Annotated in this window: 54 protein-coding genes and 1 pseudogene (2 of these 55 running past the window's edge); 35 read left to right on the top strand and 20 right to left on the bottom strand. The window is 60.4% G+C overall.

Going from position 1 to position 56,487, the window contains the following annotated elements:
- On the bottom strand, positions 1-1,017 hold the 5' portion of the coding sequence (locus KI241_RS00540; protein ID WP_039593369.1) for an acyl-CoA dehydrogenase. The gene continues 165 nt to the left of window position 1, outside the view; only the first 1,017 of its 1,182 coding nucleotides appear in the window; its start codon is at positions 1,015-1,017; its stop codon lies off the left edge, out of view.
- A 156-nt stretch (positions 1,018-1,173) separates the two neighbouring features.
- Between KI241_RS00540 and KI241_RS00535 the strand changes: the two genes are divergently transcribed.
- From KI241_RS00535 to KI241_RS00490, 10 genes are all read left to right on the top strand, one after another.
- Positions 1,174-2,073 (top strand): LysR family transcriptional regulator, encoded by a 900-nt coding sequence (locus KI241_RS00535; protein WP_123579331.1) that lies wholly within the window; start codon positions 1,174-1,176, stop codon positions 2,071-2,073.
- Positions 2,074-2,503: 430 nt separating this feature from the next.
- On the top strand, positions 2,504-3,625 hold the full coding sequence (locus KI241_RS00530) for a Re/Si-specific NAD(P)(+) transhydrogenase subunit alpha (protein ID WP_042731839.1): 1,122 nt from the start codon (positions 2,504-2,506) through the stop codon (positions 3,623-3,625).
- Positions 3,626-3,640: 15 nt separating this feature from the next.
- Positions 3,641-3,964 (top strand): NAD(P) transhydrogenase subunit alpha, encoded by a 324-nt coding sequence (locus KI241_RS00525; RefSeq protein ID WP_003187010.1) that lies wholly within the window; start codon positions 3,641-3,643, stop codon positions 3,962-3,964.
- Positions 3,964-5,400 (top strand): NAD(P)(+) transhydrogenase (Re/Si-specific) subunit beta, encoded by a 1,437-nt coding sequence (locus tag KI241_RS00520; protein WP_042731840.1) that lies wholly within the window; start codon positions 3,964-3,966, stop codon positions 5,398-5,400. Before KI241_RS00525 ends, KI241_RS00520 begins: the two co-directional genes overlap by 1 nt.
- Before the next feature lie 201 nt (positions 5,401-5,601).
- The gene (locus KI241_RS00515) at positions 5,602-7,095 is read left to right on the top strand and encodes an acetyl-CoA hydrolase/transferase family protein (RefSeq protein ID WP_042731841.1); all 1,494 of its coding nucleotides are present in this window, start codon (positions 5,602-5,604) and stop codon (positions 7,093-7,095) included.
- Between the two features lie 318 nt (positions 7,096-7,413).
- Positions 7,414-7,629, top strand: a complete 216-nt coding sequence (locus KI241_RS00510) for a DUF1127 domain-containing protein (RefSeq protein WP_042730562.1) — start codon at positions 7,414-7,416, stop codon at positions 7,627-7,629.
- Between the two features lie 337 nt (positions 7,630-7,966).
- Entirely contained in the window at positions 7,967-8,284 is a 318-nt protein-coding gene (locus KI241_RS00505; RefSeq protein WP_042730544.1) for a DUF2388 domain-containing protein, read from the top strand.
- 106 nt (positions 8,285-8,390) lie between these two features.
- Entirely contained in the window at positions 8,391-8,699 is a 309-nt protein-coding gene (locus KI241_RS00500; RefSeq protein ID WP_212803230.1) for a DUF2388 domain-containing protein, read from the top strand.
- A 26-nt stretch (positions 8,700-8,725) separates the two neighbouring features.
- Entirely contained in the window at positions 8,726-9,046 is a 321-nt protein-coding gene (locus KI241_RS00495) for a DUF2388 domain-containing protein (protein WP_003187020.1), read from the top strand.
- Positions 9,043-11,004: a DUF4105 domain-containing protein gene (locus KI241_RS00490; RefSeq protein ID WP_042730546.1), complete on the top strand. Its 1,962-nt coding sequence runs from the start codon at positions 9,043-9,045 to the stop codon at positions 11,002-11,004. The genes KI241_RS00495 and KI241_RS00490 overlap by 4 nt, the downstream gene beginning before the upstream one ends.
- Before the next feature lie 87 nt (positions 11,005-11,091).
- Here KI241_RS00490 and trpA read toward each other — a convergent pair whose 3' ends face one another.
- The gene (gene trpA / locus KI241_RS00485) at positions 11,092-11,898 is read right to left on the bottom strand and encodes a tryptophan synthase subunit alpha (protein WP_042730547.1); all 807 of its coding nucleotides are present in this window, start codon (positions 11,896-11,898) and stop codon (positions 11,092-11,094) included.
- Positions 11,898-13,130 (bottom strand): tryptophan synthase subunit beta, encoded by a 1,233-nt coding sequence (trpB, locus tag KI241_RS00480; RefSeq protein WP_047739317.1) that lies wholly within the window; start codon positions 13,128-13,130, stop codon positions 11,898-11,900. The genes trpA and trpB overlap by 1 nt, the downstream gene beginning before the upstream one ends.
- Positions 13,131-13,243: 113 nt before the next feature.
- Here trpB and KI241_RS00475 point away from each other — a divergent pair, with 113 nt between their 5' ends.
- Positions 13,244-14,161 carry a LysR family transcriptional regulator gene (locus tag KI241_RS00475; RefSeq protein WP_042730549.1) on the top strand — a complete coding sequence of 306 codons (918 nt, stop codon included), beginning with the start codon at positions 13,244-13,246 and terminating at the stop codon, positions 14,159-14,161.
- Here the strand turns inward: KI241_RS00475 and KI241_RS00470 are convergent.
- A complete protein-coding gene (locus KI241_RS00470; RefSeq protein WP_042730550.1) occupies positions 14,134-14,460 on the bottom strand; it encodes a DUF883 family protein in 327 nt (108 codons plus the stop codon). The genes KI241_RS00475 and KI241_RS00470 overlap by 28 nt on opposite strands.
- Before the next feature lie 153 nt (positions 14,461-14,613).
- Between KI241_RS00470 and KI241_RS00465 the strand changes: the two genes are divergently transcribed.
- The gene (locus KI241_RS00465; protein WP_042730551.1) at positions 14,614-14,829 is read left to right on the top strand and encodes a dodecin; all 216 of its coding nucleotides are present in this window, start codon (positions 14,614-14,616) and stop codon (positions 14,827-14,829) included.
- 114 nt (positions 14,830-14,943) lie between these two features.
- Positions 14,944-15,168 carry a DUF1161 domain-containing protein gene (locus KI241_RS00460; RefSeq protein ID WP_042730552.1) on the top strand — a complete coding sequence of 75 codons (225 nt, stop codon included), beginning with the start codon at positions 14,944-14,946 and terminating at the stop codon, positions 15,166-15,168.
- 53 nt (positions 15,169-15,221) lie between these two features.
- Here the strand turns inward: KI241_RS00460 and KI241_RS00455 are convergent, their stop codons facing one another.
- Positions 15,222-16,223: an LLM class flavin-dependent oxidoreductase gene (locus tag KI241_RS00455; RefSeq protein ID WP_123579328.1), complete on the bottom strand. Its 1,002-nt coding sequence runs from the start codon at positions 16,221-16,223 to the stop codon at positions 15,222-15,224.
- Between the two features lie 235 nt (positions 16,224-16,458).
- On the opposite strand from KI241_RS00455, the gene KI241_RS00450 reads away from it, so the two are divergent.
- Together KI241_RS00450 and KI241_RS00445 are read left to right on the top strand one after the other, a co-directional pair.
- The gene (locus tag KI241_RS00450) at positions 16,459-16,890 is read left to right on the top strand and encodes an OsmC family protein (protein WP_042730554.1); all 432 of its coding nucleotides are present in this window, start codon (positions 16,459-16,461) and stop codon (positions 16,888-16,890) included.
- A 138-nt stretch (positions 16,891-17,028) separates the two neighbouring features.
- Positions 17,029-17,262, top strand: coding sequence for a DUF1161 domain-containing protein (locus KI241_RS00445; RefSeq protein ID WP_047739321.1), 234 nt, complete (start codon positions 17,029-17,031; stop codon positions 17,260-17,262).
- A 5-nt stretch (positions 17,263-17,267) separates the two neighbouring features.
- On the opposite strand, the gene KI241_RS00440 is transcribed toward KI241_RS00445, so the two are convergent.
- Both KI241_RS00440 and KI241_RS00435 read right to left on the bottom strand, forming a co-directional pair.
- Positions 17,268-17,693 carry a lipoprotein gene (locus KI241_RS00440; protein WP_042730556.1) on the bottom strand — a complete coding sequence of 142 codons (426 nt, stop codon included), beginning with the start codon at positions 17,691-17,693 and terminating at the stop codon, positions 17,268-17,270.
- Positions 17,694-17,734: 41 nt separating this feature from the next.
- Positions 17,735-18,148: a hypothetical protein gene (locus tag KI241_RS00435; RefSeq protein WP_042730557.1), complete on the bottom strand. Its 414-nt coding sequence runs from the start codon at positions 18,146-18,148 to the stop codon at positions 17,735-17,737.
- Positions 18,149-18,207: 59 nt separating this feature from the next.
- Between KI241_RS00435 and KI241_RS00430 the strand changes: the two genes are divergently transcribed.
- Complete coding sequence (locus KI241_RS00430; protein WP_212803229.1) at positions 18,208-19,299, top strand: aminopeptidase; 1,092 nt, start codon at positions 18,208-18,210, stop codon at positions 19,297-19,299.
- A gap of 79 nt (positions 19,300-19,378) precedes the next feature.
- Here the strand turns inward: KI241_RS00430 and KI241_RS00425 are convergent, their stop codons facing one another.
- Positions 19,379-20,677, bottom strand: a complete 1,299-nt coding sequence (locus KI241_RS00425) for an MFS transporter (RefSeq protein WP_042730559.1) — start codon at positions 20,675-20,677, stop codon at positions 19,379-19,381.
- Between the two features lie 375 nt (positions 20,678-21,052).
- On the opposite strand from KI241_RS00425, the gene KI241_RS00420 reads away from it, so the two are divergent.
- Positions 21,053-21,457 carry an acyl-CoA thioesterase gene (locus KI241_RS00420; protein ID WP_003177184.1) on the top strand — a complete coding sequence of 135 codons (405 nt, stop codon included), beginning with the start codon at positions 21,053-21,055 and terminating at the stop codon, positions 21,455-21,457.
- Positions 21,458-21,513: 56 nt separating this feature from the next.
- A complete protein-coding gene (locus tag KI241_RS00415) occupies positions 21,514-22,413 on the top strand; it encodes a D-hexose-6-phosphate mutarotase (RefSeq protein WP_212803228.1) in 900 nt (299 codons plus the stop codon).
- A gap of 59 nt (positions 22,414-22,472) precedes the next feature.
- On the opposite strand, the gene KI241_RS00410 is transcribed toward KI241_RS00415, so the two are convergent.
- Positions 22,473-23,348, bottom strand: coding sequence for a serine/threonine-protein kinase (locus KI241_RS00410; protein ID WP_244868302.1), 876 nt, complete (start codon positions 23,346-23,348; stop codon positions 22,473-22,475).
- A gap of 53 nt (positions 23,349-23,401) precedes the next feature.
- Positions 23,402-23,773, bottom strand: a pseudogene (locus KI241_RS00405) (serine/threonine-protein phosphatase); the annotation flags it as partial.
- Between the two features lie 427 nt (positions 23,774-24,200).
- Here KI241_RS00405 and KI241_RS00400 point away from each other — a divergent pair.
- The 4 genes from KI241_RS00400 (at position 24,201) to KI241_RS00385 (ending at position 28,185) form a co-directional block, all read left to right on the top strand.
- Positions 24,201-24,560: a DUF6124 family protein gene (locus KI241_RS00400; protein WP_212803226.1), complete on the top strand. Its 360-nt coding sequence runs from the start codon at positions 24,201-24,203 to the stop codon at positions 24,558-24,560.
- A gap of 220 nt (positions 24,561-24,780) precedes the next feature.
- Positions 24,781-25,203 (top strand): hypothetical protein, encoded by a 423-nt coding sequence (locus KI241_RS00395; protein WP_212803225.1) that lies wholly within the window; start codon positions 24,781-24,783, stop codon positions 25,201-25,203.
- Positions 25,204-25,470: 267 nt separating this feature from the next.
- Positions 25,471-26,568, top strand: coding sequence for a DUF4238 domain-containing protein (locus KI241_RS00390; protein WP_212803224.1), 1,098 nt, complete (start codon positions 25,471-25,473; stop codon positions 26,566-26,568).
- A 243-nt stretch (positions 26,569-26,811) separates the two neighbouring features.
- The gene (locus KI241_RS00385) at positions 26,812-28,185 is read left to right on the top strand and encodes a transposase (RefSeq protein ID WP_212803223.1); all 1,374 of its coding nucleotides are present in this window, start codon (positions 26,812-26,814) and stop codon (positions 28,183-28,185) included.
- A gap of 300 nt (positions 28,186-28,485) precedes the next feature.
- Here the strand turns inward: KI241_RS00385 and KI241_RS00380 are convergent, their stop codons facing one another.
- From KI241_RS00380 to KI241_RS00370, 3 genes are all read right to left on the bottom strand, one after another.
- On the bottom strand, positions 28,486-30,573 hold the full coding sequence (locus KI241_RS00380) for a hypothetical protein (protein ID WP_212803222.1): 2,088 nt from the start codon (positions 30,571-30,573) through the stop codon (positions 28,486-28,488).
- Positions 30,574-31,117: 544 nt separating this feature from the next.
- Positions 31,118-32,068, bottom strand: a complete 951-nt coding sequence (locus KI241_RS00375) for a homoserine kinase (protein ID WP_042728888.1) — start codon at positions 32,066-32,068, stop codon at positions 31,118-31,120.
- Positions 32,069-32,127: 59 nt separating this feature from the next.
- The gene (locus KI241_RS00370; RefSeq protein ID WP_034149452.1) at positions 32,128-32,418 is read right to left on the bottom strand and encodes a DUF2782 domain-containing protein; all 291 of its coding nucleotides are present in this window, start codon (positions 32,416-32,418) and stop codon (positions 32,128-32,130) included.
- Between the two features lie 74 nt (positions 32,419-32,492).
- Here KI241_RS00370 and polA point away from each other — a divergent pair, with 74 nt between their 5' ends.
- Positions 32,493-35,261 (top strand): DNA polymerase I, encoded by a 2,769-nt coding sequence (polA, locus tag KI241_RS00365; RefSeq protein WP_212803221.1) that lies wholly within the window; start codon positions 32,493-32,495, stop codon positions 35,259-35,261.
- Positions 35,262-35,634: 373 nt separating this feature from the next.
- On the opposite strand, the gene yihA is transcribed toward polA, so the two are convergent.
- Positions 35,635-36,276 carry a ribosome biogenesis GTP-binding protein YihA/YsxC gene (gene yihA, locus KI241_RS00360; RefSeq protein WP_042732761.1) on the bottom strand — a complete coding sequence of 214 codons (642 nt, stop codon included), beginning with the start codon at positions 36,274-36,276 and terminating at the stop codon, positions 35,635-35,637.
- 191 nt (positions 36,277-36,467) lie between these two features.
- On the opposite strand from yihA, the gene KI241_RS00355 reads away from it, so the two are divergent.
- The 7 genes from KI241_RS00355 to KI241_RS00325 all read left to right on the top strand — a co-directional run bounded on the left by KI241_RS00355 (position 36,468) and on the right by KI241_RS00325 (position 43,777).
- On the top strand, positions 36,468-36,758 hold the full coding sequence (locus KI241_RS00355; RefSeq protein WP_003177141.1) for a c-type cytochrome: 291 nt from the start codon (positions 36,468-36,470) through the stop codon (positions 36,756-36,758).
- Positions 36,759-36,804: 46 nt separating this feature from the next.
- A complete protein-coding gene (locus KI241_RS00350; protein ID WP_042732760.1) occupies positions 36,805-37,416 on the top strand; it encodes a c-type cytochrome in 612 nt (203 codons plus the stop codon).
- Between the two features lie 198 nt (positions 37,417-37,614).
- Positions 37,615-38,259 (top strand): thiol:disulfide interchange protein DsbA/DsbL, encoded by a 645-nt coding sequence (locus tag KI241_RS00345; RefSeq protein WP_042732759.1) that lies wholly within the window; start codon positions 37,615-37,617, stop codon positions 38,257-38,259.
- Positions 38,260-38,274: 15 nt separating this feature from the next.
- The gene (locus tag KI241_RS00340) at positions 38,275-39,153 is read left to right on the top strand and encodes an endonuclease/exonuclease/phosphatase family protein (protein WP_047739339.1); all 879 of its coding nucleotides are present in this window, start codon (positions 38,275-38,277) and stop codon (positions 39,151-39,153) included.
- The gene (locus KI241_RS00335; RefSeq protein WP_123579315.1) at positions 39,150-41,207 is read left to right on the top strand and encodes a GGDEF domain-containing protein; all 2,058 of its coding nucleotides are present in this window, start codon (positions 39,150-39,152) and stop codon (positions 41,205-41,207) included. Before KI241_RS00340 ends, KI241_RS00335 begins: the two co-directional genes overlap by 4 nt.
- A gap of 101 nt (positions 41,208-41,308) precedes the next feature.
- A complete protein-coding gene (locus tag KI241_RS00330; RefSeq protein ID WP_042728895.1) occupies positions 41,309-42,088 on the top strand; it encodes an N-acetylmuramoyl-L-alanine amidase in 780 nt (259 codons plus the stop codon).
- 75 nt (positions 42,089-42,163) lie between these two features.
- A complete protein-coding gene (locus tag KI241_RS00325) occupies positions 42,164-43,777 on the top strand; it encodes an EAL domain-containing protein (RefSeq protein ID WP_042728916.1) in 1,614 nt (537 codons plus the stop codon).
- 6 nt (positions 43,778-43,783) lie between these two features.
- On the opposite strand, the gene KI241_RS00320 is transcribed toward KI241_RS00325, so the two are convergent.
- Positions 43,784-45,574 carry an ATP-binding protein gene (locus KI241_RS00320; protein WP_212803220.1) on the bottom strand — a complete coding sequence of 597 codons (1,791 nt, stop codon included), beginning with the start codon at positions 45,572-45,574 and terminating at the stop codon, positions 43,784-43,786.
- Positions 45,575-45,584: 10 nt separating this feature from the next.
- On the bottom strand, positions 45,585-46,931 hold the full coding sequence (gene algB, locus KI241_RS00315) for a sigma-54-dependent response regulator transcription factor AlgB (protein ID WP_042728897.1): 1,347 nt from the start codon (positions 46,929-46,931) through the stop codon (positions 45,585-45,587).
- A gap of 436 nt (positions 46,932-47,367) precedes the next feature.
- On the opposite strand from algB, the gene KI241_RS00310 reads away from it, so the two are divergent.
- The 5 genes from KI241_RS00310 (at position 47,368) to KI241_RS00290 (ending at position 51,731) form a co-directional block, all read left to right on the top strand.
- The gene (locus tag KI241_RS00310) at positions 47,368-47,661 is read left to right on the top strand and encodes a hypothetical protein (protein WP_212803219.1); all 294 of its coding nucleotides are present in this window, start codon (positions 47,368-47,370) and stop codon (positions 47,659-47,661) included.
- An 82-nt stretch (positions 47,662-47,743) separates the two neighbouring features.
- Complete coding sequence (locus tag KI241_RS00305) at positions 47,744-47,908, top strand: DUF1328 domain-containing protein (protein ID WP_003177151.1); 165 nt, start codon at positions 47,744-47,746, stop codon at positions 47,906-47,908.
- A gap of 2 nt (positions 47,909-47,910) precedes the next feature.
- Positions 47,911-48,375, top strand: a complete 465-nt coding sequence (locus KI241_RS00300; RefSeq protein ID WP_042728899.1) for an inhibitor of vertebrate lysozyme family protein — start codon at positions 47,911-47,913, stop codon at positions 48,373-48,375.
- A gap of 688 nt (positions 48,376-49,063) precedes the next feature.
- The gene (gltP, locus tag KI241_RS00295; protein ID WP_212803218.1) at positions 49,064-50,395 is read left to right on the top strand and encodes a glutamate/aspartate:proton symporter GltP; all 1,332 of its coding nucleotides are present in this window, start codon (positions 49,064-49,066) and stop codon (positions 50,393-50,395) included.
- Between the two features lie 106 nt (positions 50,396-50,501).
- Positions 50,502-51,731, top strand: a complete 1,230-nt coding sequence (locus KI241_RS00290) for a spore maturation protein (RefSeq protein WP_042728901.1) — start codon at positions 50,502-50,504, stop codon at positions 51,729-51,731.
- Positions 51,732-51,794: 63 nt separating this feature from the next.
- Here KI241_RS00290 and KI241_RS00285 read toward each other — a convergent pair whose 3' ends face one another.
- The 4 genes from KI241_RS00285 to KI241_RS00270 all read right to left on the bottom strand — a co-directional run.
- Complete coding sequence (locus KI241_RS00285) at positions 51,795-52,814, bottom strand: DUF5924 family protein (protein ID WP_212803217.1); 1,020 nt, start codon at positions 52,812-52,814, stop codon at positions 51,795-51,797.
- Between the two features lie 125 nt (positions 52,815-52,939).
- The gene (locus KI241_RS00280) at positions 52,940-54,316 is read right to left on the bottom strand and encodes a pitrilysin family protein (protein ID WP_047739344.1); all 1,377 of its coding nucleotides are present in this window, start codon (positions 54,314-54,316) and stop codon (positions 52,940-52,942) included.
- Between the two features lie 58 nt (positions 54,317-54,374).
- Positions 54,375-56,033 (bottom strand): Na/Pi cotransporter family protein, encoded by a 1,659-nt coding sequence (locus KI241_RS00275; RefSeq protein ID WP_212803216.1) that lies wholly within the window; start codon positions 56,031-56,033, stop codon positions 54,375-54,377.
- Between the two features lie 337 nt (positions 56,034-56,370).
- A protein-coding gene (locus KI241_RS00270) for a TerC family protein (protein WP_047739346.1) crosses the window boundary here: on the bottom strand, positions 56,371-56,487 show its end. 651 nt of this gene lie beyond the right edge of the window; only the last 117 of its 768 coding nucleotides appear in the window; its start codon lies beyond the right edge, outside the window; it ends in the stop codon at positions 56,371-56,373.

Below are 56,487 nucleotides of genomic sequence, written 5' to 3'. Positions count from 1 at the left end.
GATATCCAGGGATTTACCGCAGGAGTTGCGCTTCATGATCGACGTGATTTCGACCGCAGCCGAACCCTCATCCTTCATACGGCCCAGGCGCAGGCAACCCTGCAAGGCCAGCGTGATTTCTGTCTGCATGTCGGCCAGTTTCTTCTGGATCAGCTGATTAGCCGCCAGAGGACGGCCAAACTGCTGGCGATCCAGCGTGTACTGGCGAGCGGTGTGCCAGCAGAATTCAGCAGCACCCAACGCGCCCCAGGAAATGCCATAGCGTGCCGAGTTCAAGCAAGTGAACGGCCCCTTCAGGCCACGCACATCCGGGAAGATGTTTTCTTCGGGGACAAACACGTTATCCATGACGATCTCGCCGGTGATCGACGCACGCAAACCAACCTTGCCATGGATGGCCGGAGCGCTCAGGCCTTTCCAGCCTTTTTCGAGAACGAAGCCGCGGATATCGCCCGCGTCATCCTTACCCCAGACGACAAACACGTCGGCTATCGGGCTGTTGGTGATCCACATCTTGCTGCCCGTCAGGCTGTAGCCGCCTTCCACCTTGCGCGCACGAGTAATCATCGCGCCAGGGTCGGAACCGTGGTTCGGCTCCGTCAGGCCAAAGCAGCCGATCCATTCACCGGAGGCCAGCTTGGGCAAGTACTTCTGCTTCTGTGCTTCGGTGCCAAATTCATTGATCGGCACCATGACCAAGGAGGATTGGACGCTCATCATCGAGCGATAGCCGGAATCGACACGCTCCACTTCACGCGCAATCAGGCCATAGCTGACATAGTTCAGCCCGCTGCCACCGTATTGTTCGGGAATGGTTGCACCCAGCAGCCCCACTTCGCCCATCTCGCGAAAGATCGCCGGGTCGGTCTTTTCATGACGGAAAGCTTCCAGCACCCGCGGCGCCAGCTTCTGCTGGGCAAACTGCTCGGCAGTGTCGCGGATCATGCGCTCTTCTTCGGTGAGTTGCTGGTCCAGCAACAATGGATCGATCCAGTTGAAGCTCGCTTTACCGGCCATGAAAGAGTCCTCGCCAATTAGATGAAAATCGTGGGTTGATCCTAGGCGCGGTTTCCTACAAGGGCAAACGAGGATTACGCATCCTCTTGTGCTAATTTCTCACTCCGTAAATGCCGTATACCCTGTTTACAACGGTAATGAGTGAGGTAGCCGTACATGCGCCGCAAAATCCCCAGTACCGCCGCCCTGATCAGCTTCGAGGCCGCCGCCCGGCATGAGAGCTTCACCAAGGCCGCTCAAGAACTTTCCCTGACCCAAGGTGCCATCTGCCGACAGATCGCGGGCCTGGAAGACTTCCTCAGCGTCGAGCTTTTTCGACGTTCACGGCGAGGAGTCAAATTGACCGAGGCAGGCCTTTCCTACAGTCGGCGGGTGGCCGCTCAATTGGATGCCGTTGAGCGAGATGCGCTGTCAGTGATGGGGCATACCGGTGCGAACGTGATCGAGCTGGCTGTGGTCCCGACGTTCGGTACCCAATGGCTGCTGCCCCGCCTCAAGGATTTCCAACAGCAGCACCCGGAGGTCACCGTTAACCTGACGAACCGCACACGACCCTTTCTCTTTGCAGACACGGAATTTGACGCCGCCATCTATTTCGGTGATGCGGACTGGTCCGGGACCGAGTCCCACAAACTGATGGGTGAGAATCCGATGCCGGTGTGCAGCCCAGCACTACTGGATGGCCGCAAAGGTCTGACGCCAGAAGCCATCGCCGAACTCCCCCTGCTCCAGCAGACCACTCGTCCTTATGCATGGCGCCAATGGTTCAACGCCCAGAACCTGAACATCGCTCGCGACCTGACAGGCCCGCGTTATGAACTATTCTCCATGCTGGCCCAAGCGGCCATGCACGACATGGGCATTGCCCTGATCCCGCCGTTTCTGATCCAGCGCGAACTGGCGGAAAAGCGCCTGGTCATTGCCAATCGCAGCGCGCTGTCGAGCATCAAGGCTTATTACCTGATGATCCCGGAACGCAAGGTGGAGTCGGCGTCGCTCCGTGCTTTTCGTGATTGGCTGGTGGATCAGGCCAAGGACTATCACCTTGAAAAATAGCCATAAATCGATAACCGACTCCGGTAGTCAGCTAATAAAAAGCGCTACAGATATAAGTTTTTGTCGCTTTCAGTCAATCTGTTGGAAATCAGTACGGTAGTCTCGAAAGCGTTTAAATACGTGGCTTTGAGCCATATCGCCATATTCACCAATGCATATTCACCTGATTCATGGCAAAACCTTTGAAAACCCCCTGAAGCCTTACGGGGCAAGGGTTTCAGAGGAACGTCCAGGGGCGCTTGCGACATTCGGTCACAGGGTGACTTGTAGTTAATTTTCCGTCACACGTCATAATCCCTTGAAGGCCTGAATTTTCGCCTGCAAAATGCCGCGCCCCGCCTGAATCAGTGGGGCCGTGCTGATCCGCCGCCCCAACCGCACCATCCGAAGTGCATGGGTTTACTCAATAAGATCACGCAGGAGATTTGACGTGCACATTGGTGTTCCCCTCGAAACCCAACCGGGTGAAACACGGGTTGCTGCTACCCCGGAAACCATCAAGAAGCTGATCGGCCAAGGCCACAAAGTCACCGTCCAGAGCGGCGCCGGCATCAAGGCCAGCGTTATCGACAGTGCTTACGAGGCAGCAGGCGCCACCATTGGCAGCGCCAGCGAGGCATTCGGCGCCGAGCTGATTCTCAAGGTGGTCGCCCCCAACGACAGCGAACTGACGTTGATCAAACGCGGCACCGTTCTGGTAGGCATGCTCAACCCGTTCAACAACGAAACCATCGCCAAGCTGGCCGAGTGCGGCATTACCGCGTTCGCCCTGGAGGCCGCGCCGCGCACCTCGCGCGCGCAAAGCCTGGATGTGCTGTCATCTCAAGCGAACATTGCCGGCTACAAGGCCGTGCTGTTGGCTGCCCACTACTACCCACGCTTCATGCCGATGCTGATGACCGCGGCGGGTACCGTGAAAGCGGCGCGCGTGCTGATTCTCGGCGCGGGTGTGGCCGGGTTGCAGGCGATTGCCACGGCTAAGCGCCTGGGTGCAGTGATCGAGGCTTCGGATGTGCGTCCGGCTGTGAAGGAACAGATCGAGTCCCTCGGCGCCAAGTTCGTAGACGTGCCTTACGAAACCGACGAGGAGCGTGAGTGCGCCGTTGGCGTGGGCGGTTACGCCCGGCCAATGCCCGCCAGTTGGATGCAGCGCCAGGCGCAAGCCGTGCATGAGCGCGCCAAACAGGCCGACATCGTCATCACCACCGCGTTGATCCCGGGCCGCAAGGCTCCGACCCTGCTGAGCGCCGACACCGTCGCGCAGATGAAACCCGGCTCGGTGGTCATCGACCTCGCCGCAGCCCAGGGCGGCAACTGCCCGCTGACCGTGGCCGATCAAGTGGTGGTCGAGCATGGCGTGACCATCGTCGGCCCGACCAACCTGGCCGGTGAGGTCGCCGCTGACGCGTCGGCGCTGTATGCCCGCAACCTGCTGGACTTCCTGAAGCTGGTCTTCACCAAGGAAGGTCAGTTCGACGTGAACCTGGAAGACGACATCGTCGCCGCGTGCCTGATGTGCCGCGATGGCCAGGTCATCCGCAAAAACGCCTAAGCAGGGATTCAGACAATGGAAGAGCTTATCTCCCCCGGTATCTACAACCTGATCATCTTCGTGCTGGCTATTTATGTCGGTTACCACGTGGTCTGGAACGTCACACCTGCGCTGCACACGCCATTGATGGCGGTGACCAACGCCATTTCGGCCATCGTGATCGTCGGCGCCATGCTCGCCGCCGCGCTGACGGTCACGCCCCTGGGCAAAACCATGGGCACCCTCGCTGTGGCCCTGGCCGCCGTGAACGTGTTCGGTGGCTTCCTGGTGACGCGCCGCATGCTTGAAATGTTCAAGAAAAAAGCCCCGAAAGCCGTAAAAGAAGAGGCGCCCAAGTAATGAGCATGAACCTGGTAACGACGCTCTACCTGATCGCGTCGATCTGCTTCATCCAGGCCCTCAAAGGCCTGTCGCACCCGACCACGTCCCGTCGCGGCAACCTGTTCGGCATGCTCGGCATGGCGCTGGCGGTCCTCACCACCGTCGGCCTCATTTATAAGCTGGGCGCTGAGCTGGCAACCGCCGGCATCGGCTACGTCATCGTCGGCCTGCTGATCGGCGGTACCGCCGGCTCGATCATGGCCAAACGCGTCGAGATGACCAAGATGCCGGAACTGGTCGCTTTCATGCACAGCATGATCGGCCTGGCAGCGGTGTTCATCGCCATTGCCGCCGTCGTCGAGCCGCAATCGCTGGGCATCGTCAAGCAACTGGGCGATTCGATTCCGGCCGGTAACCGCCTAGAGCTGTTCCTCGGCGCGGCAATTGGTGCAATCACCTTCTCCGGCTCGGTGATCGCCTTCGGCAAGCTGTCCGGCAAGTACAAGTTCCGCCTGTTCCAGGGCGCACCCGTACAGTTCGGTGGCCAGCACAAGCTCAACCTGATCCTGGGCCTGGCCACGCTGGGCCTGGGCCTGACCTTCATGTTCACTGGCAACCTCGGCGCATTCGCCTTGATGCTGGCCCTGGCGTTCGTGCTGGGCGTGTTGATCATTATCCCGATCGGTGGCGCCGACATGCCGGTGGTGGTGTCGATGCTCAACAGTTATTCGGGTTGGGCAGCCGCGGGCATTGGCTTCTCGCTGAACAACTCGATGCTGATCATCGCCGGCTCCCTGGTGGGTTCGAGCGGTGCGATCCTGTCGTACATCATGTGCAAGGCGATGAACCGTTCGTTCTTCAACGTGCTGCTGGGCGGCTTCGGCAACAGCGCCGACGCGGCAGGCCCGGCCGGTTCGCAAGAGGCCCGTCCGGTGAAGTCCGGTTCGGCGGACGATGCGACGTTCCTGCTGACCAACGCCGACACGGTCATCATCGTTCCGGGCTACGGCCTGGCGGTGGCACGCGCACAACACGCGTTGAAAGAGCTGACCGAGAAGCTGACCCACCACGGCGTAACGGTGAAATACGCGATCCACCCGGTGGCGGGCCGCATGCCCGGGCACATGAACGTACTGCTGGCCGAGGCCGAAGTGCCTTATGACCAGGTGTTCGAGATGGAGGACATCAACTCCGAGTTCGGCCAGGCCGATGTGGTGCTGGTGCTCGGCGCCAACGACGTGGTCAACCCGGCGGCGAAGAACGATCCGAAATCGCCGATTGCCGGCATGCCGATCCTCGAGGCCTTCAAGGCCAAGACCATCATCGTCAACAAGCGCTCCATGGCCAGCGGCTACGCCGGCCTGGATAACGAACTGTTCTACCTCGACAAGACCATGATGGTCTTCGGTGACGCCAAGAAGGTCATCGAAGACATGGTCAAAGCCGTGGAATAAACACTCCCTCGCTTCGTCAAAACGCCCCGCCTCGTCGGGGCGTTTTGATTTGTATCAAGGCCCAGCGTTACCGATCCGGTAATAATGTTTTGCCTGAAACCCCCGTAATAGACGCCTTAAATGCGACTTTTGTAGCGGGTCGGGCATGGCGCGAATTCACTAGACTGCGCACTCCTTGCTTCCAGCCCGAGATAACACACCATGTACCGTGATCGCATCCGCCTGCCTTCGTTGTTGAACAAAGTGATGAGCGCCGAGCAAGCCGCCCTGCTGATCCAGGACGGGATGACCGTCGGCATGAGCGGTTTCACCCGTGCCGGCGAAGCGAAAGCGGTACCTCACGCGCTGGCCCAACGCGCCAAGGTCACTCCGCTGAAGATCAGCCTGATGACCGGTGCGAGCCTGGGGAACGACCTCGACAAAGAGCTCACCGAAGCCGGCGTACTGGCCCGGCGTATGCCCTTCCAGGTCGATAGCACGCTGCGCAAGGCGATCAACGCAGGCGAAGTGATGTTCATCGACCAGCATCTTTCGGAAACCGTCGAGCAACTGCGCAACGCCCAACTCAAGCTGCCCGATGTTGCCGTGATCGAAGCCGTCGCCATCACCGAGCAAGGCCACATCGTACCGACCACGTCGGTGGGCAACTCCGCCAGCTTCGCCATCTTTGCCCGACAGGTGATCGTGGAAATCAACCTGGCCCACAATCCGAACCTGGAAGGGTTGCATGACATCTATATTCCGACCTATCGGCCGACCCGCACGCCAATACCGCTGGTGAAGGTCGACGACCGCATTGGCAGTACCGCGATCCCGATCCCGCCGGAAAAAATCGCCGCCATCGTCATCACCCATCAGGGCGATTCACCCTCGACCGTCACGCCACCGGATAACGACACCCAGGCCATTGCAGATCACCTGATCGAGTTCTTCAAGCAGGAAGTGGCGGCTGGGCGCCTGACCAACAAGCTCGGCCCGCTGCAGGCCGGCATCGGCAATATTGCCAACGCGGTGATGTGCGGGTTGATCGACTCTCCGTTCGAAGACCTGACCATGTATTCCGAAGTCCTGCAGGACTCCACGTTCGATTTGATCGACGCCGGCAAACTGAGCTTCGCCTCGGGCAGCTCCATCACGCTGTCGAGCCGGCGCAATGCCGATGTGTTCGGGAACCTGGAGCGCTACCAGGACAAACTGGTCCTGCGCCCACAGGAAATTTCCAACCATCCCGAGGTGGTGCGCCGCCTGGGCATCATTGGTATCAACACTGCGCTGGAGTTCGACCTGTATGGCAACGTCAACTCTACCCACGTCTGTGGCACACGGATGATGAACGGCATCGGCGGCTCGGGGGACTTTGCCCGTAATGCGCACCTGTCCATTTTCGTCACCAAGTCGATTGCCAAGGGCGGTGCGATTTCCAGCGTCGTGCCAATGGTCAGCCATGTGGACCATACCGAGCATGATGTCGACATCCTGGTGACCGAGATCGGCCTCGCCGACCTTCGGGGCCTGGCTCCAAGGGAACGGGCACGCGTGGTCATCGACAAGTGTGTGCACCCTAGCTATCGCGAGGCCTTGAACCAGTATTTCGAAGCAGCATGCAAACTGGGAGGCCATACCCCGCACATTCTGCGTGATGCACTGAGTTGGCACGTGAACCTGGAAGAAACCGGTCGCATGTTGGCGGTTTGACACAGTTGGATCGGCCTATTGGCAATTACAGTTTTGGCCATGCTCGGCAACTCAGCTCACTCTCGTCAAAAACTGTACTGCTGTACCGGTGTTTTCTTACAGTCTTTTCCTAGAAACACTTGCCAGACCTCCAGTTTCGCACCAAGTTGGAGCACATAGGTACAGTTGCCTCAATATCGACCAGTACACCGCTGTTTAACAGTTAACTGGTCTCTCACAATACAGGTGAACTGTATCTAGAGAGACTGGCCAAACGAGAGGATCATGGGCACCAGTCAAACCACTACCTAATCCCGCCACAAGCGGAAGGATGTCACCATGGAACGTACACTCAGTTCCGAGCTGTTCTTCGAAGACAACGCTGCAAAAAACCAGGCTTCCCTGCCTCTTCGCGTTATTGCCAACCTGATGCTGTGGCAGCGCCGCATCGCCAGCCGCCATCAACTGGCTCGTCTGGATTCGCGCCTGCTGGCTGACGCCGGTATCAGCGAAGCACAACGCTACGAAGAGCTGAGCAAGCCGTTCTGGCGCTAACTCAGCGTCGCTGGCCCTGACCCTCCGGGTCCACCGCCAGCACTGAATTGAACAAACAAGACCCGTCGTGGGAAACCACGACGGGTCTTGTCGTTTCAGGTCCTCGATAGGGTAAAAAAGCGGCACCATAACAGTTTATAGATTAATAAAAATCTACCAGCACAGTTATGTTGGAGGCGGCACTGAATCAATGACATCAGAACTGATCAGTCATGCAGGGCTGCCAGCCGACTCGTTCTGCCCTAATATCGGTGCAACCGTGGCGAAGCGAGTCGAGCATGCGTCTCCTCTCCAGCTACACGCACCGACATCACCTCAATGCCCAAGGAGTTCCATCATGACCCGTCTTCGTCTGCTTAGCGCAGTTGCCTTGCTGGCCGTAGCCGCCCAGTCCAACGCCAGCAGCTTCATCGTCACGACCGATTCCCTCGTCGGCGCATTGAAGGCCACTTCCGACGCGACCTCCGATGCCACTTCGTCACTGCGGGACAACAAAATCGTCCAGGCGGCCCGTGACGACGCCGCCAGCTTCGTGGCCAGCGAAGGTGCCATTCGCGGCGTGAAGCTGGAAAGCGCCCTGGACTACATCCGCCACCAGGCACCTCAGTTGAACGCCACCGACGCGCAGTTGGCCCAGGCCATCCTGGTTATCTGATGCAACATGAAACATCGGGCTTCAAAATATGTTCCGATGTTTCAACGCTGGCTCTGGGCCGGGGGTTTGCGCTAGCCTTCAGGTCCACCGTCAACCGTCGAGCCCCATGCGTTTTTACTCAGATCTGTTCTTAGCAATTGCCTGTGTAGCGGCGTGCTGGTCTGTTCCGGCCCATGCCTTCGATGTGTCCACGCAGCAAGTGGTGGCCAGCGGCTATGCCACGAGCATGGTGACCTCTGCGCCCTTCGACCATAAACTGATCGTCGCCGCTCACGATGACGCCGCGGCGTTTGTCGCCAGTGACGGACAGCTGCGAGGTGCACAACTGGAATCGGCCCTGGACTACCTGCGCCGGACCCAACCAAACCTTCACGTCAGCGACCTTGAACTGGCACAAGCAATTCTCGTCCAATAGTTATCTTTATTCTCCGGAGTCGTTCCATGCGTAGCCCGCTGATTGCTGCCGCCCTAGGCCTGCTGGTACTGGCCGATGTGGCCCAGGCACATACCCTGGTAGCCACCAGTAACATCATCGTCCGCGCCTCCCAGCGCACGATCGATTTCACTTCCGACACCACCACGTCGATCCGCGATTCGAAAATCGTCCGCGAAGCCCACGACGATGCCGCTAGTTTTGTCGCCAGCAATGGCGAGATCCGTGGCGCTCATCTCGAGGCAGCCTTCGACACCTTGCGCACCCGCGTGCCGGAAGCGCGTGACGCCAGCGACCAGGTTCTCGCCGAAGCCATCCTCGCATTGTGAGGCGGCTCGCCGCCTGGCTGACGGCCGGGGTCCTGTTGCTCATGGGCAGCACGGCCCAGGCCGGCCTGCAACTGCACCTCAACACCGAAGGGCTCAGCCCCGCACAACAGCAGGCCAGCCAGGCGCTGCTCGATGAGGCCATGCAGGCCCTGCCGCCGCGCTTCATCGAACGTCTGGACCGACGCATCGATGTCGGCTGGACCGACCAGATGCCAGCCAATGCTTACGGCCAGGCTTCGCTGGTGTCGCAACTGGACCTCAACAGCAACCTGCTCGACAGCCTCACCGACGGCAGCGCCGCGACCCAAAAGACCCACCGCCCCCACGGCACTGTGCGGCGAGAGATGCTCGCCACGGTGCTCCATGAACTGACCCACATCTATGACCGTTCGCGTCTATGGCCTGATGCCGAACGCGCGCTGATCCAGCGCTGCACCCGACGCAACGACAGCGCCGGGCTGATCGGCCTTCCAGACGAATGCCGCGGTCAGAACGGCCGCCGCTTTACCCTCAGCGATGATCCACGCTTGCTGGACCTCGCCGGCTGGCCGCAGTACGTAGGTCGGCGCGGCGAACGGGAACAACACAATCGCCAGGTCGCCCGCAGCCCGGACCTCTACGAAACAAGCAGCCCCAAGGAATTCGTCGCGGTCAACATGGAGTACTTCCTCCTGGACTCCAGCTATGCCTGCCGCCGACCCGCCCTGTACCGTTATTATCAGGAACACTTCGGCTGGGCTCCCGCTGCCAAGGACGCCTGCGCCAAGTCGTTCGCCTTCCTCAACGCCGGCAACGACTTCGCGAAGACCCCGCTGGGCAAGGTCGACCCGGAGCGAGTCTACGCCATCGATTATCTGCTGGCCGAAGCCAATCAGAACTGGGTCAGCCGCTGGGGCCACAGCATGCTGCGACTGGTGATCTGTGCTCCAGGCCGCCCCCGTGGCCCCGACTGCCGGCTGGACCTGGACCAACACCTGGTGCTGTCGTATCGCGCTTTCGTGGGCGATGTGCAGTTGTCCAGTTGGGACGGCCTGGTGGGCAAATACCCGTCGCGCCTGTTCGTATTGCCGTTGTCCCAGGTGATCGACGAGTACACCAAGACCGAACTACGCAGCCTGGCGTCGGTGCCACTGAAGCTGTCACGCCGCGAAATCGAGGAAACCGTCGAACACGCCGCCGAAATGCACTGGAGCTATGACGGCAACTATTACTTCCTGTCCAATAACTGCGCAGTCGAGAGCTTGAAACTGCTGCGCAGCGGCAGTAACAACCAGCAACTCACCGGCCTGGACAGCATCATGCCCAATGGTTTGCTGGAAGTGCTCAAGGGTCGGGGCCTGGCCGACACCAGCGTGCTGGACGACCCCAAGGAAGCCTTGCGCCTGGGCTACCGCTTCGACTCGTTCCGCGAACGCTACCAGGCCATGTTCAACGTGCTGAAAAAGTACCTGCCCATCAAGCAACAAACCGTGGAAGACTGGCTGGCCCTGGATGCCGCCGAGCGCCGCGTCTGGTTCGAGCAGGCCGATCTGCGCACCAGCGCGGCATTGCTGTTGCTGGAGCAGGCCAGCTACCGCCGGCAGTTGCTGCTGGCCCAGGACGAGGTCAAGCAACGCTACCTCGGAGCCCGCGAGCTGCAAAACGGCGGCATGGAAAGGGCGAATGCCACGCTGCAACAGATTCTCGCCAACAGCGGTTTTCTGAGCCGCCCCGCCGAGTTGCTGGGCACAAGCGGCTACGGATTGCCCCAACCCAGTGAGTGGCAGCGCCTGGAATCGGAGAGCAACTTGCGACAGAAACAGTTGCAAACGCTGACCGGCGACCTGGACAAGGAAGTCCGGGCATTACTGGAGCCAAGCCGCGCCGCCGAAATTGCAGCGAGCGAGGCCAACGTCAAAGAGATCGGCGAGCACCTGCGAAAACTGCACAAGGCAGGCGGAGGGTTGGAGTTGCCCTGACGCCAGCCACCGACCACGTCATGCACAACAAAAAAGGGTTCAGAACCTGGTTCTGAACCCTTTTTCGTATCCCGCTGGCTGAAACACTCAGCGCGCGTTACGCACACCCTCGGCCAATGCGGCACACAAACTCAGTACACCATCGATTGCCTGGGCCGGGGTATCGGCGCTGGCGATATGATCGATCAACGCCGAGCCGACCACCACGCCATCGGCCAATCGTGCGATCGCCGCGGCCTGCTCCGGTGTGCGGATGCCAAAACCAATGCTGATGGGCAAATCGGTATGACGACGCAGGCGGGTCACGGCTTCTTCGACGTGCTCCAGGGTGGCGGCGCCAGCACCGGTCACGCCCGCTACCGATACGTAGTAGACGAAGCCCGAGCTGCCGTTGAGTACGGTGGGCAGCCGCACATCGTCGGTGGTGGGCGTCGTCAGGCGGATGAAGTCCAGCCCCGCTGCCTGGGCCGGATCGCACAGCTCAGCGTTGTGCTCTGGCGGCATGTCGACCACGATCAGGCCATCAACGCCAGAATCCAGCGCCTCGCCGATGAAACGCTGAACGCCATAGCGATGGATCGGGTTGAAGTAGCCCATCAGCACCAGCGGCGTCTGGTTATTGTCCTTGCGGAACTCGCGCACCATCTGCAGGGTTTTCGCCAGGTTCTGCTGGGCGCCCAAGGCACGGATGTTCGCCAACTGGATCGCCGGGCCGTCAGCCATCGGGTCGGTGAACGGCATTCCCAACTCGATCACGTCGGCACCGGCCGCCGGCAGGCCCTTGAGGATCGCCAGCGACGTGTCGTAGTCCGGATCACCGGCCGTGACGAACGTCACCAGGGCAGCGCGGTTCAGTTGCTTGAGTTCGGCAAAACGGGTTTGCAGGCGGCTCATCAGTGTTTCTCCTGCTGGGACTGTTCCATGTGGTGCATCACGGTTTGCATGTCTTTGTCGCCACGGCCGGACAGGTTGACCACCATCAGGTGATCCTTGGGCAGGTTGGGCGCGCGCTTGAACACTTCAGCCAGGGCATGGGCGCTTTCCAGCGCAGGAATGATCCCTTCCAGGCGGCAGCACTTGTGGAACGCTTCCAGGGCTTCGGCATCAGTGACCGAGGTGTACTGGACGCGGCCGATGTCGTGCAACCAGGCGTGCTCCGGGCCGATACCCGGATAATCGAGGCCGGCGGAAATCGAATGAGCGTCGATGATCTGGCCGTCGTCGTCCTGCAGCAGGAAGGTGCGATTGCCGTGCAGCACACCCGGCACGCCGCCGTTCAGACTCGCCGCATGTTTACCGGTCTCGATGCCATAGCCGGCGGCCTCGACGCCGATGATGTCGACGCTCTTGTCGTCCAGGAACGGGTGAAACAGGCCCATGGCATTGGAGCCGCCACCGATGCACGCCACCAGGCTGTCCGGCAGGCGGCCTTCCTGGGCTTGCAGTTGATCGCGGGTTTCCTTGCCAATGACGGCCTGGAAGTCGCGCACCATGGCTGGATAAGGGTGCGGGCCTGCCACCGTGCCGATCAGGTAGAACGTGCTGTCGACGTTGGTCACCCAATCGCGCAGCGCTTCGTTCATCGCGTCTTTCAAGGTGCCCGTGCCAGCCACCACCGGGATCACCTCAGCGCCCAGCAGCTTCATGCGGAACACGTTGGCCTGCTGGCGTTCGATGTCGGTGGTGCCCATGTAGATCACGCAATCGAGCCCGAACCGTGCGGCCACGGTGGCAGTGGCCACGCCGTGCATGCCGGCGCCGGTCTCGGCGATGATGCGTTTTTTACCCATGCGCCGCGCCAGCAGGATCTGGCCGATGCAGTTGTTGATCTTGTGGGCGCCGGTGTGGTTCAGCTCCTCGCGCTTGAGGTAGATCTTGGCGCCGCCGCAGTATTCGGTCAGGCGTTCGGCGAAATAGAGTGGGCTCGGACGCCCGACGTAATCGCGCTGGAAGTAGGCCAACTCCTCGATAAACGCAGGATCTTCCTTCGCCGCTTCGTATTCACGGGCCAGGTCCAGGATCAGCGGCATCAGGGTTTCGGCCACATAGCGGCCGCCGAATGCACCGAACAGGCCATTGGCGTCGGGGCCACTGCGCAGGTTGAAAGGGGTCGTAGGCTGGGTCATCGGGGCGCTCCAGGCAAATGTGTAGAGAGACAATGAGGCTCACTCTACCCCTGACATTGCCCGCTGAAAACCGATAAGATCGCCACAACCTGTCAGGAAAACTCACAGATAAAATGCGCCACGATCTTCCTCCGCTCAACGCCCTGCGCGCCTTCGAGGCCACCGCCCGCCTCAACAGCGTAAGCCAGGCGGCCGAACAACTGCACGTGACCCACGGCGCGGTCAGTCGCCAGCTCAAAGCACTGGAGGAACACTTGGGCGTGAGCCTGTTCGTCAAGGATGGGCGCGGCTTGAAACTCACAGATGCGGGCGCACGTCTGCGCGACGCCAGCAGCGACGCCTTCGAACGCCTGCGCAGCGTGTGCGCGGAACTGACCCAAAGCACGGCGGATGCTCCGTTCGTACTGGGTTGCTCGGGCAGCCTGCTGGCGCGCTGGTTCATTCCCCGCCTGGGCCGGCTCAATGCCGACTTGCCGGACCTGCGCCTGCACCTGTCCGCCGGTGAAGGCGACCTGGACCCCAGGCGACCGGGCCTGGACGCCTTGCTGGTCTTCGCCGAACCGCCCTGGCCAGCCGACATGCAGGTGTATGAACTGGCGGTCGAACGCATCGGCCCGGTGATGAGCCCGCACTACGCCGGGTTCGCCCGGCTGCAAGGCGCCCCGGCCAATGCGCTGCTGGATGAGCCGCTGCTGCACACCACGTCCCGCCCCCAGGCGTGGCCGACCTGGGCACAGCAAAACGCCCTCGAATCCCGGGCACTGACATTCGGGCAAGGCTTCGAACATTTGTATTATTTGCTGGAGGCCGCCGTCGCCGGACTGGGCGTCGCTATCGCCCCCGAGCCGTTGGTGGCCGAGGACGTACGTGCCGGGCGGCTGGTCGCGCCCTGGGGCTTCGGTGAAACCCCGGCGCGACTGGCGTTGTGGCTACCCAAGCGCGCCGCGGACGGGCGCGCTCGTCAATTGGCCCAGTGGCTCAGGCATGAGTTGGGCCAACCGGCTCAGTCACCGCGTTTGCACAACAGGTAAGCGGCCAGCAGGCCAATGGCCCCCACCGCGACACCGGCCGTGGTCCAAGGGTGCTCTTGCGCGTAATCGCGAGTGGCGAGCCCGGTTTCGCGGGTTTTCACCTTGACCTCTTCATACGCATCGCTGAGCAGGTGCCGAGAATGTTTCAACGCACTTTCGGCATTCGCCTTGAGCGTCTTGAGGGTCTTGCGCGACTCATCAGAGGCGTCGTCCTTCAAGCTTTCCAACGACTTGAGCAGACTCTCGATCTCCGCTTCCATGCTTTGCAACGAGGCTTTACGTAACGAATTGCTGGCCATGGTGGCTCTCTCCTGCAGTGGTTGAGTGGTGTGAATTGGGACTCCAGCCATTTCTGAAAGTGCAGTAAATCTGAACTTTCCAGGGGCAAGCGGCGCCAGATGTAAGGCGAAAAATCGCTGCTAGGCTGTTAAAGACCCCTACAGGAGAACGTCATGACTGATCATCACACGTACAAGAAAGTCGAGCTGGTCGGCTCGTCTCCCACCAGCATCGAGGACGCCATCAACAACGCCCTCGCCGAGGCCAGCAAAAGCCTCAAGCACCTGGAATGGTTTGAAGTCACGGAAACCCGCGGACACATCGAAAACGGCCGGGCCGCGCACTTTCAAGTGACCATCAAGGTCGGATTCCGCATCGCCAACAGCTGAGGACAATGAACTTGCGCGCTGGCGGAGTGCCATAGGGACTGGCGATGCGCTATTGTCTGCGTGTCACGTCTTTCCAATACCTGCCCTATTTGATCCGACCAAGGAGTGCAAGCGATGAAAAAGTTAATGGTGGCCGTGGGTTTGCTGAGCCTTGCGGGTGGCGCATTGGCGGCCGGCAAGCCTTGCGAAGAGCTGAAAAGCGAAATCGCAGCGAAGCTGGATGCCAAGGGCGTGTCAGGTTATACCCTTGAAATCGTCGAAAAAAGCGCAGCGGCTGACGCCAAGGTCGTCGGCACCTGCGAGGCCGGCAGTAAGGTGATTACCTACAAACGCGGTTGATCTGATGCATACGAAAAGCCGACGCAATGCGTCGGCTTTTTCATGGCTGCAATTCAGCCTTTCATGACCTGGGCCAGCAGCTCATACGAGTGCAGGCGATCGGCATGTTCATACAGGTCGCTGGTGAAAATCAGCTCATCGGCCTGGGTTTGTTCGATCAACACGTCCAGCTTGGCGCGAATCTTCTGCGGGCCACCGACCATGGCCAGGCCAAGGAAGTCGCCAACCGCTTCTTTCTCATGAGGTAGCCAGAGCCCGTTCATGGACTCCACCGGCGGGCGCTGCACCAGGCTCTGCCCACGCATCAATGCCAGGATCCGCTGGTACACCGACGTCGCCAGATAATCGGCCCGCTCATCCGTGTCGGCGGCCACCAGTGGCACGCCGAGCATCACGTAAGGCTTGTCGAGCACCGCGGACGGTTTGAAGTGGTTGCGGTAGATGCGAATCGCCTCGTGCATGAAGCGCGGTGCGAAATGTGAGGCAAAGGCGTAGGGCAAACCGCGCTCACCGGCCAGTTGCGCGCTGAACAGACTGGAACCCAACAGCCACACCGGCACGTTGGTCCCGGTGCCCGGCATGGCAATGATGCGCTGCTCCGGCGTGCGCGGGCCGAGATAGCGCATCAGTTCGGCCACGTCATCAGGGAAGTCGTCGGCGCTGCCGGAGCGCTCGCGACGCAGCGCCCGGGCCGTCATCTGGTCGGAACCCGGCGCCCGGCCCAAGCCCAGATCGATTCGCCCGGGGTAGAGGCTTTCCAATGTGCCGAACTGTTCGGCAATGACCAACGGCGCATGGTTGGGCAACATCACCCCGCCGGAACCGACACGAATGGTCGAAGTGCCTCCCGCCAGGTAACCCAGCAGCACCGCCGTCGCGGAGCTGGCGATGCCATCCATGTTGTGATGCTCGGCCACCCAGAAGCGGGTGTAGCCATATTTTTCCACGTGCTGCGCCAAGTCCAGGGAGTTGCGCAGGGACTGGGCGGCATTGCCGTCGGCGCGAACGGGCACAAGGTCCAGGGTTGAGAATTTCACTTCGGACATCTGTTTCATGGGCCGGGGTCTCCAACGGCGTTCCGGGCTTTCCTAAGGGCGAAAGCCTGCCGTTTCTAAAGGTGTGTGCTATGCAATGTGGGCATATACCCGAGTTTCAATAGCAACAATGAATTTTCCTACTAAATTGGTCAACTAATCGACAGGATGAACTTTCCTGGCCGGTCTATCCTCACAACCCTGGTAATGACAAACACGGACGCGAAACCTCGCGCCGGACCTTGAGGAGGCAGACATGGCTATCATTAAGAAAGCATCGGCTCACTGGGAAGGTGACCTGAAAACCGGCATCGGCTCCATCTCCACTGAAACCGGTGTGTTGCGCGAAGCACCTTATGGCTTCAAGGCCCGCTTCGAAGGCGGCAAGGGCACCAACCCCGAAGAACTGATCGGCGCGGCCCACGCTGGCTGCTTCTCCATGGCGTTTTCGATGATTCTCGGCGAAGCCGGGCTCAAGGCTGACGCCATCGACACCAACGCCGACGTCACCCTGGATCAGGTCGATGGCGGCTTTGCGATCACCGCGGTAAAACTGACGCTCAAGGCCAAGATCCCCGGCGCCAGCCAGCAGCAGTTCGAAGAACTGAGCAACAAGGCCAAGGAAGGTTGCCCGGTTTCCAAGGTGTTGAACGCCAAGATCACCCTGGACGCGACCCTGGTGAGCTGACAAACCGAAGATCGCAGCCTCTGGGCCGCCGCAGGCTGCGGTCTTTTTACCCTGTCACCCCATCAGCAATCTGTGGTCGAATGAAGGTATGCAGTGTCTGCGCACAGGCAGTGCGCGCTGCCATGAGGAATTTCGAGCATGAAACGATTTGCCGTGGTGGTCATTGGTTGCGCCTTTGCCACATCCGCCCTCGCGGCGCCCAAACCGTGCGAAGAGCTCAAGGCCGAGATCGAAGCCAAGATCCAGGCGCAGGGCGTAACGTCCTACACGCTGGAAATCGTCACCAATGATGAGGTCCACGACCAGAACATGGTGGTGGGGACGTGCGAAAACGGCACGAAGAAAATCATCTACCAGAAGAACGACCGCTAGCCGCGCTACATCAGGCAATGGGCTTGTCGGTCTTCGGCGACCACTTCTCGCTTGGCGTTGTATAGCCTGGCGCTTGGGCTATAGGCCAGGTTACGGGCCTCCAGGCGATAGCGTTGGCCGGCCTCGAAGCCATCGTAGCGCACGGTCAGGTAGCACAGCCGCTCTTGCGGTTCGGAAAACATCCCCAACCCGCCACCACCGAACACCTCGAAGTCGAAGCGCACTTCCAGTTCGTGGCTGCCTGGTGACACCTGGAAAAACCGCCCATCCCGCAAGCGTTGCCCATCCAGGCTTTGCGCCATCAGGACCTTGCCACCCGGCGATGGCATGGCGAAATCGACCCAGGCCATGTTCGGGTCAACCGGGGGAAGCGGGGTCATTGCGCAGCCGCCCAGAGCAATGAGCGTCAGTATCGGTATAAGAGCGCGCATGTTCAGCGTCCTGGATAATCAGGCCCTGAGCATAGCGCCGATCAGCTTTGCTGGCAGCCTGCCGGCGTACCTTGCCCCACCACTTTGCGCTGTTGATCGTAGAGCTTGGCCCACGGCCGGAAACCAATGCTGCCGGCCTGCAACTGGTAACGCTGGCCAGCGTTGAAGTCTTTGAACTTGACGTTCAGCCGGCAATCACGCCACAGCGGCTCGGCATCCGGGCCGATGTTGCCGGGCTCGACGGCAAATTGATAACGCACCGTCAGCTCATGGCTGCCAGGCTGCACTTCGAAATAACGCTTGTCGATGGACGTCTTGTCGTCGACCTCCAACGCTTGCAACGCGGTGTCCTGATGGCTTCCCAGGTCAATCCACGCTTGGGACGGATCGGGGTCCGGCAGCCCGGCACAACCGGTCAGCAGCAAAAGGCCACTTGTCAGCATCAACACGCGCATAGCGAAGCTCCAGGCAAGCGAGATAGTCTTGTCGGCAGACTCTCCCAAGGTGATTCCAATTGATCAGGCCGCGTTCAAGCCATCGGTTACTCGACCGTGTTTTCCGGGTTTTGTTTCCAGGCCTCCTGCTTTTGTTACTCAACGGTTGCTCCAGTGTTGGCTACTACAGCCAGTTGGTCGGCGGACAACTGCGCTTGCTGCAAGCCCGCGAGCCGATCGACAAGGTGATTGCCGACCCCACGCGCGATGCCCAATTACGCACGCACCTGGCCCAAGCCCGCGAGGCCCGCGCGTTCGCCAGCGCCCACCTGCACCTGCCGGACAGCAAGAGCTATCGCCTGTACGCCGACATTGGCCGGCCGTTCGTGGTCTGGAATGTCTTCGCCACGCCAGAGTTTTCCCTGGCGCCGCAAACCCATTGTTTCCCCATCGCCGGCTGCGTGGCCTACCGCGGCTACTACAGCCAGGGCGCCGCCCGTGGCGAGGCGGCCTTGCAGCGCTTGCAGGGCATGGACGTAGCGATTGGCGGCGTGGAGGCCTATTCGACCCTGGGCTGGTTCAACGACCCGATCCTGAGTTCGATGATGCACTGGGGCGACGAGCGCCTGGCGACGCTGATTTTTCATGAGCTGGCGCACCAGCGGTTCTATGTAAAGGACGACACCGAGTTCAATGAGTCCTTCGCCACCTTCGTCGAACAGGAAGGCACCCGGCAATGGCGCGCCAGCCGCGGCCTGGCGCCGGACAACGGCAAGCGGATGCAGCAGCGCGACCAATTCACCCAACTGGTGCTCGACACCCGGCAACGGCTGGAGACCCTCTACGCCCAGCCACTGCCAGCCGAGCAAATGCGCCAGCGCAAGGCACAGGCATTCGAACGCCTGCGCAGCGACTACGAACACCTGCGCGACAGCCAGTGGGCGGGCGACAAGCGCTACGATGCCTGGGTCTATGCGCCCATGAACAACGCCCGCTTATTGCCGTTCGGCCTGTACGACCAATGGGTCCCGGCGTTTGCGGCGTTGTACAGGCAGCAAGACGGAGACTGGGAGGCGTTCTATTCGGCGGTCGAGAAGCTTGGCAGGCTGCCTATCGAGGCGCGTAAAGCGGCGTTGAAGGCCCTGGCAGCGCCGAAGACATCGGCTGATTGAACGGGCCTTTTCGCGAGCGGGCTGCACGGCATCCGTGGGGGCGAGCCTACTCGCGAAGTCGGTCAACCTATACGCCAACCTAGCGCCCCTTCTTCCAGAGATAGGCCCCCACCACCATCCCCAGCCCACACAACACCGCCACATAGTAAGCCGGCCCCATCGGGTTTTCCTTGAGCAGCAGGCTGACGACCATCGGGGTCAAGCCACCGAAAATGGCGTAGGCCACGTTGTAGGAAAACGACAGGCCACTGAAGCGCACCACCGGCGGGAACGCCTTGACCATGACGTAGGGAACCGCGCCGATGGTGCCCACCAGCAGCCCGGTCAGGGCGTACAGCGGGAACAGCCAATCAGGGTGCTCGGCCAGGCTGTGGTAGAAGGTCCAGGAGCTGGCCAGCAAGGCGGCGCAGCCGAACACAAAGACACGGCCCGCGCCGAAGCGATCCGCCAGGGCGCCGGCGAGGATGCAACCAATGGTCAGCATCACGATCGCCACGCTGTTGGACTGCAACGCGGTGGTCGGTGCGAAGTGGTAGACCGTCTGCAGCACGGTCGGGGTCATCAGGATCAGCACCACGATGGCGGCGGACAACAACCAGGTCAGCAGCATCGACACGACAATGGCACCGCGATGGTCGCGCAGCACCGCGCGCAGCGGCACTTCCTCGGCCAGGGCCTTGCGCAACTGCAACTCGGCGAACACCGGGGTTTCGTGCAGCCAGCGGCGCAGGTACACCGAGAACAGCCCGAACACGCCACCCAGCAGGAACGGAATCCGCCAGGCGTAATCGGCCACTTCCACGGGCGTATAAAGGCTGTTGATCGCGGTAGCGACCAGCGAACCCAGCAGGATGCCTGCCGTCAAGCCGGAGGTCAGGGTGCCGCAGGCATAGCCGATATGGCGCGCCGGCACGTGTTCGGATACGAACACCCAGGCGCCTGGCACTTCGCCGCCAATGGCTGCACCCTGGATCACGCGCATCAGCAACAGCAGGATCGGCGCCCACATGCCGATCTGCGCGTAGGTCGGCAGCAGGCCCATGATCAGGGTCGGCACGGCCATCATGAAAATGCTCAGGGTGAACATTTTCTTGCGCCCCAGCAGGTCGCCGAAGTGAGCCATGATGATCCCGCCCAGCGGCCGGGCCAGGTAGCCGGCGGCAAAGATGCCAAAGGTCTGCATCATGCGCAGCCACTCGGGCATTTCGGCAGGGAAGAACAATTTGCCGACCACGGTGGCAAAGAACACGAAAATGATGAAATCGTAGAACTCCAGCGCACCGCCCAGGGCAGATAGCGACAAAGTCTTGTAATCGTTGCGAGTCAGTGGACGTGCGGGTTGTGCGGGCGTCGCCGTGCTCGAAGGCGCAGTGGTCATGGCAAGGGCTTCTCTTATAGTCGATTCTGCCGGCCGGAGGATAGTTGGGGCCTGGGCAGGTTCGGCACCATAGCAAATTGTTCGAAAAAGCACATAGAGGCGCGTAATTGACAGTCGAAAACAGCACCGGGTGGTCGTCTCTACGTCTATCGCCCGATATACTCGCAACCTGCAACACTCTGTAAGGGGTTGCTGTGCGAAAACGTCGTTGGCGGTGTAGGGCCAGACAGAACCAGCCGGTTTCGCAGAGTCTCCCTTTGGTACGCCTTTACGAAAAACGTGATGAACGTAGCCTCTTCGGGCTGAATCGTTTTTTACAAGGACGGCTATTCACCTGAAGCACCAGACAGCGTTACGGGTCAGAGGCCCCTCGGCATGATAGAGCTCGAACAAGAAGATCCAATCCCGCAAGGCGACCTGGCCCTGCAAATCACCGCGCTTCCGCGCGAGACCAACGGCTTTGGCGATATTTTCGGCGGCTGGCTGGTGTCCCAGATGGACCTGGCCGGCACCGCCATGGCCAGCAAGGTCGCCGGCGGCCGCGTGGCGACCGTGGCGATCGATCGCATGGCCTTCCTGGTGCCCGTGGCCGTGGGCGCACAGCTGTCGTTCTATACCCAGGCGCTGGAAATCGGCCGTAGCTCCATCCAGATGATGGTTGAGGTCTGGAGCGACGATCCGCTGTCCAGCGAGTGGCGTAAAGTGACCGAGGCGGTGTTCGTCTTCGTCGCCATCGACGGCAGTGGACGCACCCGCTCGGTACCGCCACGCGCGCGTTAAACGCGGCGGCCGTTTTGCGGTCCATCGTAGCCCCTGTTCCAGAGCGAGATTGCACCATGTCCACGCCCAACGTCGAAGCCGTCAAACTGGATGAACTGAACGCCTGGCGGATCCGCCACGGTCAGGCCGAGTTGCTGGTGGCCCAGCAAGGCGCGCATATCCTCAGCTATCAAGTGGACGGCCAGCCGCCGCTGATCTGGCTCAACGACCAGGCGACGTTCAAGGCCGGCAAGAGCATCCGCGCCGGCGTGCCGGTGTGCTGGCCATGGTTCGGCAACCTGACGCGCAACCCCGACAGCGTGCAAGCCATGCGCGTGAGCAACGACCCGGCCACGGCCCACGGCCTGGTGCGGACGATGGATTGGGAACTGCAAGGCATCGAGGCCGAGGGCGAGCGCCTCAAGGTGGAGTTCGTGTTGCCTTACCCCGAGAACGGCCTGCCGGGCTGGCCTCACCAGGTGGACCTGACGCTGACCATCGAAATGGACGAGCAGTTGCACATCAGCCTGACCAGCCACAACCGTGGCAGCGAAACCGTCAGCCTCAGCCAGGCGCTGCACAGCTATTTCGCCGTGAGCGACGTGCGCAACGTGCACGTCGAAGGCGTCGACGGCCTGAGCTATATCGAAACCCTGGACGACTGGAAAACCGTCACCCAGGCCGGCGACCTGCACTTTGCCGGCGAAACCGACCGCATCTACCTCGATACCCCGCCAACACTGAGCATCGTCGATGCGCACTGGCAACGACGGATCGAACTGACCAGCCGCGGCTCGCGCTCGGCGGTCATCTGGAACCCCTGGACCGAACGCGCCAAGGCCTTCAGCGACATGGCCGACGACGGCTGGCAGCGCATGCTGTGCATCGAAACGGCGAATGTCATGAATGACGTGGTGACGCTGCTGCCCGACGCCAGTCATACCCTGGGCGTGAGCATCGGCAGCAAGCCGCTCTAATCCTCACGCCTGCGCCTGTGGGGGCGAGCCTGCTCGCGAAAGCGATCAACGCCGCCCCCTCACCACCACAACCTCCCCTTGTTGAAAACATCGCGCAATTGCGCCGCACGGATAGTCCGTCGGCCCGGATCGAACGCCAAGGCCAAGCGCAGCGCCGGCCAACAGCGCCCGGGAAGGTTGCGCGGTGCCTTGAGTTGGCGTTCCAGGCGGGCAGCGCGGGCCTGGGTGGACGGCAAGCGGCGAAACGGGTGGCTACCGCTGGCCAGCTCGTACAACAAACAAGCCACGCCATAGATGTCGGCCGCCGGCGACAGGGCCGACCCCTCCAGCAGTTCCGGCGCGGCATAGGCGGGTGTCCAAGCGTTGAGGCGTTTGCGGTCAAGGTTGGCCAAGCGCGTCAACGGCCCCCTCTGTGCCTGGCCCAAACCGAAATCGAACAAACGCAGCTGTGCTTCACCCAACATGACATTGCTGGGCTTCACGTCGCCGTGCAGTACACCCCGCCCGTGGGCATACGCCAAGGCATCGAGCAGCGGCACGGCAATCGCTTGTAACTCGCGCCAGGGCACGCCCTGCGGACGCTCGCAAAGCAGCTGGTCGAGGGTCTGGCCGCGCATGAGCTCCATGGTGATGAACGCCTGCCGGTGAGTCGCGTCCACTTCAAAACTGAACGGGCGCAGCACGTTCGGGTGATGCAAATGCTGGCTCAGGGCAAACTCGCTGAACAGCAGCGCACTGGCGTCGGGGGATGCGTTGAAGGGCTCGCTGAGCATTTTCAGCGCGATGTAGGGCGCGGGGTCACCGAACTGTTCGTGCAGCAGATCCCGAGCGCGGTACACGAGCCCCATGCCGCCCGCCCCCAGTAAACGCTCCAGACGAAAACGCCCGGCCAGGACCCGCGGCGCTTGGCTGGCGTCGCGTTCGGTCGCGACCACCGCCGGCGGGGCATCGGCGAAAGCGAAATAGGTGTGCTGGCCGCCCTGTACACTCACCGCCGGATCACCACCGCCGTAAGGTTATCCCGCGCCGCGCCACCCAGAACCTCGTCGAACAAGCGCTCCACTGCCGAACACGGTGAAGCCAGCCCCAACGCGCCGCCCAAGGCCTCTGCGCCAAGGCCTTGATACAGGCCATCACTGCACAGCAAGAACGTATCACCGGGATACACCGCCAGTTCCAACGTCTCCAGCGTCAATTCTTGCTCGGCGCCCACCGCGCGGGTCAGTGCCTTGCCCGCGGGGTGCGCACAGGCCTCGGCGCGGCTGATGCGTTGGGTGTCGATGAGTTGCTGTTGCAGGGAGTGATCCTTGGACAGCTGATACAACCGTCGGCCGCGCCAGAGGTAGCAATGACTGTCGCCGGTGGCAGATACAGCAGTTGCGTACCGTACGAAGCGCTCCACAACACCCATGCCGGACGGACCTTTCCTACAAACTTCGCCACCAGTCAGATCGTGTTTATCTCCATCTCCACCAGTTTCCCTCAAGCTACGCATCCTTGCGCCTTTACCTACGACTGCGCCAGAATCCGCCCGCTTGTGCGCCGTGTCCCCAGGCTCTATCGTTTCTCTGCCACTGCCCATCAGTGGTCGGGTTTAGTAGCCCGGTTTACGTCTCGGCTGCACGAGCCTCATCAGTCAGGCATTGCCTGTTCTTGATGGCGGCTGTGCGCATGGCTCCTTCGGGCGCGCCGGGTTTGACGTAATCACCGGTCTACTAACTTGCGCACAGCTGCCACCCTTCCGTTTAGTAGCGAAATGGTTGCGGCCTACTAGAGGGATTACGTCAATGTTCAAAATAACTCCTAACCCGCCAGAAGCCGAACAAGCTCAACCCCGCACAAAATCCAAGGCCAAAAAGCTCGACGAAGCCGCCGAACGTGCGCTTGATTTCTATCTATCACCAAAAAAGAAAAAAACCGACGATCCCAAACCGGGCCAGGTATTCACCGTTGTGAAGGATCTCGACAACGAATGCCTACTCGCCAACCTTACCGAAACGCTGGCATCAGCCGACGCAATGGTTAATGACCTGGCGTTCGAGCTGGAAGGAACGCATCGCCACTTTGCCCTCGGTATTCAGCAACTAATCGAGCTGAGCTCATTGCTTGCGAACCGGGTGCTAGATAACGTAGAGCCGCAACGCTAGGTAAATTGCGGATGAGACCCACCTGTGGATCGGGATCTCATCCGCAAACGCAAGAGAAAAATTTCTACTTCTCAACGCCTTAAGACCAATGGCACCTTTCCAAATTCGACATTTTCCTTTCTAGCCTCAGGCCGAAAACGGCTAGAAGCTGCCCATCAGTTGCGTCGACTGCTACTCTCTACGGTTTCTGAACTCAGTGCTGCTTATAATGTGAAACTATATGAATAACCAACTCGCCATTTTGATCAGCGACTACCAAGCCAGTGTTGGCGCCGCTGTGGACATGATGCATCGGTCTGGTATCCCACGGCCCTTGACCAATATGGATTGGGTGGGAACTGACATTCCTCAGCACGGAGAGCTAGAAGGTGGAGTTCGTTACTTCAAGCACGGCTATGGCTGCTCGGTTAGCCTCCCCACAGGTACAGTAGACTTTGACTTTGGGGCTCAAGGTGAAATCGGTGGCTTCGACGCATGGCGACTTGCTAGTTTCGCAGGCGACAAATTATCGGATTACGGTTTTGCTGATGAGGATGCACTCACAGAGTGCTTCAAAGCAGAAGTTGCTGCCGGTTCTCTACTGTATTCCGGGTACATTCTCTACTACGTAGCGGACGACACCTCACAATTTCTGTCGAAATAGACCGTACGCCATTCCGCGCCCATCAGCGCAGTAGCATACTTTGGCTCGAGAATCAACGGAGGCGCTCAAACCTGATATCGTGTGGTTTGAGCTTTTTTGTTCCCGCCCCATCAAATTGAGTTCAGGCGGTGATAAATGTCTCTACGCCGCCATCTCGCGCCGTCGATGCAGAGACTAAAACCGTATAATCACCGATAAGTTTGCAGATGGCGTCTCGCAGGAAACGAGTGAAAAGGGACTGAGACATGCCCATGTATGGAGTTAAATATGGCATCGAATAAAAATCAGCATTTTGTTCCGCGTTGTTATCTAAAACCGTTCACGATCAAGGGTGAAGGCGCTGCTATCAATGTTTACAATCTTGATAGGCAGAGGTTAATAACTAATGCACCGGTAAAAAATCAGTGCTCTCGCGACTATTTTTATGGGCAAGATGATAAGCTTGAGATCGCTATCCAGTCGCTCGAACAGGAGTATGGTTCAGTTTTAAATGAGATTATTCAGCCTGGCTATAAGTTCCAGTCGCACCATCAGTATATTCTTCAGCTTTTTTGGTTATTTCAATATCTACGCACTGAAGGTGCATGTAGGCGATCGGCAGAAATGTTTGCCGATATGATCGAGCCTGCTGGCCTGGATAGCGGCTTTTCCATGAGTATTAAAGAGGCAGTACAAACGGCAATGGGCGCCTTTGCTGATAACATGGAAGTTGTGTCTGACCTCAAAATCTGTCTGCTTAAAAATGCTACCAACGTTCCGTTCCTTTCCTCAGACGATCCCGCAGTCTTAACGAACCGATGGCAGTTGGAGGACAAGCGAACTCGTGGTGGCTCGCTCGGCCTCAGGGATGCCGGAGCGATATTGTTACTCCCGTTATCTCCAACGATATTTTGTTTAGGCTATGATCCGGATGTCTATCGGATTCCAAGTAACAACAGTTGGCTAACAATACGTAAAGCCACTGACGTCGAGGCCCTCAATGAATTTCAAGTCTTAAATTGTCGAGCTAATCTTTTTGTTGGCAGTCTGGATTATGCTGATGGACTGCATCGCTTTGTTAATAATTTCATTCGTCACAGACCAGCCGTGAGACACATCGTCAACTTTGCAATTTTTGAGGGCGAAGAGACGGCAGAGCACAAAAAATATCGCGTGGTATCCAAGTCAGATTTTAAAGAGGCCCATGATGGCATCATGCATGCTCAAACGATATCTCAAATCCCGTCGCAATGGCCTAGTTTCCTGCTGCGCCGAAATAAAAGCTGTGCTTACTACAATGGCACTGGAATAGGATACATTCGACAGATGCATGCAACGTTGATGGAAGTCGCTCAACCTTTTTTTAGAGTTTCTCCGTATAGGTAGAATTCGAAAACTGCAATAGTTGGCACATGTTGATAAACGCACTCTGCGCTTAGGCATTTCGACCCTTATTGTGGGGCGTTAAAAAGAATCCCAGCCCATCATCGGGGTGGTTTCTGCCCGTTCATTGTGGGCCGACAGCAGCATTGGGCGACTGGCCGTTCTCGGCCGATTTTGTTGAAAAAGTAGCTCCCCTGTATGGCCTGCGGCAAAATCTCTGCATTGGCCAGCAGGGAAGCACACAGCATGATGGGACAGTTATCGAGTGGGCAGGATCGACTGTTTTACTCGTTCAACCTTGAAGATCACATCCCAGCCAATCACCTTCTGCGCAGCATTGATCAGTGTCTCGATCTGAACGACCTGCGCCATTACCTCGCCGATTTTTATAGCCCGATCGGGCGTCCGTCGATTGATCCTGAACTGATGATCCGCATGCTGATCGTGGGCTATTGCTACGGCATTCGCTCCGAACGGCGGTTGTGCGAAGAGGCCCATTTGAACCTGGCGTATCGCTGGTTCTGCCGGTTGAGCCTTGAAGATGAAGTCCCCAATCACTCGACCTTTTCCAAAAATCGACACGGCCGTTTTCGGGACAGCGATCTGTTTCGCTGGTTGTTCAACGAGGTGCTGCGTCGTTGCATGGATGCTGGCCTGGTCAAAGGCGAAGGATTTGCTGTGGACGCCAGCATCATCAAAGCGGATGCGAGTCGGCAGCGCGGCGTACCGGGTGATGAACAGGTCAACTGGAGCGATCCGGCCCTGAGCACCCGCGCCGTGCGTGAGTACCTTGAAGCCCTCGATGAAGGGGCTTTGGCCGAAACGCTACCGAAGCGTTTATCACTGACTGATCCACAGGCTCGCTGGACCGCTGCTCCAGGCGGCCCCGCGTTCTACGCTTACTCGACGAATTATCTGATCGATACCGAACACGGCGTCATCGTGGATGTGGAGCCTACACCCGCTCATCGAACGGCCGAAGTCGAGAGCACCAAGACGATGATCGATCGCGTTGAAGCGCAGTTCGACATCAAGCCGGAACGCCTCATCGGCGATACCGCGTACGGTACAACGCCGATGTTGGCCTGGATGGTGGAGGAAAAAGACATCGAACCTCACGTGCCGGTGTGGGACAAAACCGAGCGCAAGAACGACAGTTTTTCGAGCAACGATTTCCACTGGAATGAAGAGATTGAGGAATACCGATGCCCGGCCGGCAAGGCATTGCGCAGTGAATGGCGAGCCTTCAAGAACGAGCGTTCACACGTCACCAAGGCCAACACCATCATCTTCCGATCCCGGCAGACCGACTGCGCAACGTGTCCGATGAAAGCCAAGTGCTGCCCGAACACTGCGTTCCGCAAGATCGCTCGCAGCGTCCATGAGGCCGCTCGTGATGTGGCGCGGCGCATTGCAGCAACGCCGGCATATCAGCGCTCTCGCCACGAACGTAAAAAGGTCGAAATGTTGTTTGCCCACCTCAAGCGAATCCTGAAACTGGACCGCTTGCGACTACGTGGCATGAGCGGCGCGACCGATGAGTTCACGCTGGCCGCTGCGGTGCAGAACCTGCGCCGGCTGGCCAAATTTACCTCTCAAGGTCCACCGGTCACGGGATAGGTGCGCCTGCACTAAGCAAAAAACCTCAAACTAACCCACTAACTGAGCGGCAACGGTCAACGAAGGGCCGAAAAACCACTCAATGTGGTGAGTAGGTTCTCCAGTGGTAGTCGTGCCTGAGTTCAGGCGATCTGAAAAACCGACTTTTTCAACAGAATAGGCCAAAAGCGGTCACTCATATGAGAGTCCGCTTTTGCATTAATCCCAATTTTCATAAAGAACTTATTGCTGGTATTGGAGCCTAGCCTTTACGGCGGCCAGAAAAGTCGCTTCAGGCTAGATACACAAGCAACAACTCTTTTAGGCAGAGAGCATCTCCCTAACCGTCCTGAAGCGTTCATAGACGTTGTGATAACCCTTCTGCTCAATCATGGTTCTAAGCATGTGATCGTTATTGTGCCGTACAAGATGGGCATCCGAGAACGACGTCTTCACCGTAAGTAATCGTTCTTCTTTGGTGAGACTCTCTCCTGTCCACTCTATTTCTTCGTAGAATTTGTCCAGCAAAATTTCATAATCTCCCCAGTTCAAAGAATCGAGGACTGCACCAATCCCTGCCAAGTCGCCCAAGTCCAAAAGATCTTGACGCGAGAGCGCTCTATTTTTTGCATCCGAGGGGATTGCGCTAACTGCACAATTTACAGCTTCAAATGGCAGCCTATCTTTCTCTAAATCAACCTTTAAGCGAATGCGTACTGCTATCTCAATTGATTCGACGGCATCTTTTAACTGGCGCTTCTGCTCGACGTATTCACTTGCAGCAGGTTTCTGCAGCGCTTCACGAATTAAAGAAAGAGATACTTCTGGAAGCTCATTGTTGAACTCAATAAGACCATACCGTTCTAGGTGATAAGCGAAGGTTTCCCTGAATTCGTCATCACCCCAAACTTCTGCATAGGCCTGCGCCCCTCCCATTGCAATATCCCGAAGCAATCGTTCTTCATCCGGGGCCACCTTACCTAAGTGCTCTAGAAACCATGCCACTTGATTGAAAAGATCTCTTTTACGCCGCTCAAACGCTCTTTCAATATCTTTTTTATCTATTTGTTTTTTTGCAGCACGACCAGGAAATAAATCATGAACAGCGGTTCCGAGTCTTCGTAACAATAGTGGATGCCCACCCACTAATTCGTATACTTTATCTATCGACTCTGATTCAAAAATCAGCCCCATACGGTCGCCCAACCCTGTCAGTAGGGATTTAGCTTCGGGTTGAGTCATGGGGCCTAAGTACATGCGTTGCATTTCATACAAGGGATTTGGCTGATCCTCCAACGCGCCCTGCTCTACACCCGAAGGGTTTACGCCGCCAAGCAGGTACACCAGCTCCGCAGGCGAATCGAGGCCCCGTTTTATTGATTGGAGAGTGTTCCAGAATGAAAAAAAATCAGTCCGCCAGAAACCATCTTTCGCTAGATGAGGGTAAAGATAATCGCACTCATCAAGGATAAAAACTAACCGTACTGACTCCCTTCCAGTTGCGTTCTTTAGGGCCCTTGCGGATTTCAAAAGCGATGTAATATCTTTTTCAAATGCATCCGCAAGCAGACGTTCATCGCTCGTTCGCTTGGAGATGAGATGCGTTAATTTCTCCGCTTTGGCATGTACTTTTGATTCTAAATCTTTTGCCTGCTGTTGAAGTTTAGATTGCCACGTTTGAACTAGCGTCTGTGCGAGGTGCCACCACCGACCCGCTGTGAGCGATGTAGTGTTGCCTCTAAGAAATGCCGTGGCAGTAATTGCCGAATCGTCATCAATGAGAAGATCTTCCAATCTCCCTAACAACGAGCTTTTACCTATCTTTCTAAGGCCAAAAACAGCCACTGGCGATCCGTTCAAGACCTTAGCAAGCAATTCATTAACAACTAGTTGACGACCAAAAAATTCACTTGGATCACGCACGGGTTCCGCTTCTGCGAAAAAATCGCGGCGCCACAAAGAAGCACTCAAGAGTGAATACAGTCGTTCCTTGGCTGAAGGTGCCGTCTCTAATTCTTGCAAGCGTATTAAAACAATAGTCGATCTGTTTCTTTGAGCCCATGCTGCGCAAAATGCATCGGCGATGGGAGCATCTGAAGCAACGAGTCGGACAGTCCCATCGAGTCGTTCAATAAGATTTGCCGGCGGAGAGAGATTTAGCGTTCTCTGATGAAAATCGGCGGAATAGCCGTTACCTATGACGAAACACTCTTGCCGGAGGCCGAAGTGGTCGGCTACCTCGGCAGATGGCTTGACGATTGCCAGCCAGACGTTCAAAGAACTCTCGCGGAACCACGTTACTTGAAATCCCTCTGACAGTAACTCTAGAACGGGCGTTGCACCATCCCGAGTTACATCTTGGGCAGCATCAAACGCGGGCCTTGCATCCCTATGAAAACTGATCGCCACAGATCCTCCATTTTCAAGTGTGGTCTAAGAACACTGCACCATCATGGCATTGCGCCACGGCAGCGTCTAGGCATAACCTGTCCTGAAGGCGTATGGCATATCACAGCTGATACCTACAGAAGACTGAAGGTTAGATTGTGCCCGTTAGCGTTCAATTGCGAACGTCCGCTTCCGGCCGATTCTGTTGAAAAAGTCGGCTTCGGTTTCCATGGCAGAAAAGTACGCGTCTGAGATTGAAATCTGTGTTTTGCGCAGAAGGTTCAGGGCTCAGATTTGACGTAGCGGCGTGCAAAAAAGGCGTTTCCACCGCTCAATGCATGGGTACTCAGGCCGGGTCGACTTTTTCAACACAATCGGCCGGAAGCAGCCGACCATGCAGTGGGCGCTAAGGGACCTAATCTAATATGGCTGCTAGAGGCTGCAGCACTCTAGCGTATCGCAGACCAATCCTTCGCTGGATGTCGACTCGCTGATCTGCCCTGAAACATTCCTCCACCGACAGGCCTTGAATTACTCCAAAGCCCAGTCGATTAAAGAGAATGCCTTACAAGGCAAACGGCAACATCACACGAACCGCCTGCCGCTGCGCCAACCGCTGCTGAAACTCCATCGGGTCGTGGATCAGCACATCCTGCCCGGCGAAGGATTCGGCGGCGATCAAGCGCGACAGCCAGAAGCGCACGCACGCCACGCGCAGCAGGGTCGGCCAGAGGTCGGCCTCGGCGGCGGTGAACGGTCGCAGTGCCGCGTAAGCGCCCAGCAAGGCTCGCGCCCGTGGGCCGTCGAGCACGCCGTCGTCGTCCGAACACCAGTCGTTCAGGGCAATGGCCACGTCATACAGCATCGGCCCGGAACAGGCGTTGTAGAAGTCGATCAAGCCGGTCAGGTGGGTGCCTTCGAACATCGCATTGTCGCGGAACAGGTCAGCGTGGATGTTGGCGCGAGGCAGCGCCAGGATGCCGACCTTTTGCTGGGCGATTTCTTCCAGCGCGGCTTCCAGCAACCGGCGGGCCTCGGCGTCGAGGTGCGACAGCAGTTTGGCGCCCTCTTCCTGCATCCAGTCCAGACCGCGGTCGGTCTTGCGCTTGATCATGTTGTCGCGGGTGGCCAGGTGCAGGTGCGCCAGCAATTCGCCGACCTGGGCGCAATGCTGGGCATTGGCCTGTTTGATGTGCTTACCCGCCAGGCGCGGTTGCAGCAGCGCAGGCTTGCCTGCCAGTTCCCGCAGCGCGACGCCGTCGGTGGTGCGCAAGGCGTACGGCACCGGCAGGTCGGCGTCGTGCAGCACGTCGAGCAGTTCAATGAAGAACGGCATTTCCTGCACCGGGCCGCGTTCAACCAGGGTCAGGACGAACTCGCCCCGCTCCAGGCTGATAAAGAAATTGGTGTTTTCGCTACCGGCGGCAATCCCCTGGAAATCAAGCAGGCGGCCGAGCCCATAAGGGGCGAGAAAGGTTTCCAGCTCGGGCCGGGCCAAGGGGGTAAACACAGACATGGTTAAAAACTGCTCAGTTCTGGCGCCGCGGTGCAGCGGCGCCGATTAAAGTTAGGCAACTACTTCCACTCGAAGATTTTCCAGGACGGAATCAACATGTCCGGCTGGTCCGAGCGGATGAAGTTTGCATCTGTCCCGTCGGCGCGCACCAGGAAATACGGGGGCGCACCTTTGGGCGTAACCTTGATCGCGTACAGGAAACCGTTTTGGCGGTACTCCTGGATGACCTTGTCCCCTTCCGTGCGGATCGTGACTTCCGGCTCTGGCGTTGGGGCATCGTCCGCGGCCATGACGGCCAATGGAACGGTTGCAAACAAGCCAGCCAGTAACAGGCGATTGAGTGTGCGCATGATAACCTTGTCCCTTTGTCGTCAACGGTCCCGCTATTCTAGCCCCGGACCCGCCGAAAAGGTTGATCGTGCTCATGAGCCAAGCCCCCCTCGTCCTGGTGGACGGTTCTTCATATCTGTACCGCGCCTTCCACGCGCTGCCACCGCTGACCACCTCCAAAGGCCTGCCCACCGGTGCGGTCAAGGGCGTGCTGAACATGCTCAAGAGCCTGCGCAAGCAGTATCCGGACAGCCCGTTCGCCGTGGTGTTCGACGCCAAGGGCGGGACGTTTCGCGATGCGCTGTACGCCGAATACAAGGCCAACCGCCCGAGCATGCCCGACGACATGCGCGTGCAAATCGAGCCGCTGCATGCCAGCGTCAAGGCCCTGGGCTTCCCGCTGCTTTGCGTGGACAACGTCGAGGCCGATGACGTGATCGGCACCCTGGCCCGCAGCAGCGCGGCGGCCAATCGCCCGGTGGTGATCTCCACCGGCGACAAAGACATGGCGCAGTTGGTCGATGGGCACATTACCTTGGTCAATACGATGACCGGTAGCGCGCTGGACGTGGCTGGCGTTAAGGAGAAATTTGGCGTCGCTCCGGAGCAGATCATCGATTACCTGGCGTTGATGGGCGATTCCTCCGACAACATCCCGGGCGTGCCGGGCATCGGCCCGAAAACCGCGTCCGGCCTGCTGGTGGGCGTCAACGGCGGCCTGACCGAGCTGTACGCACAACTGGACATCGTCGCCACCTTGCCGATCCGTGGCGCCAAGACCCTGCCCGCCAAGCTGGAAGAGCACAAGGAAATGGCGTTCCTGTCCTACGAGCTGGCAACCATCAAGACCGACGTGCCGTTGGACGTTGGCCTGGACGACCTGCAGATGGGCGAGCCGGACCACGAGAAACTCGCCGAGCTCTACACCCTGCTGGAGTTCAAGAGCTGGTTCGAGGAAAACCAGCGGGACGCCAAGCGCGCTGGCCAGGAGATCGTCGAAGTCAGCGACGAACAGCCCGGCGCCGCCGAGGCCCAGTACGAGATCATTCTTGAACAGGCGCAGTTCGAGGCGTTGCTCGACAAGCTGAACAAGGCGCCGCTGTTCGCGTTCGTCACCGAAACCAACGGCAACGACGCCCAGCATTCGCAACTGGTCGGTTTGTCGTTTGCGGTGGCGCCGTTTGAAGCGGCCTACATTCCGTTGACCCATTCCTACATGGGCGTGCCCGAGCAGTTGGACCGCGACACCGTACTCAAGACCCTCAAGCCGCTGCTGGAAGACCCCAACAAGCTCAAGATCGGCCAGCACGCCAAGTTCGAAACCAACATCCTGGCGAACTGCGCCATCGGCGGGGACCAGAACAACGGCATCTTCGTCCAGGGCATCGCCTTCGACACCATGCTCGAATCCTACGTGCTGGATTCCACCGCGACTCGCCATGACATGGACAGCCTGGCGCTCAAGTACCTGGGCCAGAGCAAGACCGATTTCCAGGACATCGCGGGCAAGGGGGTCAAGCAACTGAGCTTCGACCAGATCGCCCTGGAACTGGCCGGCCCGTACGCCGCCGAAGGGGCCGACGTGACTTTGCGTCTGCACCAGGCCTTGCAGGAGAAACTCGCCGCCACGCCGAGCCTGGGCACGGTGTTGAATGACATCGAGATGCCGCTGATGCCGGTCCTGGCGCGCATCGAACGCCAGGGCGCGCTGGTGGATGCGAACCTGCTGGGTGTACAGAGCGTTGAGTTGGGCGAGAAGCTGGTGGCACTGGAGCGTGAGGCGTTTGCCATCGCCGGCGAGGAGTTCAACCTCGGCTCGCCGAAGCAACTGGGCGTGATCCTGTACGAAAAACTCGGCTTGCCGGTGCTCAGCAAAACCGCCAAGGGCCAGGCGTCCACCGCCGAAGCCGTGCTCGCGGAACTGGCCGAGCAGGATTACCCGCTGCCCAAGGTGCTGATGCAGTACCGTTCGTTGAGCAAGCTCAAGAGCACCTACACCGACCGCCTGCCGGAGCAGATCAACAGCCGCACCGGACGCGTGCACACCAACTATCAACAAGCCGTCGCGGCGACCGGGCGTTTGTCGTCCATCGACCCTAACCTGCAAAACATTCCGATCCGGACCGCCGAAGGCCGCCGAATTCGCCAGGCGTTCATCGCGCCCAAAGGCTACAAGCTGCTGGCAGCGGACTACTCGCAGATCGAACTGCGGATCATGGCGCACCTGGCCAAGGACGAAGGCCTGCTTCATGCGTTCCGCAACAATCTGGATGTGCACCGGGCCACGGCCGCCGAAGTATTCGGCGTCGAGCTGGAAGCCGTCAGCCATGACCAGCGTCGCAGCGCCAAGGCGATCAACTTCGGCTTGATCTACGGCATGAGCGCATTCGGCCTCGCCAAACAGATCGGCGTAGACCGCAAGCAATCCCAGGCCTACATCGACCGCTATTTCGCCCGCTACCCCGGGGTGTTGCAGTACATGGAGCGCACCCGCGCCCAGGCCGCCGAGCAGGGGTTCGTCGAAACCATTTTCGGCCGCCGGCTGTACCTGCCGGACATCAACGCGAAGAACCCGGCCCTGCGCAAAGGCGCCGAGCGCACGGCGATCAACGCGCCGATGCAAGGCACCGCCGCCGATATCATCAAGAAGGCCATGGTGGCCGTGGACCGCTGGTTGTCGAGCTCAGGGCTGGACGCCCGGGTCATCCTGCAGGTGCACGATGAATTGGTGCTGGAAGTGCGCGAAGACCTGGTCGACCAGGTCAGCACTGAAATTCGCCAGCACATGAGCGCCGCCGCCACGCTGGATGTGCCGCTGCTGGTGGAAGTGGGCGTGGGTAATAACTGGGACGAGGCGCACTGACACGTCCACCCCGTGGAGCTAGAACAGCCTGTGGCGAGGGAGCTTGCTCCCGCTGGGTGGCGCAGCCGCCCCCAACATTTTGTGAGCGCTTCGCGCTCAAGCGGGAGCAAGCCCCCTCGCCACAGAAAGCACTGCGCAACCGGCAAAAACGTTTAAGTTCGGAAAAGCCCTACGGTTATTTCCAAAAATAATCTGAACTAAACCCGTGAATTGCCACTCAGAGATTTTGAATGGCTGGTGAAGCCCTTCAATGCTCCTATGTTGTGTTAAGTGTTGGCAGATATCTGGACCTCGCCCTAGCGGTCCGGAACTTGGACCCCGAACTTCCCCCTCCCCATACGAAGTCCGGGGTTTTTTTTGCCTGCGATTTGGCTTATTCGGCCGCTTCGCTGCCCTTGTCCGCCAGTTCCATCCAGTCGGCCAGCACGGTGTAGGCCTCTTCCAGGCCCATGCGCTTGGGCGCCGAGAACAGCTGGATGGTGACCGCGTCGCCCCAGCCTTTGCGGATTTCCGACTGCACCTTGAGCAAGGTGTTCTTGGCCGCGCCGTAGGTGAGCTTGTCCGCCTTGGTCAGCAGGATGTGCATCGGCATGCCGCTGGCCACGGCCCAGTCCAGCATCAGCAGGTCGAAGTCGGTCATCGGATGGCGGATGTCCATCATCAGAATCAAACCCTTCAGACTCTCGCGGCTGCCCAGGTAGGCTTCCAGGTGGCGCTGCCAGTGTTGCTTGAGCGGAATCGGTACCTTGGCGTAGCCGTAGCCAGGCAGGTCGACCAAACGGCGTTCATCGTCTAGCTTGAAGAAGTTCAAGAGCTGCGTGCGACCTGGGGTTTTCGAGGTGCGTGCCAGGCTCGCATGGGTCAGGGTGTTCAGCGCGCTGGACTTGCCGGCGTTGGAACGCCCGGCAAAGGCCACTTCAAAGCCCTCGTCGTCAGGGCACTGGTCGACTTTGGCGGCGCTGAGCATGAAGGTGGACTGTTGGCACAGGCCAAGGATGGGGTTCTTCAGTTGCATGGGATTTCCGATGTGAGCGGCGTCGGGAATGGACGCGGCAAGCTGTGTCGTTTCCGTTTCAGTGACGCCAGTATATAATGCCGCAGATTTTGTGTGCGCTTTGTCCCAGCGTAGGATGAAGCTCACGGGAGCGATCGACCGAAATTGCGCACTAGAACGCAGCTCGCTCTCAACCCTGAAAAGGTCGTTTTATGACGAAATGGCTGCTAGCTGCCGGTGTCTTGATGCCGCTTTACAGCGCTCAGGCTACACAGGATCCGGAAGCTGTGTACAACCGTGTTTGTGGTGCCTGTCATTCCGGCCAACTCCCCACAGCGCCCCGCAAGGGCGACCAGGAAGCTTGGACGCCGAGGTTGGCGAAAGGTATGGAGACGCTGGTGCAACACGTGACCCAGGGTTTCAAGGCGATGCCGCCGCGTGGTTTGTGCATGGACTGCAGTGCCGAGGATTACCGAGCAATCATCCAGTGGATGAGCGAGTGATCCCGGTCCATAACTCTTTAACCCTTAGCCGTAGTTGGATTAGCTGATGAACAAACTGATCGTGAGTCTGCTGTTGACCTTGGGGATGACCGGTGTAGCCCACGCCGCTGGCGATGCCGCTGCCGGTCAGGCGAAAGCGGCGGTATGCGGGGCCTGCCATGGTCCAGATGGCAATAGCATGGCGCCCAACTTTCCGAAACTGGCGGGCCAGGGCGAGCGTTACCTGAACAAGCAACTGCACGACATCAAGTCCGGCAAGCGCACGGTGCTGGAGATGACCGGCTTGCTGACCAACCTGAGCGATCAGGACCTGGCGGACATCTCGGCCTACTTCGCCAGCCAGAAAGGCAGCGTCGGGGCAGCCGATCCAAAACTCGTGGCCCGTGGCGAGAAGCTGTTCCGCGGCGGCGACCTGGAAAAGGGCCTGCCAGCCTGCACCGGCTGCCATTCGCCTAACGGCGCCGGCAACGCCGCTGCCGGCTTCCCACACCTGGGTGGCCAGCATGCCCAGTACGTTGCCAAGCAGCTGACCGACTTCCGCAAGGAAGAAGCCGGCCGCGCCAACGACGGCGACGCGATGACCATGCGTACCATCGCTCGCAAGTTGAGCGACGAAGACATCGCCGCCGTCGCCAGCTACATTCAGGGCCTGCACTAAGGTCCTCGGGCGACGTTATGAGGGGTGTACACCGCTTGTAACGTTAACGCTCGATTAATCTGTCGATGCAAGCATCAAAAGGGTGGCTTTGGCCGCCCTTTTTTGTGGCCGCTGCCGTTACACTAGCGAAACTGAACCCGCCAAGGTCTGTCTGAGAAACACACCTCGCGAGGCCCCCTTATTGTCCAGGAGTAAAGCATGCGTAATCTGATCACCAGCGCCGCGCTCGTCGTCGCCAGCCTGTTCGGCATGGCAGCCCAAGCCACCGCCGACGAGGCGAAGGCCCCTTACGTTGAATTGACTAACCCGGTTCCGGTGTCAGCGCCTGGCAAGATCGAAGTGGTTGAGCTGTTCTGGTACGGCTGCCCGCATTGCTACGCATTCGAGCCAGTCATCAACCCATGGGTCGAGAAGCTGCCCAAGGACGTCAACTTCGTTCGCATTCCGGCCATGTTTGGCGGCCCATGGGACGCCCACGGCCAGATGTTCCTGACCCTTGAAGCCATGGGCGTCGAGCACCAGGTTCACGCGGCGGTCTTCAACGCGATCCAGAAAGAACACAAAAAACTCACCGACAAGAATGACATGGCCGACTTCCTGGCAACCCAGGGCGTAGACAAGGATAAATTCCTGGCGACCTTCGACTCCTTCGCCGTCAAGGGCCAGATCGTCAAAGCCAAGGAGCTGGCCAAGAAGTACGAGATCACCGGCGTACCGACCATGATCGTCAACGGCAAGTATCGCTTCGACATCGGCTCTGCCGGCGGTGCGGAACAAGCCTTGCAACTGGCCGACCAGTTGATCGCCAAGGAACGGGCGACGACCAAGGCAGTTGCCAACTAAGCGCGGCCCACGCCCATGGCCCGCTGGAGTACCGAACGCCTCGTTGGCCTGCATGAACCGCGGGTCAACGAACATCATGTCGCCTCCACGGGCCTGCCCGCCGACAGCCGCCTGCGACTGCTGAGCTTCAACATCCAGGTCGGCATCAGCACCGAGCGCTATCGGCATTACTTGACCCGCGGCTGGCAACATCTGCTGCCCCACACCGGGCGCGCCGGTAACCTGCAGAAAATCGGCGACCTGCTCAAGGATTTCGACCTGGTGGCCTTGCAAGAGGCCGATGGCGGCAGCTTGAGGTCCGGCTACGTCAACCAGGTGGAACACCTGGCGCAACTGGGTGCCTTCCCCTACTGGTACCAACAACTCAATCGCAACCTCGGACGTTTCGGCCAGCACAGCAATGGCGTGCTGAGTCGCCTGCGACCGTGGGCGATCGAAGACCATCCGCTGCCTGGCCCCAAAGGGCGCGGGGCGATCCTGGCGCGGTTCGGCGAAGGCCCGGAGGCGCTCATCGTGGTGATGATGCACCTGGCCCTCGGCGCACGTACCCGGACGATGCAACTGGCCTACATCCGCGAGCTGATCGGCGGTTACAAGCACCAGGTGCTGATGGGGGACATGAACACCCACGCCAGCGACCTGCTGCAAACCTCGCCCCTGCGCGATCTCGGCCTGCTTGCGCCGCAACTGCAAGCGACCTTTCCCAGTTGGCGCCCCCAGCGCTGCCTGGACCATATCCTGTTGAGCCCCACCCTGACCCTCGAACGCGTCGAGGTGCTGGCCCAACCCATTTCCGATCACCTGCCGGTCGCGGTCGAGATTCGTTTGCCGGGTTCGCTCACGGCCGACGCCTTCCCTGCGTTAAGTCCGGCCCCTCGCGGATCCGATGAATGAGCGACGACGCCGAACGCTGGAGAGAGAAGTACCTCAAGAGTCTCGAACAGCAGGAAAAGCTTGAGCGCCGCTGGGATGCCCGGCTCGACTTGCTGCGTCGCGGCCTGGTCCGCAGCACCTTGGCCGCCGAAGGCTCGGACCGGGCGGTCGACGAATGCATGAAGGAAATGCGTGAGGCGATCCGCACCGACGACATGGATGCGGCCCTTGCCACCCTGCTGCCGCGCCTGGAGAAAGCCGTACTCGACTCCGAACAGCGCCGCGAGACCCGGGTCGAGCAGATGAGCGCTGCACTGACGGCCCTGGTGGCGCAGTTGCAGACCCTGCCGCTGCCCAAGGACGTCAGCCGGCCCCTGAAGAAATTTTCCAAGCGACTGGACGACCGGGTCGGCCAGACCCGAGAGATCCCGCTGTTGCTGAGCGAGCTGAGCACCTTGCAAGGCCAGGCCCTGAGCGCGCTGGAACCCCCTGCCGAAGCCCATCGTCCCGGCCTGCTGCAGCGGCTGTTTGGCGGCCAGGGCCACGAGGATGCGCCGCAAGAGCCTGCCCAGGTCGACGCGGCCCCCGTCGCGCAGGCCGCACCCACGCCGCAGCGCCGCGCGACCGATATAGCACCTGTCGAGCCGGATTCGGAACCGCAGCCCGCCCCCACACCGACCTCGGAACCAGCGCCCTCGGCAGAGCCCGCGCCTGCCGCTCAAGTACGGCCTGAACCGGCAACCGTCGCTGCGCCGGAAGCTGACCCCGTGGCGCCTGCCGCGCCCCCTGTTCCGGCGCCAGCACCCGAAGAGCCGCAGCCGGCCAGCGAACCGGACGACACCACCGAGCCGGCCACCGTTGAACCGCCTACCCCGCAAGCGACGCCTGCGAACCCCGATGAGCTGCTGCCGCAGACGCCAGCGCCTCTTCCTGCGACAGAGCCAGAATCACAGGCAGAGGCCAACGCCGCCGAGGCCGCTGTCGAGGCGGCCGATGCCCAATACGCCCTGCCCGACTCCCCGGAACCGTCCTACAGCTCGGTGGCCCGGCACATTGAAGACACCTTGCTGGGCCTGCTCGGTGACCTGACACTGCCCGAGCGGCACCGACCGCAAGCCGAGGCAATGCGTGAGAAGCTGCAAAACGGTTTGAACTGGTACGAGTTACTGCCGATTCTCGACGATCTGGCGGTGCTCATGCTGGCGATCACCGACAGCGGCCAGCACGAATTCGAAGCCTACCTGCAGCGCCTCAACGATCGGCTGGAGGCGTTCCAAAACAGCTTGCTGGCCGCCAGCGAAGACCATGCGGAAAATCTCTCGGTTTCCCGGGACATGGACATCCAGATTCGCGAGCACGTCGATGGCCTGCAAAGCAGCGTCCAGCAGGCCGATGACCTGGAAAGCCTCAAGCAGGTGCTTGAGAACCACCTGGAAGGCCTGCTGGGGACGATGGACCAGCACCAGAAGCAACGCGAGCAGCGTGAACAGGAAGTCTCGGCGCGCCTGAAAAGTCTCGCCGAGCGCGTAGCGCTGATGGAACAGGATGCCCTGATCGTTCGCGAGAATCTGGAAGAGCAGCGGCTCAAGGCGCTGATCGATCCACTCACCGGGTTGCCCAACCGTGCAGCCTGGAGCGAGCGTCTTGAAAAGGAAGTGGCCGAGTGGCAACAGCACGGCAACAGCTTGTTGCTGGCCATGCTCGACCTCGACCACTTCAAGCGGATCAATGACAACTACGGCCACCTGGCCGGTGACCGGGTGCTGAAACTGATTGCCTCGGTTTTGCGCAAACGCCTGCGCAGCAGCGATTTCATCGCCCGTTTCGGCGGCGAGGAATTCGTCCTGTTGGTGCCCGACACGCCCCTGACAGCCGGGACCCAGTTGGCCGAGGCCCTGCGTGCTGCCATCGAAGCCTGCCCATTCCACTTCAAGGGCGAGCCTGTCACGGTGACGGTTTCCATGGGGCTGACGGCGTTCAAACCCGGAGAACACAGCGATTCTGTGCTTAAAAGAGCCGATCAGGCGCTGTACCGGGCGAAAAGCGCCGGACGTAATCGGGTGGAGCTGGGCTGAAGGCAATTGTTCCAATTTGTTTAATCGGCGGCCGGGCCCGGCTCATCGCGCAACGATACGTTACACTGTTGCATTAATTTCAACGTGTAACGTCTCCTGCCATGAAATTCGCTCCGTTCATCATTTCCCTGCTCCTCCTGGCCGGCTGCGCCAGCGGCCCTCGGCTCGACACCAGCCATCCATCGGTCAATCACGACAGCCGCATCCAATTCGTAGTGGTGCATTACACCTCGGCCTCCCTGGAACGCTCCCTGGCCCTGCTGACCCATGGCGAAGTCAGCGCCCACTACCTGGTCGGCGACGATAAGAACGCCACCGTCTATCAGTTGGTGGATGAAAACCGTCGGGCCTGGCATGCCGGGGAAAGCGAGTGGGAAGGCCGCACCTGGCTCAACTCCAGCTCCATCGGCATCGAAATCGTCAATCCTGGTTATGTCGACACCCCCACCGGTCGCCTGTGGTACCCCTACAGCGAAGCCCAGGTGCAGGCCTTGATCGTGTTGCTCAAGGACATCATCCAACGCAATGGCATCAACCCACGCGCCATCATCGGCCACAGCGACATCGCGCCCCTGCGCAAGCTGGATCCGGGCCCGCTGTTCCCTTGGAAGCGCCTGGCCCAGGCAGGCCTGGGCCTCTGGCCTGACGAACAGGCCGTCGCGCGCCAACAGGTCGTCTTCGCCGCACAACTGCCCAGCGCCAGCTGGTTCCAGGCCGAATTGGCGCGCCTGGGCTACCCGACGCCCCAGACCGGCGAATGGGACGTGGCCACTCACCACGTGCTGGCCGCGTTCCAGATGCACTACCGGCCGACCCGCTTCGATGGCGTGCCCGACGCGCAAAGCGCGGCGATCTTGCAGGTGCTCAACCAGACAAAATAATGACGCCCGTCTGACGAACAGGGCCAAATCCCAAACAGCAGCTATAACTCATTGGGACCTTTAGGATTACCCATGATGACGGCTGCCCGCGAAACGTTGCAGAGCTGGCTCCATCGCCCTCTTTTCTTGGCGACGATGGCGGCTGCCCTGAGTACGCTGCTGTTGCTGGCCGGGAGTCTGTTTGTGGTCGTCCAACAGATCCAGCAGCGTGAAAGCGACCAGATGAACGCCCAGGGCGAGCGCTTCCTGCAACGGCTGGAACAACTTTTCGGGCAATTGCGTGAAGGCCTCGATGACCTGCAGAACCAGCCGCTGCGGGGCTGTAGCGATGACATGATCGCGACCTTGCGGCAGGTGAGCTTCAATTACCGCTTCGTTTATGAAGCGGTGTATGTCGACGGCAGCGGCGCGTGTTCGAACCGGCCTCTCCAGAGCGGATTGTCGGTAACCCGCCTGCCCGACCTGCGCGGTCCGACCTACAGCTACTGGCTCAACACCACCACCGAACCTGACGAAGACCGCGCGGCACTGATGCTGGGGCGCGGTAATTTTCGGGTGGCCACCTCTCGCGGGCATTTGACCGATGTGGTCGATCTGCCGCCGGGCGGAAGCCTGTTGGTGGTCCTGGATCACGGCAAGCGGGCCATTCCGGTGCTGGGCACCAACCAGCATTGGCCGCCCACGGAGCCCTGGCCGCCGAAAGGCCGCAATGCCTTGCAAGTGACGCAAACCCGGCTGATCTACCGAATGCCGACCGATAACCCGGAATATCAGTTGGTGCTGATCGCCCCGCGCAAGGGTTTCAACATGCCATCCAACGCCTGGTGGATGTTGCCTATCAGCCTGCTGCTAGGGCTGGGCATCGGCGTCCAGGTCTTGCTGCTGGCCCGCCAGCGACAGTCCATGGACGCCGAGCTGCACGGCGCAATACGGCGCGGTGAATTGCAGGTGTTGTACCAACCCATCTTCGACCTCAACAGCCGCAATTGCGTCGGCGCCGAAGCCCTGCTGCGCTGGCGCCGGCCGGATGGCACCCTGACCAGCCCGGACTTGTTTATCCCGATGGCCGAAGACACCGGGCAGATCCGCCAGATCACCGATTTCGTGCTGCAACGGCTGTTCGATCAGCTGGGCCAGTTGCTGCGGGCCAATCCGCAGTTGTACATCTCGGTCAACCTGGCGGCCTGCGACGTGATGGTGCCGCGAATCGGCGAAGTGATCGCCCGCCTGCTGGCGCTGCACCGGGTCTCGGCCCGGCAGATTGCCTTCGAGGTGACTGAGCGCGGGCTGATCGATGTGCTGGTGGCCCGGGACAACCTGCAGTCGTTACGCGACAACGGGCATCAAGTGCTGATCGACGACTTCGGCACCGGCTATTGCAGCCTGGCGTACCTGCAAACCTTGCCGGTGGATTGCCTGAAAATCGACAAAGCCTTCATCGATGCCTTGGGCCACGATGCCGCCAGCAGCGGCGTCGCCCCGCACATCATCCGCATGGCCCACGCGTTGCAGCTTAAGGTGATCGCCGAAGGCATCGAGCACGAAGCCCAAGCCTCGTACTTGAGCAGCGAGGGCGTGAAGTTCGGTCAGGGTTGGCTGTTTGCCCATGCACTCAGTGCGGTGCAGTTGATCGAGCTGATTACCCGCGGGCGACGCTTGCTCGGCCGGCGCCTGGACGACGAAGCCTGAAGCCCGTCAGACCGTCAACGCCATGTAGAACTGCGTGCCCTGCCCCGGTCTGGAGTAAACGCCCATGCGACCGCCGTGGAGCTGAACGATTTCCTTGCACAACGCCAGGCCGAGGCCGGCACCGCCCTTCTTGCGTCCGACCTGGACGAAAGGTTCGAAGATCCGTCCCTGCTGGCCGTAGGCAATGCCTTCACCGTTGTCTTCGACGCTGATAATCACCCGCTCGCCGTGACGGCGGGCCTGCAAGCGAATCTGGCCATGGTCGCCGGTGTGCCGCATGGCATTATCGATCAGGTTATCCAGCACCCGGTCCAACTGCGCGGCGTCGGCATGCAGGCGCGGCAGCGGACCCTGGATCGCCACGAGCAGTTCGATACCCTTGGCACTGGCCTGCTCGGCGAACCGCAGCCGGGCCGCTTCCAGCAGCTCTTCGATGGAACACGGCGCCAGCGTCAGCTTTTGCAGGCCGTTCTGGTAGCGGGAGAAATTCAGCAGGTCATTGATGAGCTGCATCAGCCGCTGCATTTCTTCGGTGACCGTGTCGAGCAGGTCGGCCTCGCGCGACTCCGCAGGGAAATGCAGACGCTCCTGCAACAGGCCGAAGGCCATGTGCATGCCAGTCACCGGCGTGCGCAGTTCATGGGAAGCGCGCAACACGAATTCGCTACGGACCCGCTCGAAGGCGCGCTGCTCGGTGACGTCGTGCAGCACCATCACCGCGCCGAGGATGTGGCCTTGGGTATGGCTCACCGGCGTGAGGCTGTAGGTCAGTACACGCGACTCGCCGTCCACTTCGATGCTCAGGTCCTCGGGCGCACGCTCCAGCGTTCCGCCACGCAGCACCAATTGCAGCTCGTCATCCAGGTCCGGGCGACCCAATGCTTCGCCCAGGCCCTGGCCCAGGCGCTCCTCATCCCAGCCCAGTTGCCGCTGGGCGACCGGGTTGAGGTGCTCCAGGCGACCTTGCCGGTCGATCATCAGCAGGCCGTCATCGATGCTGTCGAGCACCGCTTGCAGGCGCTGCTGGCCGGCGAGCAACTCATCGACATTGGTGGCCTGGTGTTCGCGCAACGCCTGAGCCATGATGCCGAAGCGACGTGTCAGCAGGTTGACCTCGGCGGCGGAAGACGTCGGCAGCGTCACTTCGAAATTGCCCTGGCCGATATCATCCGCGGCCGCGGCCAGCGCCTCGATGGGCGCCCCGAGACGACGGGCGATGCCGTGGGCGGTGACGAAGCCGATTATCAACACCGCCAGCCCCACCAGCCCCAGCAGCCCGGAGATCAACAATGCCCGCTCGCGGGCACGCGTCTGGGTTTCACTGATGTTGTTCAGGGCCTGCCGATAACTCTCGATCAGGCCGTTGCGCAGCACGTTGAATTTATCGGTGAGTTCCTGAATGGCGGAAAGCGGGTTCGGTTGCTGGCGAGAGGCGGTAAACGCCTCGTAGAAGTCGAGGTAGTCGGCCTTGGCCTTGCTGAAGTTGTCCGGCACCTCGTCCAGGCTCCGCTCGTGGGCGATGCCCTCGTCGATCAACGCCAGGTACTGTTTCTTGGACACCTCCAGGGCGGCCAGGTCGGGCTTGTCGTCGAGCATGATCATCAACTGGTCGCCCAGGGTCTGGCGCAGCTTGAGCCCCAGGTCCAGCAGGATGAAGTTGTTGCGTACCGATTGCTCCTGGGTATGGGCCATCTGCATCACGCTGACCAGGCCCAGCACCAACCCCAGCAGCGCCACCGTAATCAGGGCCGAGATGCTGAGGAACAGCCGTGTACGCAGCTTCATCGCCAGTTTCATAGGGTGTCGCTCACAGGTTGTACTGCTTGCGTTTGCGGTACAGCGTGGAGGCGTCGATACCCAGGGTCTTCGCGGCTTGGTCCAGGGTGTCGGCGGTGGCCAGCACGGCACCGATGTGCGCCTTTTCCAATTCATCGAGGCTGAGCGGCGCGCCGATGCGAGGGGCGTTGTTGACCGGTTGCTCGGCCATGCCCAGGTGGCTGATTTCGACTTTTTCCTGTGGGCAGATGATGCTGGCGCGCTCGACCACGTTGCGCAGTTCGCGGATGTTGCCAGGCCAGCGATAGCCAAGCAGCGCTTCGCGGGCTTCGTCGCTGAAGCCTCGGGCCGGGCGTGCATATTCCTTGACGAAGCGCGCCAGGAAGCGATCGGCCAGGGTCAGGATGTCTTCGGCGCGCTCGCGCAGCGGCGGCAGGTGCAAGGTAATGACGTTCAGGCGATAGAGCAGGTCTTCGCGGAAACGCCCGTCGCGCACCATGTCTTCAAGGTTCAGGTTGGTGGCCGCCAGAATCCGTACATCGGCGCGACGGGTCACCGGATCGCCAACCCGTTCGTATTCCTTGTCTTGGATGAAGCGCAACAACTTGGGTTGCAAGGTCAGGGGAAAATCGCCGATCTCGTCGAGAAACAGCGTACCACCGTCCGCCTGGTTGACTCGCCCCAGGGTGCTTTCGCTGGCCCCGGTGAACGCCCCACGGCTGTGGCCGAACAACTCGCTTTCCATCAATTCGGCGGTCAGGGACGGGCAGTTGATGGTGACGCAGGATTTCTTCGCGCGCTTGCTCCAACCGTGGATCGCCCGGGCCAGCTCGCCTTTACCGGTGCCGGATTCACCGAGAATCAGGATGTTGGCGTCGGTGCTGGCCACCTGGCGAGCGGTTTCCAGCACGACCTTCATCGCCGGGCTATGGGAGTCGAGGCCGTCCTTGGGCTTGCGTACCTCCCCTTCGAGGGCTTCGAGGCGGGCCGACAACTGGCGCACTTCCAGCTGCTTGGCGGTCGCCAGGCGCAGTTGGTCCGGGCTGCAGGGCTTGACCAGGTAATCGGCGGCCCCGGCCTGGATCGCGTCCACGGCCGTGTCGACCGCCGAGTGGGCCGTGACGATCACCACCCGCATCCACGGTGCCTGGATACGCATCTGGGCCAACACATCCAGGCCGTTGTCCTCCCCCAGGCGCAGATCGAGGAAGCAGAGGTCGAACACCTGGCGTTGCAGCAGCGCATCGGCCTGGGCCGCACTGTTGGCGGTGGCGACGGTGTAGCCCTCGTCTTCCAGGCAATAACGGAAGGTACGCAGGATGGCAGACTCGTCGTCTACCAGCAGAATGCGGCCTTGGTGCTCAGTGGCGGATTCCATTTTTCCTACGCTCCTTAATGAATGATGATGGTTAGTGTCAGAAAAATCGGGCAAGTTGCATGGTCGTTTCCGAGGGAATATTACCCACCGAGAGGGACCCTGTGGACGTCAGTTGGCTAAAAGATTGATTTGAGTCCGTTTTTTTCCGTTTCGCCGGTTTCGAAGGGCTCGGCTCGCTCATTCCGACAGCGGTTTGCGATGGGCAATTCAAAAAGAATCTAACGCTTCCCCTCTTCCGTTCGTGCAATACGCACGACTCCCGCCAGGGCCATCGTGCAGGATGCGCCTCTCGCCTCTTTTTTACATTTCATAACTTATTGATTTTAAACGGATTTATTCGTTTAAAAATTCTGGCATGACGTCTGCAGTATCTCGAACAACATGGCGTTCCAGCGCCTTAACCCGATCACGACACCCGGCTGGGAGGAATTTCAGGATGAATCGTCAAAGTGCCGCCTCGTTTCGCATGACTTCCCTGCATATCCAACAGGGCTTGTGGGCCGCGCTGGCGCTGCTGATCACGCTCGTCGTCGGTCAGCAGTGGCTGCTTTGGCAAGAAAGCCAACAGCCCGAAACGCCACATGTGTCGATTCATCGTGCTCCCCAAACCCATTTCAGCGCCGTCAGCAGCACGAGCATGAAAGAAGCAGCCGCTTCGATGCGCATGATGGACGTCGACCAGGCCCAGCCTGTGGCCGACCTGCCCCGTCAGGAGCGCTGGGTGTTTTAACCCCGATGGACCGGTCGTCTGTCGCACCGGAACCATCAACCGCCAGACCCTAACTAAATAGAAAAGTGTAAGGAGAATCACCATGTTGAGCTGGGCAATTACCTTCCTGATCATTGCCATCATCGCCGCCGTACTGGGCTTCGGTGGTATCGCAGGCACCGCCACGGGCATCGCCAAGATTCTCTTTGTCGTATTCCTGGTGATGTTCATCGCTTCCTTCTTCTTTGGCCGTCGCGGCCGAGGCTGACCATGAGCGTTTCCCTTAAAGGACTGGCCGCCGCCCTGTTGCTGGGCGGCAGTGCCGTGGCAATGGCTGCCAACGACGGGCAGATGCGCGCCAATGAACTACTGACCGCCGACCCGCAGTACCGCGAGACCTGGCAGCACGTGGTCAAGAAAGAAGAGCGCTTGCCGGAATGGGTGATGAACCTGTCGGGCGATGCCGAGCAGATGAACGCGGTCGAGGAAGACGGCGACAAGTACCTGGTCGGCCCCCTGTGCGAGACCCAGGCGACCTGTCGCAGCAAACGCCTGATCGTCGCCTTCAGTTTTGACAAGGACGAAGCCTACGCCATGTTGGTGGAAGTGCCCGCCGGCCTGCCGGCCGACAAGTCGCCGACCCGACATGCCGACTACCGTTTCCTCGGCAAGCCCGATGAAGGTATGCAGAAACTGTTAATGGAACAACTCAAGAAAGATCCGAACTGGTACTGAATCTGAAAACGGGAAAGGCAACCCTGCCTTTCCCTTCTGCACAGCCCGAAGAGGGCCGATGCATGACCAGGGGGCTGGGACGTTCTGGCTGATCGAGTCGGAGTGACCTACGGGCACAAGGGGTGCCTGCGAAAGGGCCGGGTCAGGAAAAAGCTACGACGCAGGTTCGCAAGGTCCCGGCGACTTGGCGAACCTGCGTAGGGCTTCATTTTTACAAAATGCCTGTGCCAGAGCGGCTGGTGAGTGGAGTCCCGTCACTGGCCCGCGACTGCGGCATATTGTCTCCAGACACTCCCGTCATTTCCCGCGTTTGACCGTATATCGGAGAAGCGCGGCGGCAGTTTTCTTTTGCAGCACGTGTCTGGCCGAGGTCCTCTCATCGGTTCTGAAAGCCTTGTGGCGGAAGCCCGGCTACGCTGAAATGGCCGGTTCACGGCGCTTATGCCTGCACAAATGTCCTACTCGAACCGGTTGGGACGCGGGTTTCGTTTAGAAAATCTCATGCCGATTCGGCATAGGGTAGGCGTTTACGGCATTAGACGAGCCTATCCCGCATCGCAATAGTTGCGCCTTTTTTCGCCTGCCAGTAAGCCGCTAGCGCGCTCGGGGTGACCTTATACGGGGGCAGATGCGTGGATGTTTATCGTCCATGCCGCTGCCCGAGTCCAACTGAAGTAAGGGTAATGATATGAAGAAGGCAAAGCTAAGCCTCGCCTGGCAGATCCTCATCGGTCTGGTCCTCGGGATTGCACTGGGCGCTCTGCTCAACCATTTCAGTGCCGAGAAGGCCTGGTGGATCAGCAATGTGCTGCAACCGGCAGGCGATATCTTTATCCGTCTGATCAAGATGATCGTGATCCCGATCGTGATTTCCTCGCTGATCGTCGGCATTGCCGGGGTCGGTGACGCGAAGAAACTCGGGCGCATCGGCCTCAAGACCATCATCTACTTCGAAATCGTCACCACCATCGCCATCGTCGTCGGCCTGCTGCTGGCCAACTTCTTCCAGCCAGGCAATGGCATCGACATGAGCACCCTCGGGACGGTGGATATTTCCAAGTACCAGGCCACGGCGGCGGAAGTCCAGCATGAACACGCGCTCATCGAGACCATTCTCAACCTGATTCCATCGAACATCTTTGCCGCCATGGCGCGTGGCGAGATGCTGCCGATCATTTTCTTCTCCGTGCTGTTTGGCCTGGGCCTGTCCAGCCTGCAATCGGACCTGCGCGAGCCGCTGGTGAAGATGTTCCAGGGCGTGTCGGAAAGCATGTTCAAGGTCACCCACATGATCATGAACTACGCCCCGATCGGCGTTTTCGCACTGATCGCGGTGACCGTCGCCAACTTCGGCTTCGCTTCCCTGCTGCCGCTGGCGAAACTGGTGATCCTGGTTTACGTCGCCATCGCGTTCTTCGCCTTCGTGGTGCTGGGCCTGATCGCCCGCCTGTTCGGCTTCTCGGTGCTCAAGCTGATGCGCATCTTCAAGGACGAACTGGTGCTGGCCTACTCCACCGCCAGTTCCGAAACCGTGCTGCCACGCGTGATCGAAAAAATGGAAGCCTACGGCGCGCCGAAGGCAATCTGCAGCTTCGTGGTGCCAACCGGCTATTCGTTCAACCTTGACGGTTCGACGCTGTACCAGAGCATCGCGGCGATCTTCATCGCGCAGCTGTACGGCATCGACTTGTCCATCAGCCAGCAATTGCTGCTGGTGCTGACCTTGATGGTGACCTCCAAAGGCATCGCCGGCGTGCCGGGCGTGTCCTTCGTGGTGCTGCTGGCGACCCTGGGCAGCGTGGGCATTCCGCTCGAAGGCCTGGCCTTCATCGCCGGTGTCGACCGCATCATGGACATGGCCCGCACCGCGCTGAACGTCATCGGCAACGCCTTGGCCGTGTTGGTGATCGCCCGTTGGGAAGGCATGTACGACGACGCCAAGGGCCAGCGCTACTGGAACTCCCTGCCGCACTGGCGCAGTAAAGAGCCGCTGCCGGCGGGTGAAACCTCCAGCCGCTGAGGGCATGCCAGGTCAAAGCCATTAACACAAACCCCGGAGCACTCCGGGGTTTGTCGTTTCTGCCAGCCCCGCTATCATTCGCGGCATCTTCCGAGGGGATTAACCGATGCTCAATGGCCTGTGGCTTGGCTTCTTTATCGTGGCAGCCGTGTCGGCGCTGGGACAGTGGCTGATCGGCGGCAACGCCGGGATCTTCGCCGCGATGGTGGAAAGCATTTTCGCCATGGCCAAGCTGTCGGTGGAGGTGATGGTCCTGCTGTTCGGCACCCTGACGCTGTGGCTGGGGTTCCTGCGGATCGCCGAAAAGGCCGGCATCGTCGACTGGCTGGCCAAGGCCCTGGGGCCGCTGTTCTTGCGCCTGATGCCGGAAGTACCGGCCGGCCATCCCGCCATCGGCCTGATCACCCTCAACTTCGCCGCCAACGGCCTGGGCCTCGACAACGCCGCCACCCCCATCGGCCTCAAGGCCATGCGCGCCCTGCAAGACCTCAATCCCAGCCCGACCATCGCCAGCAACGCCCAGATCCTGTTCCTGGTGCTCAACGCCTCGTCGCTGACACTGCTGCCGGTGACCATCTTCATGTACCGCGCCCAGCAAGGCGCGCCGGACCCAACCCTGGTGTTCTTGCCCATTCTGATCGCCACCACGGGCTCGACCCTCACGGGGCTGTTGTCGGTGGCATTCATGCAGCGCCTGCGCCTGTGGGATCCGGTGGTGCTGGCTTACCTGGTGCCGGGGGCACTGGCCCTTGGCGGCTTCATGGCGCTGCTGGCCACGTTGTCGGCCACCGCGCTGGCGGGCTTGTCGTCGATCCTCGGCAACCTGACGCTGTTCGGCCTGATCATCCTGTTCCTGGTGGTGGGGGCGCTGCGCAAGGTCAAGGTCTATGAGGCCTTCGTCGAAGGGGCGAAGGAGGGCTTCGACGTCGCCAAGAACCTGCTGCCGTACCTGGTGGCGATGCTTTGCGCGGTCGGCGTGCTGCGGGCATCCGGGGCGCTGGATTTCGGCCTGGACGGCATTCGCCATCTGGTGCAATGGGCCGGCTGGGACACGCGTTTCGTCGATGCCCTGCCGACCGCCATGGTCAAGCCGTTCTCCGGCAGCGCCGCCCGGGCGATGCTGATCGAAACCATGAAGACCTCAGGGGTGGACAGCTTCCCGGCGCTGGTGGCGGCGACTATCCAGGGCAGCACCGAGACCACGTTCTACGTGCTGGCGGTGTATTTCGGCGCGGTCGGCATCCAGCGGGCGCGCCATGCGGTGGGTTGCGCGCTGCTGGCGGAGCTGGCCGGGGTCTTGTCGGCGATCGGGGTCTGCTACTGGTTCTTTGGCTGAGGCCAGCGCGCAAGTCCGGTGAAATTCATCGTGGCGAGGGAGCTTGCTCCCTCGCCACGATGTTCAACCACCTGCCGGCCCCGTCACATTGAACCGCAGCACCCCAATCATCTGCCCATTCTCCGTCAGCACCCGCACTTGCCACTTGCCCGCCGGGTTGTCCGGGAAATTCTGCTTGTGGGTCCAGGCACGGTAGCCTTCCTTGCGCCCGCCGTGGATGTCCAGGGCGATGCGATCCACCTCTTTGCCGTTGAACTGCCAGACGTGATAGATCCGCTCATCGAGGCCTCGCGGCGCATTGATGGCGGTGTAGGCGTACAGGCCGTTGCCACGAATCTGTTCCGCACTGACTTCCTTGAGGCTGGCGCCGGGGGTGCGATCCTCCACCTGGGTACTGATCGCCACTTCGGTCATCCACAACGTGGCCGGCGGCACCCAGGAGCGCAGCATCCAGCCGGCAGCGCCGATGCCTAGGGTGATGCACAGGATCGCCAAGGCGTTGCGCACCGTGCGGATCGGAAAGATCGACGCCAGGCTGGGGAATGACAACAGCATGGCAATGCCCAGCGCCAGCTTGAAGCTCTGGTCGGTGGTCAGGTGCAGGATGACCGGCAACGCGGTGAGGAGGGCGGCGAACAGCGTCAGGGTGTGCAACGCCAGGAACGCCCAGCGCCGGGGTGCCAGCCATTTGTAGTACAGCGGATCGGTGATCGAAATCAGCGCCGCCGCCGCCAGCAGGCTGGTGAAAATCAGCTGGCTGCTGTTCCAGGTGGTGGTGATGAAGAAAAACGGCAGGACGAAAAACAGGCTTTCCTGGTGAATCATCTGCGTGGCGTAGCGCAACAGCGGCTGGGGGATTTCCCGCTTGAAAATCCGCGTGAACAGCCGGGTCATGCTGTTCTCCACCATCAGCCAGAGCCAGCTCACCAGCATCATGACCGCGATCCAGGTGGCCAGGCCCTGCTGGCGGTCCACCAGCATGAAACTGCCGACGCCGGAGATGAAACCGCCGAGCGCAATGACCCCTGGGTAGCGCTTCATCAGTTCAAGGATGCGCTGGATAAAACGAGGCAGGCTTTGCATTAGGCGGTTTCACAGTAAGTCGTAGGAAATATCCCTGACAGAGTATCGTCCAGGGGGCGGTGTGGCGAGGATCATGGTGTGCGTCGCCAGCCTTTCATCTGACCCGCGTGGCATTGGAAACAGTTTCAAGCCCGGCGGCGCAATCGCCACGCCACCAGCCCCAGCACCAACACCGCCAGCAGCGCGCCCACGCCCCACACGAACTCATCATCGCTGAGCAACGGCTTCTCGATGCGCAGGTAGCCGGGGTCCTTGAGCAGTTCGCGCAGGGCCAGGTTGGCCTGGTCCAGGCTCACCGACTGCAAGCGCAGCGCCGGGTTGGCGAAGCGGCCGTCCTCGTAGTCGCCCAGGGCGCCCCAGTAGTAATCGGCCAGGGCGCTGTTGCCCTGGACCGCCCAGGACTGATGCGCGATGGCCGCACGCTTGATGCGCATGAAACTGGCGGGGTCCAGGCCGTCCTTGAGCAGGTTCTGGCGCAGTTCTTCGAGCGCTTCCTCGGCCTGGGGCAGGTCCTCGCGGGCCAGGTCCGCGTTCAAGCTGAAGAAACCGACGCCGCCGAACACCTCGCGCTCCGTCCACGGCCCGTAAGACAGGCTGCGGGCCAGGCGCAGTTGGCGATAGAGCGCCCAGTCCAGGTAATCCTTGAGCAGGTCGAAGGTTTCGTCGTGCTGCTCGTCCAGCACCGGCTCGGGGAACAGCCAGTGAAGCTTGGCGCCGTTGCCGACCAGGCCGTGGATCAGGTTGCGCTTGGTGACCGCACTGTAGCGGATCTGCGGCAGCGGCTCGTGTTGGCTGGGTTCGACCGGTTCAAGTTGGCCGAAGGTGCGCTCCAGGTAGGCCGGCAGCAGCCGATCGAGGTCGCCGACCACGATCAGCGTCATGTTGTTCGGTGCATACCAGGCCTTGCGCACGTGCTCGAGGCGGGCGAGGGTCAGGTGTTCGACCTCGGCCCGTTCTGCGCAGCGCAGGCCCAATTCCACTGCCAGTTGGTTACTGGCCTTGTGTCCCAGGTCCTGGCGGTCGAGCCAGCGTTGCAGGTGGGTGTAATGGCCGCCGTCCTCTCGCTCCACCACGCGCTTGGCCGCCTCCAGGGCTTTTTCGTCGATGCGGGTGCGGGTCAGCAACGCCATCAGCAGGTCCAGGACCTTGCGCTGGTTGCTGGCCGGCGCCTCGATGACGAACGTGGTGTCGGCGTTGCTGGTGAAGGCGTTCCATTCGCCGCCCAGGCTCTGCATGCGTTCCTCCAGGCCGCCTTCGCCCGTTTCGTCGACGCCGCTGAACAATAAATGCTCAAGCAGGTGCGGCAGTTCCTTATCGGCGCAGCTGAAGTCATCCAGGCCTACGCCGACCACCAGGCGAATGGCCACATGCCCGCGCTCGCTGCCCGGCTTGAGCACCAGTTGCATCCCGTTGGGCAAGGCGTAGCCCTCGACCTGAAACCGGTCCAGGGCAACTGCAGGCAAGGCGCCGAGCAAGAAAAGGGCGAATAACAGACCACGCATAAACGGCTTCCTGGCGACTGACAGTCCAATCCTACTGACTGGACAATGCGCCAGATGTTCAAGGCGAATGGGTGATGTCCGATATTTCATCGGCCGCCAGCGCACCGATTTCAGCGGTCTCCAGCACCACGTAGGCGCTGCCGCAGAACAGCGAATTCAGACGCCTCATGTCGGCAATCAGCTCCAGGTGCAGGGCGCTGGTCTCCAGGCTTTGCAAAACCTTGCGTTGCAGGCGGCTGACGTGGGCGTGGGCCATTCGCCGTTCCTGCGCCCGAAAGCGCCGCTTCTCACGCAGCAACTGGCGGGCGCTTTCCCGGTCGGCACTGAGGAACACCGACAGACCCAGCCGCAGGTTGGCGATCAACTGGCTGTGCAGCCCGGCCAGCTCTTCCAGGCCCACGTCGGAGAACGAGCGGCGTTGTGCGGTTTTCTGTTGCTGGACCTTGCGCAGCATGCGCTCGATGAGGTCACTGGCCAGCTTCAGGTTGATCGCCAGCTCGATGATTTCCGCCCAGCGGCGACTGTCCTGTTCGCTGAGGTCTTCGCGGGGCATCTGCGCCAGGTACAACTTGATGGCGCCGCACAGCACCTCGACGTCATCCCCCATGCGCCGCACGTCCTGGGTGACCGCCGTCTGCTGGCCATGCAGCACGTCCAGCATGGCTTCGAGCATGGCTTCGATCAAATCACCGATACGCAAGGTTTCCCGGGCGGCATTCGCCAAGGCCAGGCTCGGTGTGGTGAGGGCGGTGAGGTCCAGGTGCCGGGGCTTGGCCGTGCCGTTGGTCTCGGGTCGCTCCGGCAGCAACCAGGCGCAGAGCCTGGCCATCGGCGCGACGCTGGGCAGCAACACCAGGCAGCGCACGGTGTTGTAGAGCAGGTGAAAGCCGATCACCGTTTCCTGGGGACTGAAGTCCAGGCTGTCCAGCCACCCCACCAATGGGTCGAGGACCGGGATGATCAGCAGCAGGCCGATCAGCTTGTACAGCAGGCTGCCCAACGCCACCTGGCGCCCGGCGGTGTTCTGCATGCTGGTGCTGAGGAACGCCAGGACGCCGCTGCCGATGTTGGCGCCGATCACCAGGCCGATGGCCACCGGCAGGCTGATCACCGCGGCGCCGGCCAGGGTCGCGGTCAGCAGTACGGCCGCCAGGCTGGAATAGGAGACCATCGCGAACAGGGCACCGACCAGCGCATCGAGCAGGATGTCGCCGGTCAACGACGCGAAGATCACCTTCACACCCTGGGCGTGGGTGATGGGTGCGGCGGCTTCGACGATCAGTTGCAGGGCGAGGATGATCAGCCCCAGGCCGATCCCCACCCGGCCCATTTGCCCGGCGCGGGTCTGCTTGCGCGAGAGGAAGAAGATCACCCCGAGGAAAATCAGCAGCGGCGACAGCCAGGACAGGTCCAGGGTCAGCACCCGCGCCATCAACGCGGTGCCGACATCGGCGCCGAGCATGGTGGCCAGGGCAGGGGTCAGCGCCATCAGGCCCTGGCCGACGAAGGAGGTGACGAGCATCGCCGTGGCGTTGCTGCTCTGCACCAGCGCGGTGACCATGATGCCGGCCAGGAACGCCAGCCAGCGCCGGGACATGTTCTGGCCGATGACATGGCGCAGGTTCGAACCATAGACCCGCAGGATGCCGGTACGGACGATGTGCGTGCCCCAGATCAGCAAGGCCACCGCGGAGAGCAAATTCAGCAGGGTCAGCATGACAAGCCCCCTGTTAGCGTCCCAAAGGGACAAATTGACGATGCCACATGGATTCGTTGTTGTACTTAAGCTGTAGTTGGCGAACGGTTCGAGCGCCAGCATTGCACAGCTAAAGAACCGATTGAAACAAAACTGTCATAAAAAATGCACCCTCGAAAACACCCCAATCCCTGTGGGAGCGGGCTTGCTCGCGAATGCATTCTGTCAGGCGACACAGGATTGACTGTTCTGGCCTCTTCGCGAGCAAGCCCGCTCCCACAGGTCATGCACCAGGCCACTTTCATACCGGCATGAAAAAGGGGCTCCAAGAGCCCCTTCGTTCATTGCCGCGGTCCTTTTACTGGCCCGGGATATCCTTGCGCAGTTTTACCGGGTCCTGCTGGCTGCGCTTGCGGGCAATCGCCGTGCGCATCTTGATGTTGATGGCTTCCACCGCCAGGGAGAAGGCCATGGC

It is taken from the genome of Pseudomonas sp. Cab53, assembly GCF_018325965.1.
GTDB classification, from domain to species: Bacteria; Pseudomonadota; Gammaproteobacteria; order Pseudomonadales; family Pseudomonadaceae; genus Aquipseudomonas; species Aquipseudomonas chlororaphis_E.
This window is presented reverse-complemented; position numbering and strand designations above follow the sequence as displayed.

What these genes read in the sequence shown, in the direction of transcription:
- trpA (WP_042730547.1), bottom strand. Translation starts at nt 11,898, where the DNA reads ATGAGCCGCCTGCAAACCCGTTTTGCCGAACTCAAGCAACTGAACCGC.
- KI241_RS00280 (WP_047739344.1), bottom strand. Translation starts at nt 54,316, where the DNA reads ATGCGTGGTCTGTTATTCGCCCTTTTCTTGCTCGGCGCCTTGCCTGCA.
- KI241_RS00435 (WP_042730557.1), bottom strand. Translation starts at nt 18,148, where the DNA reads ATGCGCGTGTTGATGCTGACAAGTGGCCTTTTGCTGCTGACCGGTTGT.
- KI241_RS00385 (WP_212803223.1), top strand. Translation starts at nt 26,812, where the DNA reads ATGATGGGACAGTTATCGAGTGGGCAGGATCGACTGTTTTACTCGTTC.
- KI241_RS00425 (WP_042730559.1), bottom strand. Translation starts at nt 20,677, where the DNA reads ATGACCACTGCGCCTTCGAGCACGGCGACGCCCGCACAACCCGCACGT.
- KI241_RS00420 (WP_003177184.1), top strand. Translation starts at nt 21,053, where the DNA reads ATGATAGAGCTCGAACAAGAAGATCCAATCCCGCAAGGCGACCTGGCC.
- KI241_RS00290 (WP_042728901.1), top strand. Translation starts at nt 50,502, where the DNA reads ATGCTCAATGGCCTGTGGCTTGGCTTCTTTATCGTGGCAGCCGTGTCG.
- KI241_RS00495 (WP_003187020.1), top strand. Translation starts at nt 8,726, where the DNA reads ATGCGTAGCCCGCTGATTGCTGCCGCCCTAGGCCTGCTGGTACTGGCC.
- KI241_RS00400 (WP_212803226.1), top strand. Translation starts at nt 24,201, where the DNA reads ATGTTCAAAATAACTCCTAACCCGCCAGAAGCCGAACAAGCTCAACCC.
- KI241_RS00300 (WP_042728899.1), top strand. Translation starts at nt 47,911, where the DNA reads ATGAGCGTTTCCCTTAAAGGACTGGCCGCCGCCCTGTTGCTGGGCGGC.
- KI241_RS00500 (WP_212803230.1), top strand. Translation starts at nt 8,391, where the DNA reads ATGCGTTTTTACTCAGATCTGTTCTTAGCAATTGCCTGTGTAGCGGCG.
- KI241_RS00375 (WP_042728888.1), bottom strand. Translation starts at nt 32,068, where the DNA reads ATGTCTGTGTTTACCCCCTTGGCCCGGCCCGAGCTGGAAACCTTTCTC.
- KI241_RS00450 (WP_042730554.1), top strand. Translation starts at nt 16,459, where the DNA reads ATGGCTATCATTAAGAAAGCATCGGCTCACTGGGAAGGTGACCTGAAA.
- yihA (WP_042732761.1), bottom strand. Translation starts at nt 36,276, where the DNA reads ATGCAACTGAAGAACCCCATCCTTGGCCTGTGCCAACAGTCCACCTTC.
- KI241_RS00355 (WP_003177141.1), top strand. Translation starts at nt 36,468, where the DNA reads ATGACGAAATGGCTGCTAGCTGCCGGTGTCTTGATGCCGCTTTACAGC.
- KI241_RS00350 (WP_042732760.1), top strand. Translation starts at nt 36,805, where the DNA reads ATGAACAAACTGATCGTGAGTCTGCTGTTGACCTTGGGGATGACCGGT.
- KI241_RS00325 (WP_042728916.1), top strand. Translation starts at nt 42,164, where the DNA reads ATGACGGCTGCCCGCGAAACGTTGCAGAGCTGGCTCCATCGCCCTCTT.
- KI241_RS00330 (WP_042728895.1), top strand. Translation starts at nt 41,309, where the DNA reads ATGAAATTCGCTCCGTTCATCATTTCCCTGCTCCTCCTGGCCGGCTGC.
- KI241_RS00345 (WP_042732759.1), top strand. Translation starts at nt 37,615, where the DNA reads ATGCGTAATCTGATCACCAGCGCCGCGCTCGTCGTCGCCAGCCTGTTC.
- KI241_RS00340 (WP_047739339.1), top strand. Translation starts at nt 38,275, where the DNA reads ATGGCCCGCTGGAGTACCGAACGCCTCGTTGGCCTGCATGAACCGCGG.
- KI241_RS00455 (WP_123579328.1), bottom strand. Translation starts at nt 16,223, where the DNA reads ATGAAACAGATGTCCGAAGTGAAATTCTCAACCCTGGACCTTGTGCCC.
- KI241_RS00275 (WP_212803216.1), bottom strand. Translation starts at nt 56,033, where the DNA reads ATGCTGACCCTGCTGAATTTGCTCTCCGCGGTGGCCTTGCTGATCTGG.
- algB (WP_042728897.1), bottom strand. Translation starts at nt 46,931, where the DNA reads ATGGAATCCGCCACTGAGCACCAAGGCCGCATTCTGCTGGTAGACGAC.
- trpB (WP_047739317.1), bottom strand. Translation starts at nt 13,130, where the DNA reads ATGACCCAGCCTACGACCCCTTTCAACCTGCGCAGTGGCCCCGACGCC.
- KI241_RS00440 (WP_042730556.1), bottom strand. Translation starts at nt 17,693, where the DNA reads ATGCGCGCTCTTATACCGATACTGACGCTCATTGCTCTGGGCGGCTGC.
- KI241_RS00520 (WP_042731840.1), top strand. Translation starts at nt 3,964, where the DNA reads ATGAGCATGAACCTGGTAACGACGCTCTACCTGATCGCGTCGATCTGC.
- KI241_RS00415 (WP_212803228.1), top strand. Translation starts at nt 21,514, where the DNA reads ATGTCCACGCCCAACGTCGAAGCCGTCAAACTGGATGAACTGAACGCC.
- KI241_RS00445 (WP_047739321.1), top strand. Translation starts at nt 17,029, where the DNA reads ATGAAACGATTTGCCGTGGTGGTCATTGGTTGCGCCTTTGCCACATCC.
- KI241_RS00465 (WP_042730551.1), top strand. Translation starts at nt 14,614, where the DNA reads ATGACTGATCATCACACGTACAAGAAAGTCGAGCTGGTCGGCTCGTCT.
- KI241_RS00525 (WP_003187010.1), top strand. Translation starts at nt 3,641, where the DNA reads ATGGAAGAGCTTATCTCCCCCGGTATCTACAACCTGATCATCTTCGTG.
- KI241_RS00390 (WP_212803224.1), top strand. Translation starts at nt 25,471, where the DNA reads ATGGCATCGAATAAAAATCAGCATTTTGTTCCGCGTTGTTATCTAAAA.
- gltP (WP_212803218.1), top strand. Translation starts at nt 49,064, where the DNA reads ATGAAGAAGGCAAAGCTAAGCCTCGCCTGGCAGATCCTCATCGGTCTG.
- KI241_RS00335 (WP_123579315.1), top strand. Translation starts at nt 39,150, where the DNA reads ATGAGCGACGACGCCGAACGCTGGAGAGAGAAGTACCTCAAGAGTCTC.
- KI241_RS00285 (WP_212803217.1), bottom strand. Translation starts at nt 52,814, where the DNA reads ATGCAAAGCCTGCCTCGTTTTATCCAGCGCATCCTTGAACTGATGAAG.
- KI241_RS00370 (WP_034149452.1), bottom strand. Translation starts at nt 32,418, where the DNA reads ATGCGCACACTCAATCGCCTGTTACTGGCTGGCTTGTTTGCAACCGTT.
- KI241_RS00305 (WP_003177151.1), top strand. Translation starts at nt 47,744, where the DNA reads ATGTTGAGCTGGGCAATTACCTTCCTGATCATTGCCATCATCGCCGCC.
- KI241_RS00460 (WP_042730552.1), top strand. Translation starts at nt 14,944, where the DNA reads ATGAAAAAGTTAATGGTGGCCGTGGGTTTGCTGAGCCTTGCGGGTGGC.
- KI241_RS00535 (WP_123579331.1), top strand. Translation starts at nt 1,174, where the DNA reads ATGCGCCGCAAAATCCCCAGTACCGCCGCCCTGATCAGCTTCGAGGCC.
- KI241_RS00310 (WP_212803219.1), top strand. Translation starts at nt 47,368, where the DNA reads ATGAATCGTCAAAGTGCCGCCTCGTTTCGCATGACTTCCCTGCATATC.
- KI241_RS00475 (WP_042730549.1), top strand. Translation starts at nt 13,244, where the DNA reads ATGCGCCACGATCTTCCTCCGCTCAACGCCCTGCGCGCCTTCGAGGCC.
- KI241_RS00470 (WP_042730550.1), bottom strand. Translation starts at nt 14,460, where the DNA reads ATGGCCAGCAATTCGTTACGTAAAGCCTCGTTGCAAAGCATGGAAGCG.
- KI241_RS00505 (WP_042730544.1), top strand. Translation starts at nt 7,967, where the DNA reads ATGACCCGTCTTCGTCTGCTTAGCGCAGTTGCCTTGCTGGCCGTAGCC.
- KI241_RS00510 (WP_042730562.1), top strand. Translation starts at nt 7,414, where the DNA reads ATGGAACGTACACTCAGTTCCGAGCTGTTCTTCGAAGACAACGCTGCA.
- KI241_RS00320 (WP_212803220.1), bottom strand. Translation starts at nt 45,574, where the DNA reads ATGAAACTGGCGATGAAGCTGCGTACACGGCTGTTCCTCAGCATCTCG.
- KI241_RS00515 (WP_042731841.1), top strand. Translation starts at nt 5,602, where the DNA reads ATGTACCGTGATCGCATCCGCCTGCCTTCGTTGTTGAACAAAGTGATG.
- KI241_RS00395 (WP_212803225.1), top strand. Translation starts at nt 24,781, where the DNA reads ATGAATAACCAACTCGCCATTTTGATCAGCGACTACCAAGCCAGTGTT.
- polA (WP_212803221.1), top strand. Translation starts at nt 32,493, where the DNA reads ATGAGCCAAGCCCCCCTCGTCCTGGTGGACGGTTCTTCATATCTGTAC.